48 protein-coding genes and 1 CRISPR repeat array are annotated in these 55876 nt (G+C 70.8%); of the genes, 23 read left to right on the forward strand and 25 right to left on the reverse strand.

Features of this window, described 5'->3' with window-relative positions; all coding sequences use genetic code 11:
* Positions 1-33 precede the first annotated feature (33 nt).
* Positions 34-2135: direct repeats of the CRISPR family, unit length 28 nt; unit sequence GTGCTCCCCGCGCTCGCGGGGATGAGCC.
* Positions 2136-2268: 133 nt separating this feature from the next.
* Entirely contained in the window at positions 2269-3528 is a 1260-nt protein-coding gene (locus KILIM_RS13180) for a GNAT family N-acetyltransferase (protein WP_006593202.1), read from the forward strand.
* A 277-nt stretch (positions 3529-3805) separates the two neighbouring features.
* Here KILIM_RS13180 and KILIM_RS13185 read toward each other — a convergent pair whose 3' ends face one another.
* The 4 genes from KILIM_RS13185 to KILIM_RS13200 form a co-directional block, all read right to left on the reverse strand.
* Positions 3806-4225, reverse strand: coding sequence for a hypothetical protein (locus tag KILIM_RS13185; protein WP_006593203.1), 420 nt, complete (start codon positions 4223-4225; stop codon positions 3806-3808).
* Positions 4226-4363: 138 nt separating this feature from the next.
* Complete coding sequence (locus tag KILIM_RS13190) at positions 4364-5146, reverse strand: 3-hydroxybutyrate dehydrogenase (RefSeq protein WP_006593204.1); 783 nt, start codon at positions 5144-5146, stop codon at positions 4364-4366.
* A gap of 188 nt (positions 5147-5334) precedes the next feature.
* Positions 5335-5934, reverse strand: a complete 600-nt coding sequence (locus KILIM_RS13195; protein ID WP_006593205.1) for an SAP domain-containing protein — start codon at positions 5932-5934, stop codon at positions 5335-5337.
* A gap of 394 nt (positions 5935-6328) precedes the next feature.
* Entirely contained in the window at positions 6329-6841 is a 513-nt protein-coding gene (locus KILIM_RS13200) for a helix-turn-helix domain-containing protein (RefSeq protein ID WP_006593206.1), read from the reverse strand.
* A 274-nt stretch (positions 6842-7115) separates the two neighbouring features.
* Here KILIM_RS13200 and KILIM_RS13205 point away from each other — a divergent pair, with 274 nt between their 5' ends.
* The 4 genes from KILIM_RS13205 (at position 7116) to KILIM_RS13220 (ending at position 10072) form a co-directional block, all read left to right on the forward strand.
* A complete protein-coding gene (locus tag KILIM_RS13205; RefSeq protein WP_040563327.1) occupies positions 7116-7646 on the forward strand; it encodes a hypothetical protein in 531 nt (176 codons plus the stop codon).
* Entirely contained in the window at positions 7643-8707 is a 1065-nt protein-coding gene (locus KILIM_RS13210; protein WP_006593208.1) for an alpha/beta fold hydrolase, read from the forward strand. Before KILIM_RS13205 ends, KILIM_RS13210 begins: the two co-directional genes overlap by 4 nt.
* Positions 8708-8853: 146 nt before the next feature.
* A complete protein-coding gene (locus KILIM_RS13215; RefSeq protein WP_006593209.1) occupies positions 8854-9651 on the forward strand; it encodes a 3-oxoacyl-ACP reductase in 798 nt (265 codons plus the stop codon).
* Positions 9652-9718: 67 nt separating this feature from the next.
* Positions 9719-10072 (forward strand): hypothetical protein, encoded by a 354-nt coding sequence (locus KILIM_RS13220; RefSeq protein ID WP_006593210.1) that lies wholly within the window; start codon positions 9719-9721, stop codon positions 10070-10072.
* A gap of 109 nt (positions 10073-10181) precedes the next feature.
* Here the strand turns inward: KILIM_RS13220 and paaK are convergent, their stop codons facing one another.
* The 3 genes from paaK to KILIM_RS13235 are packed head-to-tail and all read right to left on the reverse strand — an operon-like array spanning position 10182 to position 13332.
* Positions 10182-11498, reverse strand: coding sequence for a phenylacetate--CoA ligase PaaK (gene paaK, locus KILIM_RS13225; protein WP_157551707.1), 1317 nt, complete (start codon positions 11496-11498; stop codon positions 10182-10184).
* 21 nt (positions 11499-11519) lie between these two features.
* A complete protein-coding gene (gene paaI / locus KILIM_RS13230; RefSeq protein ID WP_006593212.1) occupies positions 11520-12026 on the reverse strand; it encodes a hydroxyphenylacetyl-CoA thioesterase PaaI in 507 nt (168 codons plus the stop codon).
* A gap of 4 nt (positions 12027-12030) precedes the next feature.
* Entirely contained in the window at positions 12031-13332 is a 1302-nt protein-coding gene (locus KILIM_RS13235; RefSeq protein ID WP_157551702.1) for a 3-hydroxyacyl-CoA dehydrogenase NAD-binding domain-containing protein, read from the reverse strand.
* A gap of 159 nt (positions 13333-13491) precedes the next feature.
* On the opposite strand from KILIM_RS13235, the gene paaN reads away from it, so the two are divergent.
* Positions 13492-15222, forward strand: coding sequence for a phenylacetic acid degradation protein PaaN (paaN, locus tag KILIM_RS13245; RefSeq protein WP_255247651.1), 1731 nt, complete (start codon positions 13492-13494; stop codon positions 15220-15222).
* Between the two features lie 349 nt (positions 15223-15571).
* Positions 15572-17098 (forward strand): lysozyme family protein, encoded by a 1527-nt coding sequence (locus KILIM_RS22465; RefSeq protein WP_157551703.1) that lies wholly within the window; start codon positions 15572-15574, stop codon positions 17096-17098.
* Positions 17099-17206: 108 nt separating this feature from the next.
* On the opposite strand, the gene KILIM_RS13255 is transcribed toward KILIM_RS22465, so the two are convergent.
* From KILIM_RS13255 to KILIM_RS13265, 3 genes are read right to left on the reverse strand one after another with little or no spacing between them, the layout of a single operon-like run.
* Complete coding sequence (locus tag KILIM_RS13255; protein ID WP_006593216.1) at positions 17207-17956, reverse strand: phosphatase PAP2 family protein; 750 nt, start codon at positions 17954-17956, stop codon at positions 17207-17209.
* The gene (locus KILIM_RS13260; protein ID WP_006593217.1) at positions 17953-18702 is read right to left on the reverse strand and encodes a phosphatase PAP2 family protein; all 750 of its coding nucleotides are present in this window, start codon (positions 18700-18702) and stop codon (positions 17953-17955) included. The genes KILIM_RS13255 and KILIM_RS13260 overlap by 4 nt, the downstream gene beginning before the upstream one ends.
* On the reverse strand, positions 18695-19594 hold the full coding sequence (locus KILIM_RS13265) for a diacylglycerol/lipid kinase family protein (protein WP_006593218.1): 900 nt from the start codon (positions 19592-19594) through the stop codon (positions 18695-18697). Before KILIM_RS13265 ends, KILIM_RS13260 begins: the two co-directional genes overlap by 8 nt.
* A gap of 248 nt (positions 19595-19842) precedes the next feature.
* On the opposite strand from KILIM_RS13265, the gene serS reads away from it, so the two are divergent.
* The 12 genes from serS to KILIM_RS13325 all read left to right on the forward strand — a co-directional run bounded on the left by serS (position 19843) and on the right by KILIM_RS13325 (position 32449).
* Positions 19843-21162, forward strand: coding sequence for a serine--tRNA ligase (serS, locus tag KILIM_RS13270; RefSeq protein ID WP_006593219.1), 1320 nt, complete (start codon positions 19843-19845; stop codon positions 21160-21162).
* 153 nt (positions 21163-21315) lie between these two features.
* On the forward strand, positions 21316-22677 hold the full coding sequence (locus KILIM_RS13275) for a sensor histidine kinase (RefSeq protein ID WP_255247652.1): 1362 nt from the start codon (positions 21316-21318) through the stop codon (positions 22675-22677).
* 37 nt (positions 22678-22714) lie between these two features.
* Positions 22715-23554, forward strand: coding sequence for a response regulator (locus KILIM_RS13280; RefSeq protein WP_051988788.1), 840 nt, complete (start codon positions 22715-22717; stop codon positions 23552-23554).
* A 7-nt stretch (positions 23555-23561) separates the two neighbouring features.
* Complete coding sequence (locus tag KILIM_RS13285; protein ID WP_006593222.1) at positions 23562-24137, forward strand: KwaA family protein; 576 nt, start codon at positions 23562-23564, stop codon at positions 24135-24137.
* A complete protein-coding gene (locus KILIM_RS13290) occupies positions 24134-25099 on the forward strand; it encodes a Kiwa anti-phage protein KwaB-like domain-containing protein (RefSeq protein WP_006593223.1) in 966 nt (321 codons plus the stop codon). Before KILIM_RS13285 ends, KILIM_RS13290 begins: the two co-directional genes overlap by 4 nt.
* Before the next feature lie 153 nt (positions 25100-25252).
* On the forward strand, positions 25253-26635 hold the full coding sequence (locus KILIM_RS22470; protein ID WP_255247653.1) for an HNH endonuclease signature motif containing protein: 1383 nt from the start codon (positions 25253-25255) through the stop codon (positions 26633-26635).
* A gap of 205 nt (positions 26636-26840) precedes the next feature.
* Positions 26841-27794 (forward strand): ABC transporter ATP-binding protein, encoded by a 954-nt coding sequence (locus KILIM_RS13300; RefSeq protein ID WP_006593225.1) that lies wholly within the window; start codon positions 26841-26843, stop codon positions 27792-27794.
* Positions 27791-29029, forward strand: a complete 1239-nt coding sequence (locus KILIM_RS13305; RefSeq protein ID WP_006593226.1) for an ABC transporter permease — start codon at positions 27791-27793, stop codon at positions 29027-29029. The genes KILIM_RS13300 and KILIM_RS13305 overlap by 4 nt, the downstream gene beginning before the upstream one ends.
* Positions 29030-29326: 297 nt before the next feature.
* On the forward strand, positions 29327-30208 hold the full coding sequence (locus KILIM_RS13310; RefSeq protein WP_306302357.1) for an HAD family hydrolase: 882 nt from the start codon (positions 29327-29329) through the stop codon (positions 30206-30208).
* A gap of 364 nt (positions 30209-30572) precedes the next feature.
* The gene (locus KILIM_RS13315) at positions 30573-30872 is read left to right on the forward strand and encodes a hypothetical protein (RefSeq protein ID WP_006593228.1); all 300 of its coding nucleotides are present in this window, start codon (positions 30573-30575) and stop codon (positions 30870-30872) included.
* A gap of 52 nt (positions 30873-30924) precedes the next feature.
* Positions 30925-31722: a TrmH family RNA methyltransferase gene (locus KILIM_RS13320; protein ID WP_006593229.1), complete on the forward strand. Its 798-nt coding sequence runs from the start codon at positions 30925-30927 to the stop codon at positions 31720-31722.
* Between the two features lie 85 nt (positions 31723-31807).
* Positions 31808-32449 (forward strand): VOC family protein, encoded by a 642-nt coding sequence (locus KILIM_RS13325; RefSeq protein ID WP_006593230.1) that lies wholly within the window; start codon positions 31808-31810, stop codon positions 32447-32449.
* A gap of 40 nt (positions 32450-32489) precedes the next feature.
* Here KILIM_RS13325 and KILIM_RS13330 read toward each other — a convergent pair whose 3' ends face one another.
* Together KILIM_RS13330 and KILIM_RS13335 are read right to left on the reverse strand one after the other, a co-directional pair.
* Positions 32490-34880 carry a heavy metal translocating P-type ATPase gene (locus KILIM_RS13330; protein ID WP_006593231.1) on the reverse strand — a complete coding sequence of 797 codons (2391 nt, stop codon included), beginning with the start codon at positions 34878-34880 and terminating at the stop codon, positions 32490-32492.
* A 39-nt stretch (positions 34881-34919) separates the two neighbouring features.
* Positions 34920-35138, reverse strand: coding sequence for a heavy-metal-associated domain-containing protein (locus KILIM_RS13335; protein WP_006593232.1), 219 nt, complete (start codon positions 35136-35138; stop codon positions 34920-34922).
* A 269-nt stretch (positions 35139-35407) separates the two neighbouring features.
* On the opposite strand from KILIM_RS13335, the gene KILIM_RS13340 reads away from it, so the two are divergent.
* Positions 35408-37057, forward strand: a complete 1650-nt coding sequence (locus tag KILIM_RS13340; RefSeq protein WP_006593233.1) for a methyl-accepting chemotaxis protein — start codon at positions 35408-35410, stop codon at positions 37055-37057.
* A 90-nt stretch (positions 37058-37147) separates the two neighbouring features.
* On the opposite strand, the gene purB is transcribed toward KILIM_RS13340, so the two are convergent.
* Positions 37148-38569, reverse strand: coding sequence for an adenylosuccinate lyase (gene purB, locus KILIM_RS13345; RefSeq protein ID WP_006593234.1), 1422 nt, complete (start codon positions 38567-38569; stop codon positions 37148-37150).
* A 50-nt stretch (positions 38570-38619) separates the two neighbouring features.
* On the opposite strand from purB, the gene KILIM_RS13350 reads away from it, so the two are divergent.
* Positions 38620-39135: a hypothetical protein gene (locus KILIM_RS13350; RefSeq protein ID WP_157551705.1), complete on the forward strand. Its 516-nt coding sequence runs from the start codon at positions 38620-38622 to the stop codon at positions 39133-39135.
* Between the two features lie 36 nt (positions 39136-39171).
* Here the strand turns inward: KILIM_RS13350 and KILIM_RS13355 are convergent, their stop codons facing one another.
* From KILIM_RS13355 to KILIM_RS13385, 7 genes are all read right to left on the reverse strand, one after another.
* Entirely contained in the window at positions 39172-39663 is a 492-nt protein-coding gene (locus tag KILIM_RS13355; RefSeq protein ID WP_006593236.1) for a low molecular weight protein-tyrosine-phosphatase, read from the reverse strand.
* A 64-nt stretch (positions 39664-39727) separates the two neighbouring features.
* Positions 39728-40516, reverse strand: coding sequence for a hypothetical protein (locus tag KILIM_RS23705; RefSeq protein ID WP_006593237.1), 789 nt, complete (start codon positions 40514-40516; stop codon positions 39728-39730).
* Between the two features lie 168 nt (positions 40517-40684).
* A complete protein-coding gene (locus KILIM_RS13365) occupies positions 40685-41452 on the reverse strand; it encodes a nucleotidyltransferase domain-containing protein (protein ID WP_006593238.1) in 768 nt (255 codons plus the stop codon).
* A gap of 96 nt (positions 41453-41548) precedes the next feature.
* Positions 41549-43345, reverse strand: coding sequence for a thiol reductant ABC exporter subunit CydC (gene cydC, locus KILIM_RS13370; RefSeq protein ID WP_006593239.1), 1797 nt, complete (start codon positions 43343-43345; stop codon positions 41549-41551).
* Positions 43342-45117, reverse strand: coding sequence for an ABC transporter ATP-binding protein/permease (locus KILIM_RS13375; protein ID WP_006593240.1), 1776 nt, complete (start codon positions 45115-45117; stop codon positions 43342-43344). The genes cydC and KILIM_RS13375 overlap by 4 nt, the downstream gene beginning before the upstream one ends.
* A 177-nt stretch (positions 45118-45294) precedes the next feature.
* Positions 45295-46362: a cytochrome d ubiquinol oxidase subunit II gene (gene cydB, locus KILIM_RS13380; protein WP_006593241.1), complete on the reverse strand. Its 1068-nt coding sequence runs from the start codon at positions 46360-46362 to the stop codon at positions 45295-45297.
* 18 nt (positions 46363-46380) lie between these two features.
* Positions 46381-47823 (reverse strand): cytochrome ubiquinol oxidase subunit I, encoded by a 1443-nt coding sequence (locus KILIM_RS13385; protein ID WP_006593242.1) that lies wholly within the window; start codon positions 47821-47823, stop codon positions 46381-46383.
* Positions 47824-48043: 220 nt separating this feature from the next.
* On the opposite strand from KILIM_RS13385, the gene KILIM_RS13390 reads away from it, so the two are divergent.
* Together KILIM_RS13390 and KILIM_RS13395 are read left to right on the forward strand one after the other, a co-directional pair.
* On the forward strand, positions 48044-48709 hold the full coding sequence (locus KILIM_RS13390; protein WP_006593243.1) for a class I SAM-dependent methyltransferase: 666 nt from the start codon (positions 48044-48046) through the stop codon (positions 48707-48709).
* 174 nt (positions 48710-48883) lie between these two features.
* Complete coding sequence (locus tag KILIM_RS13395) at positions 48884-50335, forward strand: sodium/glutamate symporter (RefSeq protein ID WP_006593244.1); 1452 nt, start codon at positions 48884-48886, stop codon at positions 50333-50335.
* Positions 50336-50461: 126 nt separating this feature from the next.
* On the opposite strand, the gene KILIM_RS13400 is transcribed toward KILIM_RS13395, so the two are convergent.
* From KILIM_RS13400 to KILIM_RS13420, 5 genes are all read right to left on the reverse strand, one after another.
* On the reverse strand, positions 50462-51664 hold the full coding sequence (locus tag KILIM_RS13400; protein ID WP_006593245.1) for a M20 metallopeptidase family protein: 1203 nt from the start codon (positions 51662-51664) through the stop codon (positions 50462-50464).
* A 28-nt stretch (positions 51665-51692) separates the two neighbouring features.
* Entirely contained in the window at positions 51693-52664 is a 972-nt protein-coding gene (locus KILIM_RS13405) for a double zinc ribbon and FHA domain-containing protein (protein WP_006593246.1), read from the reverse strand.
* 2 nt (positions 52665-52666) lie between these two features.
* Positions 52667-53944: a vWA domain-containing protein gene (locus KILIM_RS13410; protein ID WP_006593247.1), complete on the reverse strand. Its 1278-nt coding sequence runs from the start codon at positions 53942-53944 to the stop codon at positions 52667-52669.
* Positions 53944-55566 (reverse strand): PP2C family protein-serine/threonine phosphatase, encoded by a 1623-nt coding sequence (locus tag KILIM_RS13415; RefSeq protein WP_006593248.1) that lies wholly within the window; start codon positions 55564-55566, stop codon positions 53944-53946. Before KILIM_RS13415 ends, KILIM_RS13410 begins: the two co-directional genes overlap by 1 nt.
* Positions 55563-55876: tetratricopeptide repeat protein (locus KILIM_RS13420; RefSeq protein ID WP_006593249.1), on the reverse strand; the 314-nt coding region annotated here is incomplete at its 5' end. The genes KILIM_RS13415 and KILIM_RS13420, both read right to left, overlap by 4 nt.

Consider the following 55876-nt stretch of genomic DNA (forward strand, 5'->3'; position numbering starts at 1 on the left):
GGTCACGTCTACCCGCTCTGAGAATTGCCCCAGGTGCTCCCCGCGCTCGCGGGGATGAGCCCCCGCGCTATGGCGATTCCGGGTAAGCGCAAAGGTGCTCCCCGCGCTCGCGGGGATGAGCCCTGCTGACTGACGACCCGCCCTGCCAGGGATGCGTGCTCCCCGCGCTCGCGGGGATGAGCCCCGCCGTCGACGCCGATCGTGAATTGACTTTCAGTGCTCCCCGCGCTCGCGGGGATGAGCCATGGGGCGCGACTGGCGACATCGACGCGAGCGAGTGCTCCCCGCGCTCGCGGGGATGAGCCCGCCACCCGCGTCGTGTGCACCACACCCGTGAGGTGCTCCCCGCGCTCGCGGGGATGAGCCGTACCCGCTTTCGTCGCCGACGATATCGGCCCAGTGCTCCCCGCGCTCGCGGGGATGAGCCCGCACTCATGTCGCCGCCGAGGAGCCAGAACTCGTGCTCCCCGCGCTCGCGGGGATGAGCCCCTCGCCGGTGCCGGCTCGCAGGCCGCCGAGGAGTGCTCCCCGCGCTCGCGGGGATGAGCCCGGCCGTGCGCCAGTACGAGGCCTTGAGCTCGCGTGCTCCCCGCGCTCGCGGGGATGAGCCCTCGGGGAGCGCTGCGGCGATCACCTGGCCGATGTGCTCCCCGCGCTCGCGGGGATGAGCCCCAGGAGGTCCAGTGGGCCGACGAGGACTACCAGTGCTCCCCGCGCTCGCGGGGATGAGCCGTCCGGCACCCAGCCGATCCCGTCGCGTCCCTCGTGCTCCCCGCGCTCGCGGGGATGAGCCCCGTCCTTCACGATCAACCCACCGGGCAAGACGGTGCTCCCCGCGCTCGCGGGGATGAGCCCGTGTGCGTCGACGACGACCTGCTGCGGAGCTAGTGCTCCCCGCGCTCGCGGGGATGAGCCTTCAGCGGCACGCTGCCGCGTGGTCAATGGGATGTGCTCCCCGCGCTCGCGGGGATGAGCCCGACGACGTACACGTACGCCAGCGCCACCGGCGGTGCTCCCCGCGCTCGCGGGGATGAGCCGTACCCGCTTTCGTCGCCGACGATATCGGCCCAGTGCTCCCCGCGCTCGCGGGGATGAGCCCATCGACAGACCGTCCAAGGCGCGATTGGGTCGGTGCTCCCCGCGCTCGCGGGGATGAGCCTGGGTGCCGGAGGAGATTTACACGTATCCCGCGGTGCTCCCCGCGCTCGCGGGGATGAGCCCTCGGTGCCGTGGTCGAGCTCAAGACATGACGCGTGCTCCCCGCGCTCGCGGGGATGAGCCCCGCCATCGACTGAGAAAATGGCCGCCTGATTGGTGCTCCCCGCGCTCGCGGGGATGAGCCCAGGCGGCGGTACCGGCGACGGAGCGACCGGCCGTGCTCCCCGCGCTCGCGGGGATGAGCCGCGGTACTGGTTTCACTCGTCAGAGTTCAGTGAGTGCTCCCCGCGCTCGCGGGGATGAGCCCGACGCCGGGGTCTTGTGGTGGGTGTCGGAGTTGTGCTCCCCGCGCTCGCGGGGATGAGCCCCGCCCGGACGATGTCCCAGTAGCGTTCCCGGAGTGCTCCCCGCGCTCGCGGGGATGAGCCCGGGAAACTCTCGGCCACCGACAAGCGCGCCGCGTGCTCCCCGCGCTCGCGGGGATGAGCCCTTCGACGCGGAAGTTCTCGCCGCGCTGCTCCGGTGCTCCCCGCGCTCGCGGGGATGAGCCCCAGTCCGGGATCGTGGCCCGGCAGACCGGCCTGTGCTCCCCGCGCTCGCGGGGATGAGCCCTTCACCACGTAGCCAACAGCTACTTTCAACGAGTGCTCCCCGCGCTCGCGGGGATGAGCCCGCCGACAATGACCGGAACGGCATCTGGATGCCGTGCTCCCCGCGCTCGCGGGGATGAGCCGGGGCAGAAGCCCCAGCTGCACAACGTCTCCCCGTGCTCCCCGCGCTCGCGGGGATGAGCCCCTCCCACCCGTGCTGGCGGGCACGCAGACCGCGTGCTCCCCGCGCTCGCGGGGATGAGCCCGTCTTCCTCGCCGACATGCTCGGCGTCAGCGAGTGCTCCCCGCGCTCGCGGGGATGAGCCGGCTGGACGGGACTATGGGCTGCCGTGGCAGGCGTGCTCCCCGCGCTCGCGGGGATGAGCCCCGCTGCGGGTCGTGTCCTAGTCCTCCAGGCGGCCCTTGAAATAGCTCTCGACCGGCCATCGTCACGAAGACTCTGTAGTGATCACCCGACAATGAGTTTGCCACCTGCCACCGACGTGACAGAGGCTGAGGCGTGAGCATCGAGATCGAGACTCTGACGCCGGACGACGGGCCCTGGCTGGCCGACACGTTGGACTACGCGTTCGTGGCGGACCCGACGCGGCCGGCGCGGGCGCATCTGTTGGAGCAGGTGGACTGGCGGCGGGCGTTCGGGGCGACGCGGGACGGTCAGCGCGCCGGCTGCTTCTTGCTGCTCGACCTGCAGCTTGCGGTGCCCGGGCCGCTGGGGACCGTTCGCAGCCACCACCTCGACGGCGTCAGCTGGGTCGTCGTCAGTCCGGACCACCGACGTCAAGGTGTGCTGGGCGCGATGATGCGTCATCACCTCGAGCAGGCCCGGGAGCGCGGTGTCGCCTGGAGCGGATTGCACGCCAGCGAAACCGGCATCTACGGGCGGTTCGGCTACGCCGTCGCCGCCCTCGACGTGCGCTACCGCATCCCCACCGGCATCACCCTCGCCGCGCCGCCGGCCGTTCAGGCGCTCGCCGAGGATGTCGAGGTCTGCACCCTCTACGACCTCGACCGCGATGACGTCGCCGCCCGCCTGCGGTCGGTCTCGCGAGGCTGCGCCGACGCGGTCCTCGGCACCATCACCTGGCCCGAGGCCAAAGAGCGCAGCGTGCTGCGCGACAGTCCCGAGGGCCGGCGCGGGAAGGAGCCCCTCCGTGCGCTCATCGCCACGCGCGACGGCGTCGGCGTCGGCTTCGCCCGCTACACCCGCGCTCTGACCTGGGCGAACGAGCAGCCCGACGGCGAGCTCAGCGTCTGCCTGGTCGCCGCCGACCCCGGCGCGCTGCTCGCCCTGGCCCGCCGCCTGCTCGCCGAAGACCTCATGCGCACCGTCGACATCGGCGAGCGCGGTCTCGACGACCCGCTGCTGTGGTGGGCCGGCGGGCCCCGCGCCGTGCAGGCGCGCGTGCTCGACGGGTTGTGGCTGCGGCCCGTCGACATCGGCCCAGCGTTGGGCTCCCGCGGGTACTCCGCCCCCTGCGACCTCGTGCTCGACGTCGCCGACGACACCTGCCCGTGGAACACCGGCACGTGGCGCCTGCGCGTCGGCGCCGACGGTCACGGCCATTGTGAACGCGCAGCCGACGCCAGCCCCGACGCAAGAGTCGCCGTGCAGGCCCTCGGCGCCACCTACCTCGGCTTGCGCGGCTGGGGCGCGCTCGCCGCCAGCGGCGACGTCGAAGAACTGACCCCCGGCACCCTCAACGCGCTCACCGCGGCCTTCGCCGCAGGCTCCGCGCCCCTCGGCGGCCTCATGTTCTGACCGGACGGTCCGGATGTTGCCACCAGCCGGACTGATCGGGCCGTTCCGCGGGGCGGTCTGGCCGGACGTAGCGGATTCTTGACGTACTGGCGACGCCCGCGGCCGAGCCCGGATTCGTGAATGCGCAGGTCAGGGAAGTCTCGTGCGCGAGGGTGCCCGCGCGAGTACGTCAAGAATCCGCTACGTCCGGCGACACCCCACCGCGCCCACGACGAAAACGCCGCGGCGGGAGCTGCGCCGGCGGGAATGGGTGGAATTCGTAGGCGAAGGCGGCCGGTCAGGCGCTGCGCGGGGCGAAGAACGCCAGAACGCTGGTCGCCGCAGTCACCGCAGCGAACAAGGCCCGAGGTTGGCCGACCCCCTGCCGCTGAAGCCACTCGTGGGCCACCCGGTCGACCTTCAACTCCAGCGGCATCGACACAGCCTGCAGGGCCGCGCCCGCACCGGCGAACGCCAGCAACGTGGCGGCGGGGCGTTCTCGCACCGCCTGCACCACCGACGCCGGCAGCACCTCGACCAAGCCCTCTTCGGTCGGCTCCTCAATGAGGTCCTGGTGCACGGCGTCGGCGACGATCACCCCCGCGAGAGCGCACTTGGCCGCTGAATAGGCGGCCAGCTGCCCTCGTGACAGGTGGTGCGGCGTGACAAACGCCAACGCGGTCAATGTGGCGGTCGTGGCAAGTTCGACGGCTCTCATGGCCTCCACCGTATGACGACCTCGCCGAGACGGCAGAGCCGAGCCGTCGACATGCACAGTTCGCGGCGACGTGCAGAGGGAGAACTCTGCAGGTCACCCGAAGGTACGACTTTTCGGCGGGGAGGGGGTGGGGCGGGGTTAGTTGGAGAGCCAGCCGCCGTCGATGCGGTAGGACGAGCCGGTGATGCTCTGGGCGGCATCGGAGCACAGGAACATCGCCAGGTCGGCGACCTCGTCGGCCTCGACGAGGCGCTTGACGGAGGGGCGGGTCAGCATGATCTTCTCCACGACCTCGTCCTCGCCGATGCCGTGGGTCTTGGCCTGGTCGGCGATCTGCTTCGCCACCAGCGGGGTTCGCACGTAGCCGGGATTGATGCAGTTGCTCGTGACGCCCTGGCCACCGGCCTCCATGGCCACGGTCTTGCTCAGGCCCTCCAGCCCGTGCTTGGCCGAGATGTAGCCCGACTTGTACGGCGAGGCGATGAGCCCGTGCGCCGACGAGATGTTGACGATGCGGCCCCAGCCGCGCTCGTACATGCCCGGCAATGACGCGCGGATGAGCCGGAAGGGCGCGTGCAGCAGCACGTTGTGGATGGCCGTGAACACCTCGGTCGGGTACTCGTGTACCGGGGCGACCACCTGGAAGCCGGCGTTGTTGACCAGGATGTCGGTGCGGAAGCGGTCGTCGTCGAGGCTGTCCAGGCCCTCGGGAGTCGACAGGTCGACGCCGATACCGACGTCCCCCGATCCGGGCAACGCGTCGGCGGTCTGCTGCGCGGCCTCTTCGGAGAGGTCGACGATCGTCACGGCCGCGCCCGCCCCCGCGAGCTTGCGGGCGCACGCCAGGCCGATGCCGCTGACGCCGCCCGTGACGAGGGCCTTGCGACCGCTCAGGTCCACATTGACGATGGGCGCGTTCACGATTGAACTCCTTTTCGATCGAGATCCAACGCAAGCATAGGCGCGGGCCCTCCGGCGGCTGCGGTCCCTGTCGATCCAGCCCCGCCGAACCCCCGGGAAACGCGAAAGCCTCGCAGCGAGATTCGCTGCGGGGCTTTGCGTTACGTCGGTGTGCCCGTGCGGGCCGCGTGACGTGAGTGCGTTAGCGCTCAGGCCTTGTCGGCGTCCTTGAGGCGGTTGCGCATCTCCTCGAGGGTGCCGCTGACCGGCAGGTCGCGAGCGGCAAGCTCGGCCTTCAGCTGCGCGGAGTTCATGAGGTTGTAGTTGCGCTTGGCGGTCTCGACAACCGTCTCGGCCTGCTTCTCGGCAACGGCCTTGACCTGCTCGACCTGGTGCTCGGCGGCAACGCGGACCTGCTCGACCTGCTGCTCAACGGTCTCGCCGAAGGTCTGCGCCTGCTCGCGAGCGGAGTTGCTCAGCTGCTCCATCTGGTCGCGGGTCGCCTCGGTGACGGCCTTGGCCTGCTCGCGCCACACGCCCTGGAACTGCTCGGACTGCGCACGCAGCTGCTCGGCGAACTCGGCGTTGGCGGCGAGGACGCGGTGAGCGGCCTCACGCTGCACGGCGAGCGCCTTGTTGGCGAAGTCGAAGACCTCGTCAACGGCGGCGGTGACGTCGACACCCGGGAGGGTGCCGGCGACCGGACGCTCGAGCTGACGCATGTACTGCGAGGTCATCGCGTCGTAGGCCTGGAAGAAGTTGTCCTGCACCTTGCGGGTGGCATCGATGTACTGGGTGGTGATCGACATTCTGATCTCCTTTTCCGTTCTGGTGGTCTGGTCGACGCCGGCTCATCCGTGAGGCCGAGCCCCCGGCGCCTTGCTTGAAATACTACGCGGCCGAATTGGGATGTCAAACACACCGCACTCACGAGGCATTGCAAACAACTGTGTGTGGGCATATTTTGCACCCTAGGCATGCTGCTCGGTGCCCGCGAGCGGTCGGTAATCGCTGAGCTGACCTGGGGTGACGATGCGTCGACTGCCGCATGAACCTGCAGGCTGACACGGTTCAGGCGCCCGCAGATAACGTCTCACTATTCGAGACAGCAAGCGCTAGTGTCAGCAATTAGCTTGTCCGACAACGGGGCTCGCGAGACTGCACGAGTGGACGGGTTGGGGGTCCGTCAGCGAGGGCGTGCGGTCAGCGGCGGTTGAAAAAGGCCTTGTAGAGGGCGAGCATCGCCTGCTTCTCATCCTCGCCCAGCGCCTCGTCCGCCAGGATGGCCTCGACCGTGCCGCGGGTCGGTCCCGAGGTGCCTGAGCTCTCCGAATTCGTCGACGTGCGGGCCTGATTCGTGACGACGCCCGCCTGGGCCAGCATGTGTTCGGTCGAGATGTTCAGCGCGTCACCGATCGAGCGCAGCACCTTCAGCGACGGCTGGTGCAGCCCCCGCTCCACCTGGCTCAGGTAGGCGTTGGAGACGTTGCTCAGGGTCGCCAGCTGCCGCAACGACAGGTCGGCGAGCTGCCGCTGCGCCCGGATGTAGGCGCCCAGCACGCTGTGCCGATCCGCGTGTGCGGCCGCGTGCGCGCTCGCCCCCGGGTCGGGGACGTGCCCGTTCTTCGCCGGTCCCGTTTCGGGCGTGGGGTCCACCGACTCAGCTGACTTCTTGGGCGCTGCGCGTCGTCGGGGCCGCTTCGGCTGCTCCGCCATGGCGCCCTCTCCTTTCGTCGGTGCTCGCCGGTGAACGCTTGCGATCAAGGATACGAAGCTATGGGTGGGAAGGTGTGCAGTTCACCATCATGCTCGCATGCCCGTGACCAGGGAAGTTCACCATACGTTTCTGTGGGGTTAAGCGCCCGGCCGGGCAAGGGGGCTGCTGAGGTAGCCCAAGGATCGCGAAGTGGGATACCCCTGCCATGCCGCTCGATTCGTGCATAGAGTTCGACGCAGCGCCACTCCCGAAGACGTCGACGAGGGGAACTTCATGACCCAACAGCCGCGATCCCAGGATCCGCTTGCGCAGGCCCGAGCGGCCTACGAGCAGGGGGAGAAGCAGGCATCGAAGACTCTGGAGGAGCTCGTCGCCAGCCAGGGCTTCGCCGAGAGCCTCGCGATGATCACGAGCAATATCGCCGCCTTGAGTCGCATGGGCACGATCGGCCTGGACCAGCTCGTGCGCATGAGCCGCCTCGCCGGACGCAGCGACATCGCCCGCATCGGCCGCCAACTGGCCCGCACCGAAGACAAGCTCGAACACGTGCTGCAGGTGGTAGAGCAGCTCGAGTCCGAGTTGGCCGTCACCAAGGCCGAGCGCGACGCCGCCCGGGAGGCGCTCGAAGACGGCGGCGCCGCGGTCGAGAGCAGCGCCCGCGGTCGCGCCGCGGGTCGCGCCGGCACCCGCGGGGCGGCCCGCGCCAACGGGCGCGGCAAGGCTCGCAGCGCCCGGACGGCCACCGTCGGGCAGGTCGAGGAGAAGGCGGAGGGCAAGCAGCCGGGAGGGGAGGGCTCGGCATGAGCCTGTTCACCCAGCTGACGAGCATCCCCAAGGCCTTGCTCGAGACCAGCAACATCCTGCTCACCACCGAGGATGCGGTCATCGGGGCGACGCCCAAGGATGTCGTGTGGACCCACCGCAAGACGACCCTGTACCGCTATCGCAGCAGTCAGCGGCGCCACCCCGTTCCGGTGCTGCTCGTCTTCGCCCTCATCAACCGCCCGATGATCTACGACCTGCGGCCCGGCAACTCCTTCGTGGAGTTTCTGCTGGAGGAGGGCTACGACGTCTTCCTGCTCGACTGGGGCGCCCCGGACGACGAAGACACCGACATGGGGCTGGCCAACTACGTCTGCGACGAGTTGAACTGGGCCGTCCGCGAAACGTGCCGCGCCTCCGGCTCGCCGGACATCTCCATCATCGGCTGGTGCATCGGCGCCGCGCTGAGCGCGATGTACGGCTCGCTGTATCCCGATGGTCCGGCCCGCAACCTCGTGCTGCTGACGATGCCCATCGACCCCAGCGACTCGCTCTACACGACCTGGGTCGGCCGCGACAGCTTCGACGTCGACCAGCTCGTCGACGACATGGGCAACATCCCCGGGCGCATCATCGACACCGCCAACAAGCTGCTCAAGCCGGTGACCAACTTCGTCACCACGCGCCGCAGCCTCTTCGAGCAGGTGCAGGCCGGCAGCGTCAACCGGCCCGCCTACCAGTCGATGTCCAAGTGGGTGGGTGACAACCCGCCTTTCCCCGCGCAGGCCTTCCGCGAGTGGATCACCTGGATGTATAAGGAGAACCGGCTCGTGCGCGGGCGCATCGAACTGCGCGGTCGGCGCGTGGATCTGCGCAATATCGCCGCGAGCTGCCTGGTCGTCACCGCCGGCTCCGACCACATCGCGCCCCGGCACACAACCACCCCGTTCCTCGACCTCGTCGGCAGCGACGACGTCGAGCACATGGCCCGCCCGGGCGGGCATATCGGGCTCATGGCAGGGTCCAAGGCCAAGCGTGAGGTCTGGCCGGAGATTTCCGCCTGGCTCGAGCCGCGGTCGGGGACCGACCCCTACGAGCCGTGATCCGCGGATCGGTCGCGCCCCGGGCGTATCCGATGCTCGCACCCGAGCGCATCGGCTGCCCGGCTGCGGTAAGTTCGCGAGTCAAGATCACCTGTTGATCGCCACCCACCCCCTACCGTCCCCATCACATCGACGTGAGGAGTCCCATGTCTGACCCAACCCCCCTCAAGGGCAAAATCGCCATCGTTACCGGTGGTACGCGCGGCATCGGCGCCGCGATCAGCGACAAGCTCGTCGGCGAGGGCGCGCACGTCATCGCCTCGTTCGCGGGCAACGTCGAGCGCGCCAACGAGTTCGCCGAAGAGATCAACGGCAAGTACGGCGAGGGCTCGGTGCAGGTCCGCCAGGCCAAGGTCGAAGACCCCGAGGCCTGCAAGGCGCTCGTCGAAGAGGTCTACGCCGAGCACGGCAAGCTCGACATCCTCGTCAACAACGCCGGCATCACCCGCGACAAGCTCGCGGCCAAGCTGGACGCCGCCGACTGGCAGGCCGTGATCGACACCAACCTCGGTGGCGCCTTCTACATGTCCCAGGCAGCCCTCCCGCGCATGGTCGAGCACGGCACCGGCCGCATCATCATGATCAGCTCGCTCAACGGCGAGATCGGCAACATCGGCCAGGCCAACTACTCCGCCTCCAAGGCCGGCATGATCGGCCTGACCCGCACGCTCGCCCTCGAGGCCGCCTTCTCGATGGCCCGCGCCGAGAAGCTGACGGAAGACTCCATCGGCGTCACCGTCAACTGCATCACCCCCGGCTACGTGCTGACCGAGATGGTCGCCGCCATGCCCGACAAGGTGCTCGACAAGCTCAAGAGCGTCATCCCCGTGCGTCGTCTGGCCCGCCCCGAGGAGGTCGCCCGCGTCGCGTCCTTCCTCGCGCAGGACGGCTCGTCGTTCATCACCGGCCAGACGTGGGGCATCAACGGCGGCCAGCACATGTGAGCCCTGCGCTCACCTGTTCCGTCCGTCAGCACAGCCCGTCCCGCCAGCATCGAACCAAGGAGGACTCATGAGTCAGACCGACAAGGCCTTCCAGGCCGCCGAAGATGCCACCAACCAGGCCACCGCCGCCGCGGAGGAGACCGTCTCCCGCATCCGCGACATGAACGAGCGGATCATCGAGGGCAGCCGCAACGCCGGCATTGCCTCACTCGACGCCTACGAGAAGGCGCTGGAGAACCTCGTTCAGCTGCAGGAGCAGACCGCTGGCGCGAGCCAGCTCGACTGGGTCAACGCCCTGGCGCAGGCCCACGCGAAGTACGTCCAGGACGTGTCGAAGGCCTACACCGACGCGGCCCGCGACCTGCTGAACACCCCGCTCGGCGGGGCCGCTGCTCCCAAGGGCGGCGCCAAGAAGAAGTAGTGCTGCTGCTCGCCGGGCAACCGGTGAGCTGAGTCGGGTCGGGCCCGGGTGATGCGATATCGCCCGGGCCCGTTCGCGTGTTAGGCGAGTCGGCTCACTGGGAGCCGACTCACCGCGGACGCTGATCGACAATGCGGCGGGCCTTGCCGACCGAACGTTCGACCCCACCTTCGGGGAGCACCTCGACCCTCGCACTCGTGCCGACCTGCGCCTTGATCTGCTCGGACAACTGCGCGGCCAGCCCGGGCCACTGCTGCTGCGGGGTGCCCGGGTTCGCCTCGACGCGCACCGTCAGCTCGTCGAGTCGTTCGGGTCGGGTCAGCACACACTGGAAGTACGGCGACAGTTCGGGGATCGCCAGCACGAGTTCCTCGATCTGGGTGGGAAACACGTTGACGCCGCGGACGATCATGAGGTCGTCGCTGCGCCCGGTGATCTTCTCGATACGCCGAAACGCCGGCCGGGCCGTGCCGGGGAGCAGGCGGGTCAGGTCGCGGGTGCGATAGCGCAGCACCGGCATTGCCTGCTTGGTGAGCGACGTGAGGACGAGTTCGCCGGTCTGGCCCGGTGCCACCGGTTCGTCCGTCAGCGGGTTGACGACCTCGGGGTAGAAGTGGTCCTCCCAGATGTGCAGACCGTCCTTCGTTTCCACACATTCCTGTGCAACGCCAGGGCCGATGATCTCCGACAGGCCATAGATGTCGGTGGCGTGCATGCCCGCCCGCGCCTCGATCTCCGAGCGCATCGCCTGCGTCCACGGCTCGGCGCCGAAGATGCCGACCTCCAGCGAGGACTCTGCCGGATCGATCCCGGCGGCCTCCATCGCATCGAGCAGCGACAGAAAGTAGCTGGGCGTGACGAAGATGATCCGCGGACCGAAGTCGGTGATGAGCTGCACCTGCTTCTCGGTGTTGCCGCCCGACATCGGCACCACCGTGCAGCCGAGCGCCTCCGCGCCGTAGTGCGCCCCCAATCCTCCGGTGAACAGGCCGTATCCGTAGGCGACATGCGCGATATCGCCGGGTCGACCGCCGGCGGCGCGCGTCGAGCGGGCCACGACCTGAGCCCACGTCGCGATGTCGTCACGCGTGTACCCCACGACCGTCGGTTTGCCCGTCGTGCCGCTGCTCGCGTGCACCCGCACGACCTCCTGGCGCGGTACCGCGAACATCCCGAAGGGGTAGTTCGCCCGCAGGTCCGCCTTCGTCGTGAACGGCAGGAGGCGGACGTCGGCCAGGCTCTTGATGTCGTCGGGGTGCACTCCGGTCGCCTCGAACTGGGCCCGGTAGTGCGGCACGTGCTCGTAGGTGCGTTGGACCGTCTGCTGCAGGCGGCGCAGCTGGTGCTCGCGCAGCTCCTCCAGCGACCAGCGCTCGGCCTCGTCGTACAGGTCCGCGCGCGGCGGGATGGTTGGCAGGCTCACGATCGTCTCCTTCCGACGGGGCGTTCAGCTGCCCGGATTGGGCCTGGTGAGGGTGCGTGAACGGCCGCGGAACACCGCGATGAGGGCCTCGTCGGTGGCCCGGTGGACCGTGACTTCGGTGATGCCGTTACGCCCGTAGCCGGCACTCTCGGCGGCGCGCGCCACGAGTTCGTCGCCGAGGCGGGCCGGGGCGACGAAGTCGATGTCGCAGCTCGCAGCCACCGTCAGGTGGCCGTGGGCGTTGCAGGCGACCGCGAACGCGCTGTCGCACAGCGTGAAGATGAAGCCGCCGTGCGCGATGTCGTGGCCGTTGACCATCGACTCCGTGACGGTCATCGTCAGCGTCGCGCTCCCCAGCGGGCGCGAGCCGTTGGCGCCAGGGTGCAGGCTCACCTCGACGACCCGCATCCCCAGCCCGCGCGAGCACCCGTCGTCGGCCCACATGCGGGCGACGAACGCCAGCTCCGGGCCGGTGTCGGGTGGCCAGGCGGCGTCCGGCGCGGAGGTCGGGGGAGGCGGTGTCTGGGGCATCCGGTCAGGCCCCCTCGGGGGCGTCGATTGGGTCGGTCGAGTCGGTCGGGTTGGGGGGAGAGGTCAGGGCGGGGCTGGGTCGGTAGCGGCCGCCCGGATAGGCGGCGTCGAGCTCGGCGAGTTGTGCTGCCACCGTTGCCAATCCGATCTCGCGGCCCCACTCGATCGGCCCGCGCGGGTAGTTGGTGCCCAGCTGCATCGCGACGTCGACGTCCGCCGCGCTCGCCTCACCCCGGGCCACGAGGTCGACCGCCTCGTTGACGAGCATCGCGACAGTGCGGGCCACCGGATCTGTGCGCACCGGGCCGCCGACCAGCTCGCGGGCGCGGCGCTCGTCGGGCACGGCATCGGTGGCCTTGCCATCGACGTACGTGAAGACGCCCCGCCCGGTCTTGCGGCCCAGCTGCCCGGCCGCGACGAGGTCGCGCTGGGCCTGGGTCGGTTCGTAGCGGGGGTCGCGGTCGGTCTGCTCCCACACCGACGTGCCGACGGCGAGGTTGACGTCCTGGCCGATGAGGTCGGTCAGCTCCAGGGGGCCCATCGCGAACCCGGCGCCCCGCAACGCCAGGTCGATCGTCGCTGCGTCGGCGATGCCCTCGGCGACCATCCGCTGCGCCTCCCCGTAGAACGGCCGCGCCACCCGGTTGACGATGAACCCCGGGGTCGACGTGCACCGCACGGTCGTCTTGCCCCAGGCGCGCACGTACTCCTCGCCGCGGCGTAACGCGGCCTCGTCGCTGCGCGCGCCGCTGATCACTTCGACGAGCCGCATCCGCGCGGCGGGGTTGAAGAAGTGCAGGCCGATGACCCGGCCGGGGTGGGGTACGTCGCCCGCGATCGCGTCGATGTCGAGACTGGAGGTGTTGCTCGCCAACACCGTCTCCGGGCTTTGGGTGGCGGCGAGTTGCTCGAACAGGGCGCGCTTGGCGCCCAGGTTCTCGGCGATCGCCTCGATGACCACACCGCACGGCGGCAGCGCCTCGACATCCTGCTCCGTGTGCAGCCGGGCCGCGGCGTTGCCGGCCGCCTCTGGGCTGAGGTGGCCCTTCTCGGCCAACCGGTTCAGCGTCGCCACCAGTCGCTCGACCGCGGCGTCCGCGGCGCCGGCGACCATGTCGACGAGATACGTCTCGTGGCCGGCCAGAGCCGCCACCTGCGCGATACCCGAGCCCATCGCCCCGGCGCCCACGACCGCCACGACCTCGCCTGCGTCGACCCCGGCTGCGGCGGACTCGCTCGAGTCCTCCGGCGGGCGCTCTCCGGATCCGGAGTTGCGGCCTGGCTGGGCGGAAGCAACGTCGCTCATGTCGCACACTGTCGCAGATCTTGCGCCGAACCGTCACAAGGGCGACGGTTCACGCTTTGCTATGCAGGTTGCTCCGATCCCACCTGGGCAATGTGTCGCGTTGGGGCCGAAGCGGCGTTGGGGTGTAACGAATCGGCGGTCCCGGCTAGCCTGACGAGGGTGACGACCACTGCTGCTCCCACACCAACCGACGCTGCCGCCGGATTCGTGCGCGCCCACGAAGCGACGCTCGAGGAGGCCGCCGCCGCGCTGGCCGCCCGCACCTTCTACTCCCGCTACCCGGAGTCGCCCTCCCCGCGCGTGTACGGCGAGACCGCCGCCGCCGACGGGCTGGCCACCTACGAGTCCTACCTCGGCGACAAGTTCGTCGCGCTCGGCGACCAGCCCGCCGACGGCGACGTCGACGCCGAGGAGGTTTCGCCGTTCGGTCCGCGGCTCGACGTCAGCTACCCGCACCTCGATGTGGACGCGGCGATCACGGCAGCGCTCGGCGCGATGCCCGCCTGGCGCGACGCAGGCCCCCGGGTCCGCGCGGCGGTGTGCGTCGAGATCGTCAGCCGCATCAACGCGCGCAGCTTCGAGGTCGCCCAGGCCGTCATGCACACGAGCGGCCAACCGTTCGTCATGGCGTTCCAGGCGGGCGGGCCGCACGCCCAGGACCGCGCCCTGGAGGCGATCGTTGCCGCCCTCGTCGAGCAGGAGCGCGTGCCGACCACCGCGACCTGGGAGAAGCCCGCCAAGGGTGACCCGATCCGCATGGTCAAGGACTTCCGCATCGTGCCGCGCGGGATCGCTCTGGTGATCGGCTGCAACACCTTTCCGACCTGGAACGCCTACCCGGGCCTCTTCGCCTCCCTGGCCACCGGCAACCCGGTGCTGGTCAAGCCGCACCCGCGGGCCGTGCTGCCCCTGGCCATCACCGTGGCGATCTGCCGCGAGGTGCTCGCCGAGGCCGGCTTCGATCCCGCGCTCGTGCAGTTGGCCGCCGAGGCCGGGGGCGAGGGGCTGGCCAAGACCCTCGCGCTCAACCCGGCCGTCAAGATCATCGACTACACCGGCGGACCGACCTTCGGCGCCTGGTTGGAGAAGGAGGCGGGCGGGGCGGGCAAACTCGTCTACACCGAGAAGGCCGGGGTCAACTCGATCGTCATCGACTCCATCGCCGACCCGCCCGGACTGCGCGGCCTGACCGGCAACCTCGCCTTCAGCTTCTCGCTGTACTCGGGGCAGATGTGCACCGCGCCGCAGAACGTCTACATCCCCCGGAGTGGCATCCGCGTCGGCGACCAGCAGGCCTCGTTCGAGGACGTGGCCGACGCCATCGGGATGGCCATCTCGAAGTTCACCGGCGACGACGCCAAGGCCGTCGAGATTCTCGGGGCGACCGTCAACGACGACGTCCGCGGTCGGGCCACCGACATCCCCGGCCTGGCGGAGCGTCTCGGCGGCACGGTCCTGCTCGACTCCCGTGCGGTCGCCCACCCGACCTTCCCGGATGCCGTGGCCCGCACCCCGGCGCTCATCGGCCTTGACGTCGCCGACGAGTCCGCGTACACCCAGGAGTGCTTCGGGCCGGTCGCGTTCCTCATCGCGACCGACTCCACGCAGCAGTCGTTGCAGCGGCTCACCGAGACGATCCGCCAGCACGGCGCGATGACCGCCGCGGTCTACTCCTGCGACGAGGAGGTGCTGGACGCAGCGCGGGACGCCTGCGCGGAGGCGGGGGTCGCGCTCTCGGAGAACCTCACCGGGCCGGTCTTCGTCAACCAGACCGCCGCGTTCAGCGACTACCACGGCACGGGCGCCAACCCGGCGGCGAACTCTGCCTACACCGACGCCGCGTTCGTCGCCAACCGCTTCCGCGTCGTCACGAGCCGACGGCACGTCTGAGCGGGATCGATCACGCTCGGCTCAGGGCCGGGCCGGCACCTCGCCGGCCCGGCCCTGCTTGGTGGAAGGAGGTCTTCCGCCGCGTTTTCGACAACTCCAGTGCGGCTGGCGCACAGGCGTATTGCGCCGTTCTCCCGGCGATTCCCCGTAGCTGAGAACCCGCTGACCAGGTTCGCTGTGCTAAGGGGGGAAAAACCGCTAGATTTGGGCCGGCCGACCTGAACGGCCGTCCGCTACGGGGGAGTTCGTAGCGTCGCCGGAGCGTCGAGGGTGGTAACGACGACGGCACCGCAGTTGGTTGGGGGCACTTCGAGTCCGGCGCGCCATGGCGCGTCAGGGGGAGCAGGACATGACGCGTCATGACGGGGGCTACGACCCGTTCGAGGATCCGGACCGGATCACGGTCGTCGACCGCGACGAAGAGGACGAGCAGCCGCAGCGGCGGCGTTGGTTCGTCGTGGGCGGAGCCGGAGTGGCCGCGGCCGCGGTGCTCATCGGCGGCGTCTACACGCTGGCCTCCCGTGGTGACGACACCTCCGAGCGTGTCACCCAGCGGGTTGCGCTGTCCGTCGACGGGCTGCCGACTCAGGCCTCTGCGCACCTCGTCTCCCAGGTCGAGCCGTTCGCGACCGCCGCCCTGACCGGCTCCTTGCCGTTGCCCGACGGCATCACCGCCGCCGCACCCGACGTCGTGCCCGAGCGCGCCGCGCAGGCCTACCGGCGCGCCGAGGCGACGATGGCCCAGGACCAGTCCTCGTGCCGCGTGCCGTGGTGGCTCGTCGCGGCCGTCGGCAAGGTCGAGTCCAACCACGCCAACGGCCAGGCGGACAAGAACGGCAACGTGGTGCCCGCCCTGCGTGGGGCCCGCCTGGACGGTCAGGCGCCCGGCACGAAGCAGGTGCTCGACACCGACGGCGGTCGGCTCGACGGCGACGCGCTCTACGACCGACCCATGGGGCCGCTGCAACTGCTGCCCGGCACCTGGGAGTTGATGGCCCGCGACGGCAACGGCGACGGCATCGCCGACCCCGACAACATCGACGACGCCGCGCTGACCGCCGCCACCTTCCTCTGCTCCTCCGGGCAGGACCTGTCCTCCGCCAAGGGGCTGGCCACGGGCGTGCTCTACACCAACGACCGCGCCGACTACGCCGCCAACGTTCTCTCGTGGGCTTCGTACTACCGCGGCGGCACCACCCCGCCGGCCGTCGCGCCGGTGCCCTCGCCGACGACCGCCCCGGAGGTGCGCAGCCGTACCACCGGCACCCCGCCGATCACCGAGACCAACAGCCCCACGTCGCAGGCCTCCCGCGCCGCGACCGGCTCGGCCACGGCACCCGCGCCGACCGCCGCCCCGGTCACCCCGCGGCCGGCCGTCCCGACCGCCACCCCCACGCGCGTGCCGACGCCCACCACCGCGCCCACGCCCACCCGCACGCCCACGCAGACGCCGACCGTGACGCCGACTGTGCCGGCCACGACCCCGACCCAGCCGGCGACCACGCCGACCCAGCCCGCGACCACGCCGACCACGCCGAGCTCGCCGCCCAGCTCGTCCTCCAGTGCCCCGTCTCCGGCGCCTCCCAGCCCGCCGCCGAGCTCCTCGAGTTCCTCGTCGAGCTCGCCCAGCTCGCCCCGCCCGTCGCGGACGCGACCGAGCAACCCCGAACCCAGTGACCCGGGGCCGAGCAGCGCGCCCAGCTCGCCCGCCTCGACTCCGACCGGTCGAGCCACGTCGTCCAGCCCGATCGCCCCGCCCAGCAGCCCGAGCTCCAGCAGCTCGACTCCCGCGAGTCCGCCCACGTCCTCGGGCGGCGGTCAGACGAGCGCCCCGTCCAGTCCCGACCCGACGGGCACCCCCACCGACGGCAACTGAGCGGTCCGGCTACCCGGCGGGGCCGAAGATAGTGTTCCCTTTTGCAGGCCTGACCGGGCAAAAGCGAACACTGTAATTGGCCGACCACGATCCGCCGGGGCGGCCCGGTCAGCCGAAAGGCTCCTCATGCGGAGCCTGCCGGGTCTCGCGGACGGCCCGCACGGCCGTCACGGCGCAAAAGACGCCCAACAGCATGCCGACCACGATGTCGCTGATGTGGTGGGCGCCGCGGTAGTAGCGCGCAAACGCGACGAGCAGCGGCAGGGCCACTGCGAACGCCACGATCGGCACGCGGATCCACGCCCGCTCGATGCGGAGCGAGAGCAACGCGATCGACAGCCACAAGGCCATTGCCGCCGCCGCATGCCCACTGGGAAAACTGGAGGTCGGCGGTGCCGGGTCGGGCCGAGTGACCTCGGGGCGGGGTCGGCCGACGACATGCGTGGCGGTGACGAAGATCGTGGACTCCACCGTGATCGCCAGCAGCGGAACCATGCCCACCCACCAGCGTCGGGTCAGCCACAGCAGCACGAGCGAGAGCACGACGGCGGAGCCGATCGTGAACCACGTGTCGGTGCTCGTCGACCACGTGTCGGTCAGGGTGTCCCACAGCGGCGAGCGCCAGGCGGCGATCCGCTGGCTCCACACCTCCTCGGGCTGCAGTTCGCCCAGCGGCCCCATGATGAGAAGCCCGAGCGCGACGATCGCGGCCCACACCAGGAGTCCGGGCAGCACGGCGTAGCGCAGCAGCTGCCGAGCCACGTGGCCCGGCGTGGGCGAGACGGTGGGCTTCGGCCAGCGGCGGATCAGCCCGGTCGCGTCGGCGCGGTGGGCGGGGTCGGATGCGCGTGCACTCATGCGGACCCTCCTGCGGCGCGGCCTGGGCTTGTCGCCGGGGCCGAGTGTTGGGCAGCCCGCGCGGGGCGCTCGGGCAGGTCGAGGTCGCGGGGCGGGCGGCCGTGGCTGAAGCCGGTCCACGACGAGTAGGTGAGGGCCAGCCCGAGCAGCACGCCGACCACGGTGTCGGACGGGTAGTGCACGCCGAGGAAGACCCGATCGAGCATCGTGACGACGGTGACGACCGCTGCCGTGGCAACGACCGTGCGGGCCACGGCCCGATGCCGGCGCAGCAACGGCCAGGCCATGACGATGACCGTGGCCGACGCCATCGTCACGTTGAACACGTGGCCGGAGGGAAAGCTGTATCCGGGTGCGTGCTCGATCGCGTCCTCGACAACGGGGCGGGCGCGCTGCACCAGCAGCTTGACGTTGAGCCCCATGTTCCAGCCGACGAGAGCGGTGGCGACGCCCCACAGGGTGCGCGCCCGCAGCCCGCGCCGCCACGTCCAGACCGCGACCGGTGCGGCGGCCAGGTAGACGTGCCAGGGCAGAAAGACCTCCTGCCACGCCAGGAGCGCTGCGCGCAACGCCGGAGCGGAGCGGGTGTGGTCGGTGGCTGCGACGATGGCCGCCTCGTCGAGGCGGTGCAGCGGGCTGAATCCGGCCTGGACCAGCCCGGCAAGGACCGCGACCGGCACGCACGTGACGACCGCCGCGAGCAGCCCCCGACCGATCCGGGGCAGTGCCGCGCGTGCCTCAGGCAATGCGCACCCGCAGGCACGCGGGTTTCACGGCGAACCGCAACGCCGTGCCCGGGCCGATCGGATCACCGTCGAGCTGCACCTCCTGCGGCTCGAAGAGCTGCAGCGAGAGGCGGCGGACACGGTGATGCTCGATGCGCGGATTGCCGCGACGGCGATGGGTCAGGATGTGCGCAAAGACCGAGGTCCAGCCGATGATGCCCTTGGGGGAGAGCAGCACGACATCGAGTTGCCCGTCGTCGACCTCGGCGTCGGGCAGCAACTCGACCCCGCCCTGCAGGCGACCGACGTTGCCGACGACGACGGTGCGCACCCGACGCTCCTGCGGGCGCTCGTCGTCGATGCTCACCCGCACCTTGAAGCGGTCGGAGCCGAGATGCTTCATGCCCGCCACGACGTATGCGGGCCAGCCGAATTGAGCCTTGAGCGTCTCAGGGGCGTCGGCCATGACCGTCGCGTCGAAGCCCATGCCGGCCATGACGAGAAAGTAGTAGTCCTTCTCGACATCCTGGGTGTCGCCGGGGGCGACGACGTGGATGAGGCCGACGTCGATGAGGTCGTCGCGCCCCGTGAGGGCCAGCGCCAACGCGTCCTCGATGGAGTCGACCGGCAGCTCGAGGTTGCGCGCCAGCAGGTTGCCGGTGCCGCCGGGCAGCAGGCCGAGGGGGATATCGGTGTCGATGAGTGCGGCCGCGACCGCCCGCACGGTGCCGTCGCCACCGAGCGGACAGACAAGGTCTACCCCGGCTGCCACGGCCTCCCGGGCCTGCCCGGTGCCGGGGTCATCGGCCGTGGTCTCCAGCCACAAGGGGTCGGACCAGCCGTGCTCATGGCAGACGCGGGTGATGCGTGCGCGCTCGGCGGCGACATCCTCGAACTTCGTCGGGTTGACCACGATCGCGGCTCGGCCGCGGGCCTGCGGGGTCTCCGGTCGCGGTGCATCCTCGTCGTTGATGATCCCACCACCCTTTCGGCTCGGTCTGTCGACCGTACGCCCTCATCGCAACGAACGCTGTGTGATGTGGGGCAAGTCGGGCGAAACGCCTGCCTTGTACCGCTGTCCAAACTGGGGGACGAGGCCCCGACCCCCCGCTGGGCGAAACAGATTCGGCCGTGCGGGCGCGCGCTACTAGGCTGGCAAGAGTGATCGACATCAAGGTGCTACGGGAAGATCCGCAGGCCGTGCGCGCATCGCAGCGCGCCCGCGGAGAGGACGAGTCGCTGGTAGACGCCGTGTTGGCGGCCGATGAGCGGCGCCGCTCCTCCCTGGCGGAGTACGAGTCGACCCGCGCGGAGCAGAATCGCGCCAGCAAGGCCCTCGGCCCGCTCATGGGTGCCCTGAAGAAGGCGCAGCAAGCCGGCGAAGACACCGCCGCCCTACAGGCGCAGGCCGACGAGGCGCGGACCGCGGGGGCCTCGCTGTCGACCCGGGTCAAGGAGCTCGACGCCGCCCGCGTCGCGGCCGAGACCGAACTCAACACCCTGGTTCGGCGCATCGGCAACGTCATCATCGACGGGGTGCCCTCGGGCGGCGAGGACGACTTCGTCGTGCTCGACACGTACGGCACGCCAAGGGACTTCGCGGCCGAGGGGTTCGAGCCGCGCGACCACGTCGAGCTGCTCGAAGGCTTGGGCGGCCTCGACCTGGCGCGGGGTGCGCGGATCGCCGAATCGCGCTTCTACTACCTCATCGGCGCCGGCGCCCGGCTCGAGCAGGCGATGCTCAACCTCGCCCTCGACCGCGCCTACGACGCCGGCTTCACCCAGATCGGGGTGCCGACGTTGGTCAACCACCGGACGATGGAGGGCGCCGGCTTCCTCGACGCGCACGCCGACGAGGTGTACAAGTTGGGCACCGACGAGTTGTACCTGACCGGCACGTCGGAGGTGGCGCTCGCCGGCTTCCACACCGACGAGATCCTCGACCTGTCCGACGGGCCGCGCCGCTACACGGCGAACTCGACGTGCTACCGCCGGGAGGCGGGCAGCTACGGCAAGGACACCCGCGGCATCATCCGCGTGCACCAGTTTCAGAAGGTCGAGATGTTCGTGTACTGCCGCCCGGAGGACGCGGTGGCCGAGCACGAAAACCTGCTTGCCCAGGAGCGCGCGATGCTCGACCTCATGGAGATTCCGTACCAGGTGATCGACGTTGCGGCCGGCGACCTCGGTGGGCCCGCGGCGCGCAAATTCGACTGTGAGGGCTGGGTGCCGACCCAGGGTAAATACCGCGAGCTGACGTCCACATCGAACTGCACGACGTATCAGGCCCGGCGCCTCGGCATCCGGGAGCGGGGTGAGGGCGGCACCCGCACCGTGGCGACCCTCAACGGCACGCTGGCGACCACCCGTTGGCTGGTGGCCATTCTGGAGAACCACCAGCAGGCCGACGGGTCGGTCAACGTGCCCGCGGCGCTGCGGCCCTACCTGCGCGCGGATCGGCTGGTGCCGACCGGTCGCTGACAGGGCCTGCCTGCGGCTCAGTCCCGTTGATGAGAGTCCTTTTCCGGCGTTTCCGTCGCTCGGGGGAGGACTCTTGTCGGTGCTGCCACCTACGGTGACAACGACAGCCCGATTCGGGGCTGGGCAGGACAGCGGCAGGTAGGAGGCGTGCGGGTGAGTCGTGTGTCGCTCATCGAACGGTTCGCCGCGTGGATCGGTGTCGACGAGCCCTGGGAGCGCGACCCCGGACCGGGGCGTGCGGTGCAGGACGCGCGCGTGGCCTGCGGATTCATCGTTGGCATCGTCGTCAGCCTGGAGGTGATGCGCAGCCTGGGGTTGACCGAGCAGATCGATTTTCCGGTCTGGCAGCAGTACGCGATCCTCGTGGCCGGGGTGCTGCCGTTGTTCGTGCGACGGCGCTTTCCGTTGGCGGTCGCGGCGGCCACCCAGTTGCACTTCTTCGTCGTCGCCATGACCATGGGGCTGCTGGCCTACCAGTTCGTGTTTCAGGTCATGGCGTTCTTCGGCCTGTACAGCGGGGTCGCTTGGGCGCGAGACCGGCGGGCGCTGCTCGTGTTGCTCGGTGCGGTCATGGTGTGGATGGCGGGGTGGCTGGCCTGGGACTTCGCCCTCGGCAACTCGATCGCTCAGATCACCGAAGATGCCGCCGGCCGGCAGGCGGCGGGGCTGCTGAGCGCCCCCGTGGCGTATGTGCTGTACACGATCGCCATGAACTTCGTGTTCTACGGCGGCGCGCTGCTCTTCGGCCAGAACTCGTGGCGCTCGGCGCGCCGGTTGGCGATTCTCACCGAGCAGGCCGACACGATCGCCGAGCAGGCGCAGGAGCTGCGTGACCAGGCTGTGGTGGAGGAGCGGCTGCGGATCGCGCGGGAGCTGCACGATGTCGTCGCGCACCACGTGTCGGTCATGGGCGTGCAGGCCGCGGCGGCGCGGCGGGTGCTGGACCGACGCCCGGAGGCTGCTGTCGGGGCGCTGAGCCACATCGAGGAGTCGTCGCGGCAGGCGGTCGCCGAGATGCGCCGGCTGTTGGGCACGTTGCGTTCGGGCTCGTCGACGCCGGAGGCCTCGCGGGAGCCTGGGCCGGGGCTGGCGGGTATCCCCGATCTGGTGCGGCAGTCCCGCTCACCGGGGTTCGACCTCGAGTACATGCTGGTTGAGGAGCCCGACGGGTCGGCGGCCAGTGTGCCCGGGCCCATGGCGTTGTCGGTGTACCGCATCGTGCAGGAGGCGCTGGCCAACGTGCGCAAGCACTCCAGCGCCAACCGGGTGACCGTCGCCGTCCGCGTTCGCGGTGCCGGGGCCGACCCCGGGTACGTCGAGGCCGAGGTGGTCGACAACGGCCGGCCGTTGGGCGCGACGTCCGGCACCGGCCTCGGGCTGCTGGGGATGCGGGAGCGGATCGCCTCCCACGGCGGCGCCGTCGAGGCCGGGCCGCGGCTGTCGGGTGGCTATCGGGTGCGGGTGCGTTTTCCCCTGACGGCAGCGAAGACCATCACGCCGGAGCACGAGTCATGACGGCGGCTGGGGAGCCGCGCAGGAGGGAGGCGCTGTGATGGCGCAGTCAGGAGCGATCGATGACTCGCGCTCGGGCGAGGGCGGCGGTGGAGCAGCCGGCCCGCTGCGGGTGTTGCTCGTCGACGACCAGAAGCTGGTGCGCTCGGGGTTCGAGCTGATGCTCTCGGTGGAGGACGACATCGAGGTCGTCGGCGAGGCCTCCGACGGGCTGGAGGCGGTGGAGCGCGTTGCGGCGCTGCGACCGGATGTCGTGCTCATGGACGTGCAGATGCCGCGGATGGACGGCATCGAGGCGACCGAACGGATTCTGGCCGGGTCGCGGGGCGACGGAATTGAGGGTGCCTCCGAGGGGGGCGCTCCCCGGGTCGTCATCCTGACGACCTTCGACCGCGACGACTACGTGTTCGCGGGTCTGCGTGCCGGGGCCAGCGGGTTTCTGTTGAAGAACTGCGAGCCCGATCAGCTCGTCGAGGCGATCCGCGCCGTCGGGCACGGTCACTCCCTGCTCGCCCCGGAGGTCACCAAGCGGGTCATCGAGCGGATGGTCGGCACGCCCGACGCCGAGGCGGTTCTGGCGGCCGGCGCCACCGGTGGGCCCGGCGACACAGGTGCGCCTCCGGCCGACGAGGGGCACACCGACCAAGCGCGCGACCCGGAGACGGAGAAGGCCATGGCCCGCCTCACCGACCGCGAACGCGAAGTGCTCGCCCTGCTGGCCCGCGGCCGCTCGAACGCCGAGATCGCCAAGGAGCTCTTCTTGGGCGAGGCGACGATCAAGACCCACGTCTCCAACTGCCTCAGCAAACTCCACCTGCGCGACCGAGTCCAGGCCGTCGTCTTCGCCTACGAAGCGCGCCTCATCCAGCCCGGGGAGTAGGCGCGTCATGCGGGCGCTTGTGGCGGTGGGACTGCTGGCGTCGGCGTTCGCGCCGCTGGTGGCGGTGCTGGCCGTGCTGCAGCTACCGGCGCTGGGTTGGTGGGCGTGGGCGTTGCTGGCGGGGTGCCTGGCGTCGGTCGTGTTGCTGCTGGCGGTGCTGCGGTCGCTGGGCGGCATCCAGGCCAGGCCGCTGCACGCCAGGCAGGTGCGCCGGGCCGACGAGCGGGTCGTCGCGTTCACCTCCTCGTATGTGCTGCCGCTCGTCGTGGCCGCCTTCGGGCCCGAGACACCAGCCAAGGTGGTCGCCACCGTCGCCTTGGTCGCCCTCATGGCCCTCATCTACGTGCGGGCCGGGCTGTTCCACCTCAACCCGACCCTCGCGCTCCTGGGCTACCGGCTGTATGAGGTCACCGCCACCAACGGCACCGTGACGATGCTGCTCACCACGAGCCGGCATCTGCGCCAAGACGCCACCCTGCACTGCCGCTACCTCGGCGACGACGTGGCGATCGAGGGTCGCGTCGATGGTCGGCGGTCCGGCCGCGCGCCGGCCGCCGAGTCGACCGACGGGGAGGCGACATGACCCTGGAACCGGCCCGGCAAGCCCTAGAGGCCGCCGCGGCGGCCCAGAGTGCCTCGCTGGAGAACTTTGTGCTGCGCGGGCGGACGCTCGCCGACGCCACGGCCTGGCGGATCGACCTCGAGCAGGATCTCGCCCAGCAGGTCGGTGATGACGTGCGCGGTGGCGCCGGCGCGCTGGCCGACAAGCAGTTGCTGCCGTACGACCCGGCGTACCAGACGAACTCCTCGCAGGTGCTCGTCGAGGAGCTGGCGGGGGTGCCCGAACTGGCGGCGGTCGATGCGCGCCTGCGCGGGGGTGATCTGCCGCCCGATCCGGTCGGCGATGGCCCCGAGAGCGATCCCGTGCTGGCGATGGTCCACGTCGTCGGCGACGGCGCAACTCGGCTCGCCGCGTATCGCTTCAAGGGGCCCGGGATCGCCGTGCGGCAGCGCGGCATCGCGCTGCTACCGAGGGCAGGGGTGTATCGGCGAGTCCGTGACGACCTGCTGTTCTACGACGACCGCTTCGACGCGTACACGCTCGGGGAGTCCGTCTACTTCACGACCGTCTCGCTCATCCAGACCAAACTTGCCGCCGACGACAAGGCCCGCCGGCTCGCCCGGCAGACCCTGCGGGAAGTGACCCGCGACGTGCGCATCGACGGCTACGAGCTGCTCGCCCAGGCCGTCGCCGACGACCCCACCCTGCGCGCCAAGATGGCCTCCGTCGCCCGCATGGTGCGCGACGATCCGGAGTACGCCGCGAAGCTCACGACCCAGGCGCTCGTCGACTTCGTGCAGGCCCACCCGCAGTACGACATTCCCGTCGCCACGGTCGACGGTCGCGAGGTGCTGCGCTTCGATCCGGCTCCGCGGCACCGGCACCAGATCCCGCGGCTGCTGGCCGACGACTACTTGCACAGCCTCCTCACCGACCGCAGCTACGAGGCCGGCTCCAAGAGCCGCGTCCGGTTCAAGGGATGAGATTGTTCAGTACATCTGTACCCACAAGAGTCTTTCTACTATAGTCTGTATATATGCACTTGATTCGTACTTCTGTCTAGCCGAGACTTGTGGGAGGGGGTCGTCATGTCGGGTTGGTGGAATGTCGCGCGTGTCCTCGATGACGGCGCATCTTTGGATGAGTTCGATGAGGTGCTGCGTGGGTTGGAGTCGGCGATACCCGACGAGGTCGCTGATGACTTCACGCTGGCGGACGCGTCGGGTGAGTTGCGGGGCTGGGAGTCGCTGGCCGCTCGGATCGACGTGCGGCGCGCGCGACTGATGGGGTGGATGGTCGAGCTGCAGACGCAGATCGATGTGGAGCGGTGGAAGGTCGAGAACGGCACGCGGATCGAGCCGAGTGCGTCGGCGGTGGCGGGGCTCCGGGCGGGAGCGCGAGCCTCGTTGGTGGACACGATGACCGCGGTGTGTGGCGGGTTCCGGGGGGCGTGGCTGGACCGGGCTCGTTTGGGGACAGCGCCCGAGTCGTTGGCGAAGACGCTGCAGCCCGCGGTGGCCGGGGGCGCGTTGAACGTGTTCCAGGCGGCGACGCTGCTCAAGGAGTCCGAGGAGCTCGACATCACCGCGGAGCAGCAGTCGGCGATGGTCGAGTCGGTGGTCGAGCATGCGCGCGGGCATCGAGAGCGTCGTGGGGTGCCGGTGTCGCAGCCGTTGTTCCGTTCTCGGGTGCGTAAGGCGGCGTTGGAGCATGCAGGGCCGGTCAAGCAGAAGAAGGCTGCGCACGAGCGGCGGCGGGTCAAGATGCTCGGGTTGGACGATGGGCAGGCCGGACTCGAGGTGCGGGGAGCGCAGCCTCGGGTCGAGGCGGCGATGGCTCGCCTGGATGCGGTGGCGCGCAGCGCGAAGGCGGCGGGGGATGCGCGGACGTTGGCGCAACTGCGGGCGGATGCAGCGCTGGACCTGTTGATCTTCGGGGCGCCCGCCCCTGATGCCGCGACAAGTATCGATCACCCCGGTGAGGGTGGCTGGCCGCCGGCGGTCGTCAACGTGGTGGTGTCGGCGGCGTCGCTACTGGGCGCGAACGAGGTTCCGGGATTGGTCGAAGGCGCCTGGGTGGACGCGCAGACAGTGCGGGAGCTGGCCCACGCTCGCGGGAGTGTGTGGCAGCGCATCGTGGCCGACCCCGTCACCGGGTACGCGATGGACGCGGCGGTCGACTCCTACCGGCCGACCGCGGAAATGGCGCGGGTAGTGCGGGCCCGCGACGGTCATTGCCGGGCGCCAGGGTGCCTTCGCCCGGCCGCGCATGCGCAGTTGGATCATGTGCGGGAACGGCGCGATGGTGGCCCGACGAAGGGCACCAACCTGCAGGACCTGTGCACCGGGCACCACCCACCGAAGAGCCGCCGGCACTGGTCCGCGCGGATGGACGATACCGGGGTCGTCACCTGGCGCCTGGCCGACGGAACGATCACCCGCACCTACCCGATGGACTACCGCGACTTCGGCATCCACCAGGTCGATCACGCCGTCCCCGACTGCCCGGTGGCCGGCTGATACGGCTGATACGGCTGATACGGCTGACCCATGGGGCGACCGCGTCATCCGCTCGGGGGAGCAGGGGCGGCCCTGAACGGCCTGGCGAATCCGCCTTCGGGGGGATCCGCCTCGGAGTGAGGTTTCGTAGCTTGGAGGAGTGCGGTCACCGCCGGTGACCGACGGGCTACCAGCTCCCAACGCCCATCGACGAAGGGGAAGCACCGTGCTCCAAGTAGAGCAGCTGACCAGGCGGTTCGGGGACCACACCGCCGTAGACAACGTGAGTTTCGACGTCCCCGACGGACAGCTCATCGGCTTCGTCGGCGGCAACGGCGCCGGCAAGACCACGACGATGCGCATGATCATGGGGGTGCTGGCCATCCACGGCGGGCAGGTTCTCGTCAACGGGCGCCCCATCACCCTCGCCGACCGCAAGACCTTCGGTTACATGCCCGAAGAGCGCGGCCTGTATCCCAAGCAGCGGATCATCGACCAGCTCGTCTACCTCGGCCGCCTGCACGGCATGAGCCAGAAGGCAGCCCGCGCGTCCGCCACCGACCACCTCGAACGCTTCGGCCTCGGCGAGCGCGCCCAGGATCACGTCGAGAAGCTGTCCCTCGGCAACCAGCAGCGCGTGCAGATCATCGCCGCGGTCATGGCACAGCCCACCGCCCTCGTGCTCGACGAACCGTTCTCCGGGCTCGACCCCACCGCCGTCGACCAAATGGCGGCCGTGCTGCGCGAGCACTCCCGCCGCGGCGTCCCGATCCTGTTCAGCTCCCACCAGCTCGACCTCGTCGAACGTCTCTGCGACGGCCTCGTCATCCTGGCCCGCGGCAAAGTTGTCGGCAAGGGCACCGCCGACCAGCTTCGCGGCGACGCCCCCGTTCGGCACCGGCTCGTGCTCGACGGCGATGCGGGCTGGACCCGCGACCTGCCCGGTCTGTACGTCGCCGACGTCGAAGGCAACACCGCCGTGCTCGAGGTGATGACCCCCGGTGCCGAACGCGAACTGCTTGAGCATGCGCTGCGCCGCGGCTCCATTCGGGAGTTCGCGCGCATCGTGCCGCCGCTGTCCGAGATCTACCGCGAGGTCACAGCCGACGCCCACAACGTGCACGACGGCGACCACGCGCTCGACTTTGCTGGTGACAAGGCCAAGGAGTTCTCCGCATGAGCATCGACACCCGCGAGCAGGTCCCCGCGCAGGCGGCCGACCAGCAGCCCAGCAACGGTTCGGCCGCGTGGCCGATCGTCACGACCCGCGAGATCGTGGCCCGCATCACCGACCGCAACTTCCTGATCTCCACGGGCTTCACCATCGTGTTGATCATCGGCATGTTCGCCTTCCAGGCGTTCATGGCCCAGCGGATGGCCGACTCCACGAGCCAGGTGGCGGTCACGAACCCGACAGCCGCGCAGATCGTCTCCGCCAGTGGCCAGGCCGGCATCCCCGGCCTGGGCAGCTCCAACATCGAGCCCGCGACCTACCCGAGCGACGACGCCGCCCGCGCGGCCGTACAGGACGGCAGCGTCGACGCCTGGCTGCATCAGGACGGCCAGGCGTGGGTGCTCACCGGGCACGACACTCCCGGCAACCAACTGCAGGCCTCGGTCGGCGCCAGCGTGCGCGAACACGTCATGGCGGCCAACGCCGCCGCGGCCGGCACCTCGATGCAGCAGCTCGCGGCCGACTCGGTGATGCAAGTCGATTCGCTGGCCGGCGAGCTCGACAACGAAGGCGAGATGGTGCGCACGCTCGCCGGGTTCGTCTTCGCGTTCCTCTTCTACATGGCCTCGATCATGTTCGGCATGGCCATCGCCAACAGCGTCGTGGAGGAGAAGCAGTCCCGCATCGTGGAGATCCTCGCGACCGCCATGCCGCTGCGCCAGTTGCTCATCGGCAAGGTGCTCGGCAACACTGTGCTGGCGCTGGGGCAGATGGTGCTCTTCGTCGGCGTCGGTCTCGTCGGCCTCAGCTTCACCGACTATTCGACGTTCCTGCCCTCGCTCATGGGGCCCTCGGCGTGGTTCCTCGTGTTCTTCCTCGTCGGTTTCCTTGCCCTCGCCTGCGTGTGGGCCGTCTGCGGCTCGCTCGCCAGCCGCAGCGAAGACCTGCAGGCCACGACCATGCCGATGACGCTGCTGCTCGTCGCGCTGCTCTTCCTGGGGATGATGGGCACCGGCACCGTGCAGGTCATCGCCTCCTATGTGCCGATCGCCTCCGTCATCACGATGCCCGCCCGCCTTCTGGCCGGCACCGCGCAGTGGTGGGAGCCGGTGATCTCCCTCGGCATCACGCTCGCCTTCGCGGCACTCATGATCTGGCTCGGCGAACGCATCTACCGCCGCAGCCTGCTGCAGACCGGTGGCCGCCTCTCCCTGCGCCAGGCGTTGAAGGTGCAGGAGTAACAAGACCCGGGGAAACGGGAGGACAACGGATCGGCCCGGGCGACCAACGGTTGCCCGGGCCGACTCGCGCCCAGCCGACCAGGTCGCCGGGGGTTACCAGGCTCGTCGCCGATTCGTCATCCGCACGTGACGTGGGGAACAACTTGCGCCCGCAGAGTGTTGCGCATTGCTACCTCAACGACCCATCAGATCCGCTGCGGCGCCCGGGACGGGCCCGTATTCGCCACCGCAGCCGGCGCCGTCATCATGCGACGGCAGCGCGGTGGCCTGCAGGGGCGGATCATCGAAAGGAAACACGTGAGCCTGACGCTCAACTCCGGACCCCTCGGGGCCCCCACCACCGGCCAGACCGGCCGGACCCTCGACCTGGGCACCCCCGCGGGTCGGCACCTGGTCGCCCTCGACATCGACGGCACGACACTGCACCACGACGGCACCCTCTCCGAAGAGGTCTACGGCGCCGTGCGCCAGACCGTGGCCGCCGGGCACGACGTCGTTATCGCCACCGGACGCTCCCTGCTTGAGGCGCGGCCCGTCATCGACGCCCTCGGCCTGCGCAGCGGCTACGCCGTGTGCTCCAACGGCGCCGTCACCCTGCGGCTGGACCAGCACGAACGGCGCGGCTACCGCATCGTCGACCAGGTCACCTTCGACCCCCGACCCGCCCTGGACCTGCTGCGCGACGCGTGGCCGGGGGCCGTCTTCGCCGTCGAACGCGTCGGCGTCGGATTCGACATCAGCGGGCCGTTCCCCGACGGCGACCTGTCCGGGCGGCTGCGCATCTCCAGCTGGGACGAGTTGACCGGCTCCCCGACTACCCGTTTGACGTTCTACAGCCCCGACGCTCACGTCGAAGAGTTCGCACACGCCGTCGAACGGCTCGGGCTGCACGGCGTGAACTACGCCGTCGGGTTCACCGCCTGGCTCGACGTCGCTCCCGCCGGGGTTTCCAAGGCCAGCGCCTTGGAGGGGGTGCGCGCTCGCCTGGGCATCGACCGCGCCCGCACCGTCGCCGTCGGCGACCAGCGCAACGACCTGGAGATGCTCGCCTGGGCCGCCTGCGGCGTCGCCATGGGTAACGCTCCGGCCGAAGTGGTCGACGTCGCCGATCTGCAGACCCTCGACGTCACCGACGACGGACTCGTGCCGGTGCTGGCCGCCGTTCCCGCCGCCCACTGAGCGCCACTGACCCGCCACTGACCCGCCACTGAGGCTGGGCGCTGGCGGGTGCCAGCGCCCCGTACTGAACGTCTGATAGAGACGCGTCCAAGACGCCCGCAGGCCTTTCAGGACGTCCGATATAAAGCCGTCCAAGACGCTTTGCTGTGTTTTTGGACGTCCGATAAAGTCGCGTCTTGAACGGGTCGCTCGCGAGCGAAAGCCACTGATAGAGAGTGGATTCCACGCAATTATCCGGTGTTTTCGAGGGGGAATGCAAGTGTAAGAAAATGCGTAGGTGACGTGTCGCAGAAACATTATGCGAATGCGTGCTCCGGACGATGAGGGATGCACATGGAGCATTACTCACGGAGGAGAAGAAGACATGCGTACCCCTGAGCAGGTGGGTCTGGTGTCACTGGGACTGGGCGACGAGTTCACCGCCCGGTACCCCGAGCTGTACCCCAACCACGTGGCCATCGCCGGTTGCATCCGAGCCTGGGCCGAACGAATGGTTCCGCAGTTGTCCGCCGTCACCGTCGGCGCCGAGCCCGGCACGGTGCCGGGCAGCGAGGAGGACTACGTGCTCGGCTACGCGCGTGCCCTGCGCGACATGGCCGACATGCTCGTCGACGGCGAGGGGCTGCCCGACGCTCCGCTGTACCCCATCGTCCGCACCGCCTGACCCGACCGGACCCGCGCAGGCCGGGTCGACGACGTGTGATGATGGCTGAGTCATGGCCGACCTGCACATCACGAGCGCCGCTAACCCGCGCGTCAAGACGCTCGTCGGCCTGCGCCGGCGGCGGGCGCGTAGCGATGCCGGGCTCACGCTCGTCGAGGGGCTCGAAGAGACCCTGCTCGCCACCACCGCCGGGGCCCGGCTGCGCGAGCTGTACTACTGCCCCGAGTTGTTCGGCGCAGGCGCACACGAGCTCGTGCCGCAACTGCGGGAGGGGGTCGGCCACGTCGTGCGCCTGAGCCGGCCCGTCTTCGAGAAGGTCGCCTACCGCGAGGGTCCCGACGGCATTCTGGCCGTCGCCGACTCCGTCGCAGCGGACCTGGCGGCGCTGCGCCTGCCGCAGTCGCCACTGCTGCTGCTGGCCGAGGCCGTGGAGAAGCCCGGCAACCTCGGCGCCATGCTGCGCACCGCCGACGGGGCAGGGGTCGACGCGGTGCTGGCCGCCGACCCGGTGACCGACTGGAGCAACCCCAACCTTGTGCGCGCGAGCAAGGGCACCGTGTTCAGCGTGCCCGTTGCTGCCGACAGCACCCAGGCGGTTCTCGCGTGGCTGGCCGAGCACGGCATAGCGCTCGTGGCGACCACACCCGACACCGACCTTCACTACGCCGACGTCGACTACACCGGGCCCGTCGCCATCGCCGTCGGCGCCGAGAAGACCGGGCTGACCGACGCCGCGCTGGCGGCGGCCACCTACCGCGTCCGGATTCCGATGGCGGGGCGCGCCGACTCCCTCAACGTGGCGACCTCCGCGGCGATCGTCGCGTATGAGGCTGTCCGCCAGCGTCGTTGAGCGCACATTTCAGTGTGTGGTCGAGGGGCGTGGGTGAGGTCACCCACGGTTCGGAAGGGCCATCGGCCTGTGTAACGATGACCGCATGCGACTCGATCACGTCTCCTATGCCGCCGAGCACGACGGGGTCCGCGCAACGGCGGAGCGGCTCGGTGCAGCCTTGGGTATCCGGCCGATCAACGGGGGAGTACATCCCACTTTCGGCACCCGCAATGTCATTCTCCCGCTGGCCGGCTGCCGGTACGTCGAGGTCGTCGAGGTGCTCGACCATCCGGTGTGCGACAAGGCCCCGTTCGGTCAGGCCGTCCGCGCTCGCTCCGAACAAGGTGGCGGGTGGATGGGCTGGGTCGTGCGGGTCGACGACCTCGCCCCGTACGAGGCGCGCCTGGGCCGCACCTCCGTCGACGGGCACCGGGTGTTTCCCGACGGCCGCACCCTGAACTGGCGTCAGCTGGGCGTCAAGGGGCTGATGAGCGACCCCCAGCTGCCGTTCTTCGTCCAGTACGCCAACATCGAGTTGCACCCCTCCCGCGCCGCGGAGGTGGAGCCGCAGGTCGCGCTGAGCGCGATGTGCGTCGCCGGCGACCCCGACCGGGTCAGAGAATGGCTGGGCGTGGCGCTCGATTACAAGGCGCCCGACATCACCTTCGACTTCATCGCTCCCCACGGTCAGGCCGGTCTGCTCAGCGTCACCTTCCAGACCACGAACGGCCCCGTCACCCTCTGACGAACTGGGCGGCAGGTCAGCGGCCCCGGTCCTACCGCCGTCAGCCCACCGGCACGGCCGCACGGTCGTCCGCCCCGTCGTGTGGCCGCTCGGCCTCGTCCTGCGGGGCGTGCCCGACGCGGCGCAGACGCAGCGAGTTGAGCACCACGATGACGCTGGAGCTGGCCATCGCGATGCCGGCGACCATCGGGCTGATGATGCCGAACGCGGCCAACGGCAGCGCGACGACGTTGTAGCCGAACGCCCAGGCGAGATTCTCCAGGCAGATGCGTAGGGTCCGCCGGGAGAGATGGATCGCGTCGGCGACGGCGGCGACCTGCGGGCGCATCAGCACGATGTCGGCCGACTCCATCGCGATGTCGGTGCCGGAGCCCATGGCGATGCCCAGGTCGGCCTCGGCCAGCGCGGCCGCGTCGTTGACCCCGTCGCCCACCATCGCCACGACATGCCCCTGGCGTCGCAGCCGCTGCACTACCTCGTGCTTCTCGTCGGGGCGCACCCCGGCGAAGACGTCGCCCGCCTCGATCCCGATGTCGCGGGCCACCCCCGCCGCGGTGGCGGCGTTGTCGCCGGTCAGCAGGTAGGTGCGCAGGCCCAGCTCATGCAGCCGTTCGATGCCGTGCGCGGAGTCGGGGCGCACCCCGTCGGCCACCGTCAACGCCGCGCGGGCCACCCCGCCCCAGCCGACGTAGACCGTCGTGCCGGCGGGGTCGGGGCCGGCGATCTGCTCCGGCACCTTGTCGAAGAGCTCGGGCCGGCCCACCGTCACCTGCGTGCCCTTGATCGAGCCGCGCACCCCAGAGCCGGGCTGGGCGGTGATGTTGGCAGCCGGCGGCAACGCCAGATTCCGCTCGCGGGCGCTCGTGACGATCGCCTGCGCCACCGGATGTTCGCTGCCGACCTCCACCGCGGCTGCGGCTTGAAGCGCCGCCGTGGGGGTCAGGCGTCCGGCCGGGGTGATGCCGACGAGCCGCATCCGGCCGGTCGTCACCGTTCCCGTCTTGTCGAGCAGCACGACGTCGACCCGGCGGGTGGATTCGAGGATCTCCGGGCCCTTGATGAGCACCCCGAGTTGGGCCCCCCGGCCGGTGCCGGCAAGGAGCGCGGTGGGGGTGGCCAGGCCGAGCGCGCACGGGCACGCGACGACGAGCACCGCGACGGCGCTGCTCAACGCCGTGGTGAAGGGACTGCCGGTGAGCATCCAGCCGATGAACGTCAGCGCCGACAACGCCAACACGACGGGCACGAAGACCGAGCTGACGCGGTCGGCGAGGCGCTGCACCGGCGCCTTACCGGTCTGCGCCTGTTCGACGAGGCGGGTGATGCCGGCCAGCACGGTGTCGGCGCCGACGGCCTGCGCCTGCACGACGAGCAGCCCGACCGTGTTGATCGTGCCGCCGACGACCTGATCGCCCACCCCGACCTCGACCGGCATCGACTCGCCGGTCACCAGCGACGCATCGATCGCGCTGGCGCCCTCGAGAACCACCCCATCGGCCGCCACCTTCTCGCCGGGGCGCACGAGAAAGCGGTCGCCCACGCCGAGCCGCTCGACCGGCACCCGCTCGTGCGTCGTGCCGCCGTCGTGGCCCGGCACGAGCACCGTCACGTCGCCGCGGCGCAGGTCCAGCAGGCTCTGCAGCGCCGAGCGGCCTTCTCGGCGGGCCCGCGCCTCCGCGACCCGGCCGGCCAGCAGGAACGTCGTGATGACCGCAGCTGTCTCGTACCACAAGTGCCCGGTCTGCCCGGTGAGTGTCGCCACGAGTGACCAGCCGAATGCGGCGCTCACCCCGAGGCTCACCAGCGTGTCCATCGTCGATGCCCCGTGCCGGGCGTTGATCGCCGCAGCCCGGTGGAACGGCCACGCACCCCAGGTCGCCACCGGCAACGCCAGCGCCAGCTCCACCCACGGGCGGGTGTCGCCCAGTCCGTGCCCCAGCGGGGTCATCGCGATGAGCACCAGCGGCAGGGTCAGCGCCGCGCAGACCCACAACCGGCGTCGCAGGTCGGCCGCCTCGAACAGCCGGCGCAGCCGCGCCCACCGCGAGGGGCGCTTCGGCACGGCATGCGGTGAGTCCGGGGCCGGGGCGTTGTCGTTCGCCGCAGCCTGGTCGGTCGACGTCGCCGCGATTCCCACCGACGACTTCCGCCCATCCGACCGCCCATCGGCCGCCTCCGGCGCGTCGAGCACGCTGGCGCTGTATCCGGTGCGCTCGACGGCGGCCACCAGATCGGCCGGCGCGATCGGGTCGCGGAAGCGCACGTGCGCCTGCTCGGTGACGAGGTTGACCTGGGCCCGCACGCCGTCGAGCTTGTTGAGCTTGCGCTCGACCCGCGAGGAGCACGAAGCGCACGTCATGCCGCCGATGGCCAGGTCGATCTCGTGCTCGGACGGGGCATCGGCGGTGGCGCTGCCGGTGACCGTAGTCATGGGTGAGTCATTGGGGTGTGCTCCTGCGACGACGCGGGCTCAGAAGGCGACGGTGTAGTCCCCGGCCTCGGCGACGGCCTCGGCGATCGCTCCCTGCTCGGGCAGCGGCTCACCTTCCAGCCGCACGGTGGAGGTGCCCCCGGGGACCAGCTCGATGCTCACTTCGCGCACGCCTTCCAGTTCGCCGAGCTCGGCGCTGACCGCCTTGCTGCAGTGCTCGCACGTCATGCCGCTGACGCTGAATGTGGTGTCGGCCATGTCGGTCTCCTAACCCTTGAGTTGTCGCCTCACTCCATCATCCAACCGACCCTTCTCGCAGCATGTTCCGGGGCCCACGCCGGGGTGGCGGCGCTGCCTCCCGCGGCAAGTGCTATGGCGCCCTGGGCAGATCGCCTCGTCGCGGAAATTCGGTGCCCCCCAACCACGTCTAGTCCCTTGAGTCGCGGCCGAATCGGCCGACTTGTCAGGGTGAGCCCGAGTAACGGGCCAGTGGGACAGAAACCGGGCCTGCCCGGTAGAGGAGTGACATGTCAACTGCCGCGCACCAGGGCGCCGACACCGACGAGCGCACCCGGCCGGGCGCGGGGCTCGTCGGGCGACTCGTGTTGATCGGCGCCATCGGTGCCATCGCCGCGATCGTCGTCGGGGTCATCTCGTTCGGCTCGCAGGCCCGCTACAACGGCTACCTCGACCAGGTGAACACCATCCGTCAGGCCGCGATCTCCTCGTCCGTGCTCGGCCGCGCCGGCGCGGAGGTGCGCGGCAACCAGTTCTCCTACGCCTGGGATGTCGTGCGCTCCGGCCAGGAGGCGGCGTTCGCGCCCAACCAAGCCAACTACGCCAACTACCAGGCGGCGGCGACCCGCGTGCAAGACGGTCTGCAGGCCATGCCCGTCGACCAGTTGACCGCCGACGAGAAGGCCCAGTTCGACGCCGCCAGCGCCGCCTGGGCCCAGTTCTTCGAGGTCAACGGCCGCGCCGAAGCCGCCTACCGCCAGGGGAACGAGACCGCGACCCGGCAGGCCAACAGCATGATCGCCGGGCCGGGCGCACAGGCGTTCACGCAGGCGCAGCAGGCGATGACGGCCGTCAACTCCTCGGTCAACGCCCGGGTCGCCGCCATCCAGGCGGATGCGAGCGCCTCGGCCGGTCTGGCTCGCGTGCTGCAGATCCTCACGATCCTCGTGGCGTTGGTGCTCATCACCGTGCTCACCGTGCGTGCCGCCCGCCGCCTGAGCGCGCAGGTCGAGGGCATGGAGGAGGCGCTCGGCGCGCTCGCCGACGGCGACCTCACCCACGACCCGCAGGTGCGCGGCGGCGACGAGATCGCCCGCATGGCCGAGTCGCTGCGCGCCGCGCAGGACCGACTGCGCCAGCTCATGGCTCAGGTGTCGACCACCGCCGGGGTAGTGGCCCAAGCCGGCGAGCAGCTCAAGGACGTGTCCCAGCAGGTGGGCTCCGGTTCGGAGCAGGCCGCCTCGCGCCTGGGCGTCGCCTCTGGCTCGGCGGACTCGGTGACCCAGCGCATCCAGACCGTTGCCGCCGGCACCGAGGAGATGACGACCTCGATCCGGGAGATCAGCCGCTCGGCCAACGATGCCGCGGGCATCGCCGCGCAGGCCGTGCACGTGGCCGACTCCACGAACGCGACCGTCGCCAAGCTCGGTGAGTCCAGCATCGAGATCGGGAACGTCGTGAAAACCATCACGAGCATCGCCGAGCAGACCAACCTGTTGGCGCTGAACGCGACGATCGAGGCCGCGCGCGCCGGCGAGGCCGGCAAGGGTTTCGCCGTTGTTGCCAACGAGGTCAAGGACCTGGCCCAGGAGACGAGCAAGGCCACCGAAGACATCGGCCGCCGCGTCGAGGCCATCCAGCTCGACACCGAGGCCGCGGTCGCCGCGATCAGCGAGATCAGCGCGATCATCAGCCAGATCAACGACTCCCAGGCCACGATCGCCTCCGCCGTGGAGGAGCAGACGGCGACGACCAACGAGATGGGCCGCAACGTCGGCGAGGCCACGAAGGTCGCCCGGCTGATCACCGGGGAGCTGAGTTCGGCCTCCTCGGCGGCCGGCAACTCCACCGGGGCCGCGGCGACCACCGAGCAGGCCGCCACCGAGCTGGCCGCCCGCGCCGCCGACCTGCGGAGTCTCGTGGGGCGCTTCCGCTACTGACGGTTCATCGAGGAAGTGCAGCGGGCGGGCCGGTGATCGATCACCGGCCCGCCCGCCGACGTTGTCCGCGGCTCGACGTCGTGCGGCCGGTCAGGCCAGGTAGTCGCGCACGAGGCGGGGCGCCAGGCCGACGTAGCCGGCGGGGGTCAGCTCGACCAGGCGAGCCTCGACGTCGGCCGGCAGGCCTAGGCTGCGGACGAACTCGCGCAGGTCGTCACCGGTGATGCGGCGCCCGCGGGTCAGCTCCTTGAGCCGCTCGTAGGGGTTCTCCATGCCCGGCACCCCCTGGGCGCCCAGCGCCCGCATCGCCGACTGCACGGGCTCACCGAGCACCTCCCAGTTGGCGTCGAGGTCTGCCGCCATCGCCTCCGGCACCGCGTCGAGACCGGCCAGGCCGCGGCGCACGTTGTCGATGGCCAGCATGCCGTGGCCCAGCGCCGTGCCGATGTTGCGCTGCATCGAGGAGTCGGTGAGGTCGCGTTGCAGCCGCGAGTTGACGAGGGTGGTGGCCAGCACGTCGAGGAGGGCGTTGCTCACCTCGAGGTTGGCCTCGGCGTTCTCGAATCGGATCGGGTTGACCTTGTGCGGCATCGTGCTGGACCCGACGGTGCCCTGCCCGCGGACCTGCGCGAAGTAGCCCATCGAGATGTAGGTCCACACGTCGGTGCACAGGTTGTGCAGCACCCGATTGAAGCGGGCGATGTCGGCGTACAGCTCGGCCTGCCAGTCGTGGCTCTCGATCTGGGTCGTCAACGGATTCCACGTCAGGCCGAGGCCCTCGACGAACGTGCGGCTGACCTGCGGCCAGTCGGCCTGCGGCACGGCGACGACGTGCGCGCCGAACGTGCCGGTCGCGCCGTTGAGTTTGCCCAGGTAGTGGGCGGACTCGACGCGGCGCAGTTGGCGGCGCAGGCGGTAGGCGAGGACCGCGAGCTCCTTGCCCATCGTCGTCGGGGTCGCAGGCTGCCCGTGCGTGTGCGCCAGCAGCGGGGTGTCCGCCAGCTGGTGGGCCAGGTCGGCGAGCTGGTCGACGAGGCCCGTCGCGGCCGGCAGCCACACCCGCGTCACCGCATCGCGGACCATCAGCGCGTACGAGAGGTTGTTGACGTCCTCGCTCGTGCAGCAGAAGTGGATGAGCTCGGCCAGCTGCGCGGCCTCCTGCGCGTCGTCGCCCTCCAGCACGCTGGGTAGCCGACGCTTGAGGTAGTACTCGACGGCCTTGACGTCGTGCACCGTCTCCTTCTCGATCGCGGCGAGTTCGGCGATGTCGTCCGCGCCGAAATCGTCGACGATCGCTCGCAACCGGGCCAGCTCCGCGTCGGTCAGCGCTCGCACTCCCGGCACGACCTGGGTGCTCGTCAGATGCGCCAGCCACTCGACCTCCACCCGAACCCGCTCGCGGTTGAGCGCCGCCTCGCTGAGGTGATCGACCAGGGGCGCGACCGCGCCGCGGTACCGCCCGTCGAGCGCACCGAGGGGGATCGGCGGAGTGATCTGGGAAAGCGCAACCATGTCGGCATCTTCCCAGATGCGCCCACAGCCTCCGCACCTACACTTCGAGAGTGACTGCCTCGCCTTCCGGGCCGCCGTCACCGCGCGACGCGGTGCATCGCTCGGTGGTCCGACACGTGCTCGCGTCGCTGGATTTCCGGCGCTCGCGGGACGCGTCGCGGGCGATTGTCGACGACCCGGCGTCGCTGCGTGATCTGGCCGACAGCGTGCGGGAACGCGGCTACGAGCAGGGCGCCCTGGAGCCGGTGGCCGACCGGATCGACGCCGCGCTGCACCTCATCGACGACCGCGCCGAGCAACTCGCCGACGCTGCCACCCAACCGATGGCCGTGCAGAAGGAGGCCGAGTTGCCGCCGGCCAGCGCGGCCCGCCAGCGGCTCATCGTGGCCGCCATGCACTACCTCACGCGCCGTCCGCAGCGCCGCGACGACGATCCGGAGGGCACCGCCGACACCGACGCGGTCGTCGTTGTCACCGAGGTGCTCGGCAGCGCGCAGGCCGATCTGCGGCCTTATATGCCCGCCGCCGACGAAGACGGCGCCGCCAAGAGCGGGCCGCAGGGGTAGTTTGGCGCGCGTCGTCCGGAGTGCGGCTCCGGGCGGCTATCCGAGGTCGGCGCGCACCTGCTCGACGATGCCGGGCGCGGCGCGGCGGATCTGCTCCAGACACTCCTCGAAGTCGTCCGGGGTGCCGTAGTAGGGGTCGGCGAGGTCGAGGTCGCCGCTGGCCTGCGGATCGAACTCCCGCAGCAGGCGCACGTCGGCGTCGGAGTCGCGGCCCATGCGCTGCATCGCGGCCAAGTGGCCGGAGTCGGCGCACAGGATGAGGTCGCGGTCGTCGAACCAGTCCGGCTCGATCTGGCGGGCGCGGTGGGCCGTGCCGTCGAATCCGGCCGCGGCCAGGGCGTTGAGCGCCCGCCGGTCGGCGCCGCCGCCGAGGTGCCAGCCGCCGGTGCCCGCGGAGTCGACGACGACGCGGTCGCCCAGCCCGGCGTCGGTGAACGCCTCCCGCAGCACGACCTCCGCCATCGGCGAGCGGCAGATATTGCCCGAACAGACGACGCAGACGCGGTACTTATCGTTCGTGGTCACCATGGCGCTATTCAAGCCGATTCGGGCCGCGCGCCCAGCGGCGGCTGGCGAGCCGGGGTAGCTGCGGTCAGGCGGGGGGCGACCCGCGGCGCGCTGCCAGCTCGGCCAGATGCACGCAGGCCTCGAGGAACAGCCGGGCCAGGCAGGCCAACGCCACCACCTTCAGCAGCCCCGCGATCACGGTCACGACGACGGCCCCCAGGTCGGCCGGCGCGCCGAGCGCCGCGGCGCTCGAAGCGAGGTAGATCGTGCGCATGTAGTCGACGAGCAGGTACCCGATGACGATCCACATCGCGATCGGCGCCAGCGCCTTGGTCACGCGCCGCCGGAACCCGATCGGCCGCCCGGTGAACCCGCCGACACCCTCTCCGGCCCACGTCGGGCCACCCCCGGCGTCCTCCGCCTCCGGCCGGCCGTCCCCACCCTCCGCCGAAAGCCCCGCTACTGGTCGAGAGGCAGAGTGTGAACTGTGGCTTTCGACCGGTAGCGGGACTTTCGGCGAGGAGGTGGAGTCGGCCGGCGAGGGGGCGGAGCGCAGCTCGGGGGCGGGGTCGGGCTCGGAGGGGTCGGGCTCGACGGGGTCGAGCTCGGGGCTGGGGTCGGGCTCCCGGTGGCGGAATCGGGGTATGGGGCCGGTGGCGGCGGCGTGGCCCGGGCCGCCCCAGCCGCCGGAGTGGCCCTGCTCGTAGGCCGTCTGCGACTGCGCTCCCCAGCCGCGGGCGTAGTCCCGCGAGGCGGCGTCTGCCGGCTGGGCCGAGGCAGGGACTACGGGTTGGGAGGCAGCGGAGGGGGGTTCGCGGTCCGCTGCGGCGTCCGCTCGCGCCCGGCCTTCCGACCCGTGCTCCTGCTCGGACATGCTGCTCCTCCGCCCTGTCGACCTTCGTTGACGCGCGCCTCGTCGGGTGGTCCGGCCCGTCGGCGGCGGCACCTGTCACTGTCCCACAGCGGCTCGGGCGCCAGGCCCCGAGCAGGGGATCCGCCCAGGATTGTCGAGGCCGTGGGCCACCGCGGGAGGCCGCCGGGGTCAGCCGCGGAGGGTCTGGACGCCGGCGAAGCTGTCGATGACGCCGCCGAAGCCCAGCTGGCGGGTCTTGCGCTCGATGAGCCCGAACAAGGTGCGCTGGGCGTCGGCGTCACCGGTGTCGAGGATCGCCTCGATCAAACCCATGACTTCGCCGGCGGACCAGCCAGGCTCCTCGATGGGGTGATGCTCCAACTCCCACGCGACGTACTTGTTGATGGGGCGCACCCGGCCGTGCGCGCCGAACGCCAGGGCCAACGCCCAGGGCAGGCTCTCGCAGGCGTCGAGGCGGGCCAAGCGGGCGCGGCTTTCCCGGTGGCTCTTCAGCGAGCGGTACAGGTAGTGCAGGTAGCCCTCGAGGTGAAAGTCGATGCACGCAAAGACCTCCGGAGGCGACAGGCACGCCCACGCCGTGACCAGCGATGGCACGTGCCCGTCGGTGTGGTCCAGCACGGGGCGGGCCCGGCAGTAGAAGTAGCGGTCCCACCAGCGGCCGGGCTCGGGCGGGATGTGCCGCAGGCGCTCCAGCGTCACGGTGTGCACGTCGACGACGCCGTGCGAAAAGCGCCGACTGGAGAGCTCGTCGCGCGACAGCACGACGATGAGGTCGACGTCGGAGTGCTCGGTCGCCATGCCGTGCGCCCACGACCCGGTCAACAGGACTGTCAATACACGCAGGTCGGCGTCGATGCGATCGACGATCTCGTCCAGCCATGGCGAGGCCGGCAACTCACCGTGCCACCGACCCGGAGATTCTTGTCGGATAGCCACCTCGCCATCCTGTCAGGCGCCCGGGCTGCTGTCCTGGTGAGATGCGCTCGTTCGAGCGCTGGTCAGCGCTTCGCGAGGGCGCCGGGGGGCGTCCGATTATCGGAGACGGAGTTCGCGGGCCCCGGGTAGCGTCTCCTCGCGGTGGCTCACCAAGGCCAGACTGCGACCGGAGGCGGCGCGGGCCAGGTCGGCGAGCACCGCTTGGGCGGTCGGGTGGTCCAGGTGCGCGACCGGCTCGTCCAGCAGCACCAACGGCCGACCGGAGAGGACCGCGCGGGCGATGCCCAGCCGAGCCCGTTCGCCGCCGGAGACGCCTTGACGGGTTGCACCCAGGGGCGTATCGAGGCCGTCGGGCAGGCCTCCCAGCCACTGGGCCAGGCCTGCCGTGCCGATGGCCGCGACGATCTGTTCGTCGGTTGCGGCGGGGGCGGCGAGCCGCAGGTTCTCGCGCAGGGTGGAGGCGAAGATGTGCACCTCGTCGTCGACCACCGCGATCTGCGCTCGGGTGTGCTCCAGCGGCTGGGCCAGCGCGTCGCTGCCCGCCAGGTCGTAGCGGCCGGAGTCTGGGTCCAGCTGGCGGGCGAGCACCGCCAGGAGCGTCGATTTACCGGAGCCGTTCGCTCCGGTGATCGTCACGGCCTCACCCGGTCTCAGGGTCAGATCGACCGCGGCGAGCGCGGGGCGCTGCGCCGCCCAACGTGCCGTGACGTCGTGCAGGTCGACCGCCACGCCCGAGCCTGGAGCGTCGGTCCCGATGTCGCCCGCGCTCTCGCTCTCGCTCTCGCTCTCGCCCGCGTTGTCGTTCTCGCTCTGGGTGTCGGCCATCGTGATGGCGCGGGGGGCCGGGTCGACCTCGGCCGCATCCACCGGCGCCTGCGCCGCTTGGGCGACGGCGGGCTCCTGCTCGAGCAGGGTGTGCAGGCGCCGGCTGGCAGCCTGAGCCCGGGCCAAGGCCCCGACCGCGTCGGGCACGACGCCCACGACATCGGCCAGCGCGACGGGCACCAGCACGATCATCGCGGCGATCGGCGTGGGCATCCCGTCCGCCACCCAGGGCGCCACGACGAAGCACACCGCCGCCGTCGCCGCGATCGTCAGCAGCGGCGTCAGCGCGACACCGACCGCCCGGCCCCGACCCTGGGCCGCCAGCGCCCGCGTCAACTGCTGCTGCGCCTGCGCCAGACGGGCCAGCACGAACGACGCGCCGCCGACCGCGGCGATATCCCGGGGCCGCGTCGCCACAAGCGTCGACCAGCGCGTCACCTGCGCCCGGGCCGCCACGATCCGTGCCTGGGCGCGCGCCTCCAACCACCAGCCGAGCACCCCGACGAGCAGGCAGGCCAGCACGAGCGCGAGCACGATGAGCGCCGCCGGCACCAGAACCAGCGACACGAGCAAGGCCGCCAACAGACCCGCCCCGACCATCGAGACCAGCGGCACGATGACCCGCACCTGCGCGAACGCCAGATCGTCGAGGTCGTCGACGACGCCCGCGAGCACGTCCGCGCGGCCGCGTCGCCCCAACCGTGCCGGGGTGAGCGGGATGAGCGCGCGATACACGGCCTCCCGCTGCCGCGCCAGATAGCCCAGCGCCGCGTCGTGCGAGCGCAGCCGCTCGGCGTAGCGCAACGCAGGCCGCGCCATCCCGAACGCCCGGACCAGCACGATGGCCGCCAGCAGCGTGAGGATCTGCGGCTGAAAGCTCGCCGCCACGATGAGCCAACCCGACGTCGCCGTCAACGCGACCCCGCTGAGCAGAGCGAACGTGCCGAGCAGCGACGCCCCACGCACCCCGGGAACAAGCGCATTCCACCGCGCGATCTCGGCGGGGCTCGGGAGCGCCTGGTCGGCGGGCCCGCCCGGCGTGGTGTTGGGCGCGGCAGCGGCGGTCATCGCCGGCCTCCCGTCGGTAGGCCGGCGTCGCGGCGATCGTCGGCGGTTCCGTCGTCGGGTCCGGTGCCTTCGGTGCCTTCGGTGGTGGGGCCGGCTACCGGAATCTCGACGATCTGGTCCGCCAGCGCGACGAGGCCGTGGCGGTGGCTGATCGCGACCACGAGGCGGGTGCGGGCCAGCTCGGTCAGGAGGCCGTGCACGCGGGCCTCCGCGTCGGGGTCCAGGTGCGCGGTGGGCTCGTCGAGCAACAGCACCGGGGCGTCCTCCAGCAGGGCGCCGGCGAGAGCGAGTCGCGACCGCTGGCCCGCCGAGAGGCCGAAGCCGTCGTCGCCGAGCAGCGTGTCCAGACCGTCAGGAAGGGCCTCGCCGTCCCGCTCGGAGTCAGCCGCATGGGCGCCCCCAGCCGCACCCAGGAGGTAACCGAGCCCGACCCGATCCAGGGCGGCGGCCAGGTGCTCGTCGCCCGGCGGCCCCTCTGGTCGCGCGCCGGCTCGCGCCAGCAGGTTGTCGCGCAGGGTGCAGGCGATGAGAAATGGCGTTTGGGCGACCAGGTGCGCGCGTCCGGGCACGTGCACCCGACCGGCGGTGGGGCTGCGCAGTCCGGCGAGCACCTCGAGCAGCGTGGTCTTTCCGGCCCCGCTGGGCCCGGTGAGCACCACCAGTCCGCTGCCTTCCAACGAGCCGAGTTGGGTACTCAGGCCGTCGAGCACCAGCGGCAACGCCGGGTCGTAGCTGTAGCTCACGCCCTGCACCCACGCCTGCCGATCGGTCGGGTCAGCCGGTTGACCGGCCGCCCGATCGCTCTCCGGCACGCGGTGCGCAGCGCCCGTCGGCCGCTCCAGCTCGTCGGCGATCTGGGCCAGAGCGACCGCGCCGTCGGCCGCGGAGTGAAACTCGGCGCCGACCCGGCGGATCGGCCAATACGCCTCCGGCGCCAGCAGGATCAGCGGCAACGCGACCGACAGCGCCATCGAGCCGGCGGCCAGGTGAATCCCGACCCACACCGCGACGATCGCCACCGAGATCGTGGCGAACAACTCCAGCGCCGCCGAACTGAGGAACGCGAGCCGCAGCGTGCGCACGGTCGCCGCGCGGTGCTGCTCGCTGACCTCGCGCACGACCCCGGCGTGCCGCCGCGCCCGACCGTAGGAGACGAGCACCGGCAGCCCGCGCATGACGTCGAGAAAGTGCCCAGAGAGGGCCGCGAGGGTGCGCCACCTCCGGTTGGTCGCGCTCGCCGTCGAGGAGCCGATGAGCGCCGCGAACAGCGGCAGCAGCGGCACCGTCAGCACCGGGATCAGCGCGGTCCAGATGTCGAGGGTGGCCATGGCCACGATGGCCGCCACGGGCAGGAAGGCCGCCGCGACCAGCGTCGGCAGGTACCGGGCGACATACGGCTCCACGCTCGTCGCGCCCGCCGTGAGCAGCGTCGTCGCCTCCTGGGCCGACGGCGCCTCCTCGGCTCGCCGGGTCAGCAGCGCCGCGCTCAGCCGGGCCCGCAACCCTCCGGAGACGACCGCTCCCGCGTGCGTCGCCACCGCCTCCGTCGCAGCCAGCGCCGCGCCCCGCACCCCGAAGGCCACCGCGGCCCACAACAGCGCCGCCAGCAGGTCCCGGCCGTCCGGCTGCGCGATCGCCAGCACGACCCCGGCGATCGCGAACGCCTGGCCGATGGCTGCCAGCCCGGCGACCACCCCCAATACGAGCAGCGCCACCAGCGGCCCTCGCGCCGCCGGCACCAGCCGCAGCACGCGCGGGTCGAACGGTCGCATGACACCTCCTGCTCGTGTTGGGCGCCGATCGCAGCGCGATAGCGCGTCCGGCGAGATCAGCGAATCACGACCGCGAATCCCGCTGACATGCCGCCGCCCTCGGCTCCACCTCACTGCCGATTCGGCAGCCTCCCGGTGGATCCGAGGGCGACGGTCCCGCAATCTAGGCGGCCGGCACTACTTGTGGCTGGCCTCGAGCTGCGCACTCGGCAGGTGCCGGGTGCCGATACGCTTGCGGAACACCCAGTACGTCCAGCCCTGGTAGGCCAGCACGATCGGGGTGAACAGCAGGGCCGCGCCCGTCATGATCTGCAGCGTCAGCGTGCTGCTGGCCGCGTTCACCGCGGTCAGGTTGTACGCCGGGTCGATGCTGCTGGGCATCACGTCGGGGAAGAGCGCAGCGAACAGCGCGGCGACGGCCACCGCGATCGTGACGAAGGTGCCCGTGAAGGCCCAACCCTCCCGGCCGACGCGCACCGCGAGCAGGCCGCCGACCAGCGCCACCGCCGCGAGCACCGAGAGCACCCACGAGAGCACGCTGCCGGTGTTGATATTCGTCCACACGAGGAAGGCGACGGCTAGCACCGCGGTGACCAGCCCGGACTTCCACGCGAACGCCCGAGCGTCCTGCCGCAGCTCACCCTCGGTCTTCAGCGCGATGTACATCGCCCCGTGCGTGAGGAACAGGCCCAGCGTCGTCAGGCCACCGAGCAGCCCGATCGGGCCCAGCAGCGTGAACAGGGTGCCGGTGTACTCGACATAAGGCGCCTCGTTGCCGGCGACGATCGGCTCCAGCGGAACGCCGTTGACGATATTGGCGAAGGCCACGCCCCACAGCAACGCCGGCACGAACGAACCGATGATGATCGCCAGATCCCAGCGCGCCTTCCACTGCGGCTCGTCGCGCTTGTGCCGATACTCAAAGCCCAGGTTGCGCACGATGAGCGCCAGGAGAATGAGGAGCAGCGGCAGGTAGAAGCCGGAGAACAGCGTCGCGTACCAGTGCGGGAAGGCCGCGAAGGTCGCGCCGCCGGCGGTCAACACCCACACCTCGTTGCCGTCCCACACCGGGCCGATGGTGTTGAGCATGACCCGCCGCCGTTTGTCGGCTTCTTCCGGCGATTTGCCGCCGGTCTTGTCGAGAATCGGCAACAGCATGCCGACGCCGAAGTCGAAGCCCTCGAGGACGAAATAGCCGATCCACAGGACGGCGATGAGGACGAACCAGATGGTGGTCAGTTCCATGACGATTCCCCTTTCGCCTCAGTAGGAGTAGACGAGGGTGGCGTCCTCGTCCCGGTCGGTGTGGTCGGGGTCGGGCTCGGCCTCGGCGCCCCGGCGGATGTACCGCAGGAACAGCTTGACCTCGATGACGGCCGCCACCGCGTACACCAGGGTGAAGAGCACGAGCGACGTCGCGACCGTCCACATCGGCACCGCCGGCGAGACACCGTTCGCGGTGGTCATGAGGCCGAAGACGACCCACGGCTGGCGGCCGACCTCGGTGAAGATCCAGCCGAAGCTGTTGGCGGCGATCGGCAGCAGCGGCGCCGCCACGATCATCCAGTGCCACCACCGGGCCTTCATCGCCCCGGAGCCATCGCCGGCCTTGCGGCGGGTCGCCCACAGCGCGAGCAAAGCGGTCGCCATCGACGCGAAGCCCGCGCCGATCATGAGCCGGAAGGTCCAGTACGTCGTCGGGATGTTCGGCGTGTAGTTCGTGACCGCGTCACTCGTTCGCGGGTCGCCCGAGTACTGCGCCTGGTACTCCTTGCGCAGGTCGTCGATGCCCTTGATCTCGGCGTCGAAGCTGCCCTTACCCAAGTAGGAGAGCAAGCCAGGGATCTGGATGAGGTGCACGGCCTCCGTGCCGTCGAGGTTGCCGACGCTCAAGACCGAGAACGGCGCGTGCGTCGAGGTCTCGTAGTGCGCCTCGGCGGCCGCCATCTTCATCGGCTGCACATCGGTCATGATCTTGCCCTGAATGTCGCCGGAGACGATGACCCCAAGAGACGCGACCAACGTCATGATCGCGCCGACGCGCACCGCCTTGCGGTACGTCGGCGTCAGGTCGGTCAGGCGGGTCCGAACGTGCCACAGCGAGACCGCCATGACCATCGCGCCACCGGTCATGTAGGCGGCGAAAATGACGTGCGGGAAGGTCACGAGCTGCACCGGGTTGGTCAGCACGGCGACGAAGTCGGTCAACTCAGCGCGCCCGGTCTCCGGATTGAACCGGTAGCCGACCGGATGCTGCATGAACGAGTTGGCGGCCAGGATGAAGTAGGCCGAGAGCACCGTGCCGATGTGCACGAGCCACATCGTGCTGGCGTGCAGCTTCTCCGGCAGTTTGCCCCAGCCGAAGAGCCACAACCCCAAGAATGTGGACTCCAGGAAGAACGCGAGCAGCGCCTCGAACGCCAGTGGCGCGCCGAAGATGTCGCCGACGAAGCGGGAGTAGTCCGACCAGTTCATGCCGAACTGGAACTCCTGCACGATGCCGGTGGCCAGGCCGAGCGCGAAGTTGATGACGAAGAGCTTCCCAAAGAACTTCGTCATCTTGTACAGATGCGGATTGTGCGTGCGCACGTATGCGGTGTGGTAGCCGGCGACGACCGCCGACAGTCCGATCGTCACGGGCACGAACCAGAAGTGATAGACGGTCGTGATGGCGAACTGCCACCGCGCCAGATCCAGGGCGTCCATGCAACCCCCTCCTCGGTGGACGACAACGATGCCGTCGGCGACCAGGCGTCGGCGGACCGGCGGGCGAAGCTCGCCCACCTCGCTCCCAAGGATCGGCATCAATAGGGCCTTGACCTGGGACATTGGTCCCACGCCACGATCGGGGACCCACCAGCTGGATTGCTGGCCGCAGGTGCGCCAGACTCGCAGGAACGGCCAAAACGCCGACAGGAGAAACGAAATGGATGTGACCACCTGGGATGAGCGCTACTCCGGGGAAGACCTGGTGTGGCCCAAATCACCCAACAAGTGGGTGGTGCACGAGCTGGAGGGGCGTGTCCCCGGCCGAGCGCTGGACCTGGGCACGGGGGAGGGACGCAACGCCATCTGGCTTGCAGAGCAAGGGTGGTCGGTGACTGCGGTGGACTTCTCCGCCAAGGCCCTGCAGCGGGCCCGGCGGCGCGCGACCCAGGTCGGGAAGGAACACGGCGCCCCGCTCGACATCACGTGGGTGCAGGCCGACCTGTTCGCCTACGAGGCCCCGGCCGGGACCTACGACCTCGTCGTCGCGACCTACGTGCACCTGGTCGACTACGAGCGACGCGAGTTGCTGCGCAATTGCGTGCGGGCCCTGGCGGCCGGCGGGATCGTGCTCATCGTCGGGCACGATTCGACTAATCTCGCCGAGGGTGTCGGCGGCCCGCAGGACGCCTCCGTGCTGTTCACCGGCGCCGACATCGAGGCCGACCTGCAGGACTACCTGGGCTCCGGGGCGCTCATCCTCGACCGCTCCGGACGGGTGGCCCGCGAGGTCGACGCCGATGAGGGCGTGGAGATCGCCTGGGACGTGCTCTTCCGGGCCCACCGCCGGGATGCCTCGACGAGCGGGTTCAGTTTCGGCGGGTGACCCTGCCGCCCGGCGGGCGCCCCCGCGATCTCGGTGGGTGCCGACCGGTCGATGGTCGAGTTCAAATGGTGCCGTGGTGGCGGCGCAATGGGTGCATCGACCGAATCGGGGCGAGCCGATTGCCTGGGAGTCTTCGGGGATCGTCGGCTCCCCCGGCTCGAAAGGAGCCCCCTCATGAGTCCCCAGCAAGTCGGCTTCGCGCTGCTGATCCTGGGTTGTTTCTTGCTTCTCGGCAAGTTCATCCGCGTCAAGAGCGGCGTCGTGCAGCGCCTGTTCCTGCCGAGCTCCATCATCGCCGGCACGCTCATGTTGCTCCTCGGGCCAGATGTCCTGGGTCGTATCGCCGGAGCGATGGGCATGGAGGGCTGGGAAGAGACCGGCCTGTTCACCGAGTCGATGCTGACCACCTGGTCGGCCTTGCCGGGCCTGCTCATCAGCGTCGTCTTCGCGACCCTCTTCCTCGGCCAGGAGATCCCCACCCCGAAGCGGGCCGTCACGCTCGTCGGTCCGCAGCTATCGCTCGGTGTCGTCTTCGGCGCCGGGCAGTACGTCGTGGGCCTGCTGTTGGCGATCTTCATCCTCGTGCCGCTGTTCGCGATGACCCCGATGGCCGGAGCGCTCATCGAGATCGGCTTCGAGGGCGGGCACGGCACCGCGGCCGGCATGCGCGGCTCGCTGGAGTCGCTCGGCTTCGAGTCCGGCGCCGACCTGGCGCTCGGTCTGGCGACCGTCGGCATCGTCAGCGGAGTCATCCTCGGCATCATCTTCATCAACTGGGGTGTGCGCCGCGGCCACACCGAGTTCCTCAGCGGCGACGCCAAGATGTCCGTGGACGAGCAGAAGGGGCTGTTCGCTCGCGAGGAGGACTACCCGGCCGGTCAGATGACCAGCCGCCCCTCCTCGGTCGACACCTTCTCGCTGCACGTCGGCTTCGTGGCCCTGTCGATCCTCATCGGTTGGCTCATGCTCTCGTTCTTCCAGTGGATCGAGCAGATGACCTACGCCGAGACCTTCGAGCTGTTCGAGCACGTGCCGCTGTTCCCGCTCGCGCTGTTGGGCGGCGTCATCGTGCAGGTCGCCATGGTCAAGATGGGCATCGACCACCTCATCGACCACGAGATCATGCTGCGCATCCAGGGTCTGGCGCTGGACTTCCTCATCGTGGCGGCGCTGGCGACGCTCTCGCTGACGGCGATCGGCGACAACCTCGGCCCGTTCGTCATCCTGGCCGTGGCCGGCATCGTCTTCAACTGCGGTGTCTTCCTCCTGCTGGCGCCGCGCATCATCCCGCGGTACTGGTTCGAGCGCGGCATCGGTGACTTCGGTCAGTCGATGGGCGTTACCGCGACCGGGCTCATCCTCATGCGCATCGCCGACCCCGACGCCAAGTCCCCGGCGTTCGAGGCGTTCGGGTACAAGCAGCTGGTGTTCGAGCCGTTCTTCGGTGGTGGCTTGGTGACCGCGGCGGCCGTGCCGTTGATCTACACGTTCGGGCCCTGGCCGCTGCTCATCGCGATGACCGTCGTCTTCCTCATCGCCCTGCTCTCCGGGCTGTTCTACTTCGGTCGACGCCTGGACCAGGCCGCCGAAGACGAACGCGAGGTGGAGAATCAAACGACAGCCTGACCTCGCGCCGATGGTCGCGCCCCGCCCCAGGCTGGGCCACCTCGCGCCGATGGTCGCGCTCCCTGCCGACGGTCGCGGTTGCAACCGCGCCACTGGGCAGGGAGCGCGACGGTCGGCGGCGGGCCGTCAGCGGGTGAGACGGCTTAGGGCGAGTCCGGCGTAGAGGGCGGCGCCATCGGCCAGCACGGAGTCGTCGAACGTGGCCCGCGGCGAGTGGTTGGTGTCTGCGGTTGCGGGATCGACACCGGGCGGCACCGCGGACAGGCCGACGAACGAGCCGGGCACCTGCTCCAGCACGTACGAGAAGTCCTCGGCTCCGCTGAGCGGGTCGACCCAGCGCACGTGGCGATCGTCGCCGAACAGCTCGCGGGCGACACTGGCGGCGAACTCGGTCTCGCCGTCCTCGTTGACCGTCACGGGGTAGCCGACGTCGATCAGCACTTCGGCGGTGGCGCCGTGGGCCTGGGCGACGCCCGTGGCGACCCGTTCGATGACCTCGCGCAGCCTGGCGCGGTGCTCGTCGGAGAAGCTGCGCATCGTCGCCTCGAGGCGGGCGTCGTCGGGGATGATGTTCGACTTCGTGCCGGCGCGCATCACCCCGAAGGTCACGACCACCGGGTCGAAGACGCTGAACTGTCTGGTCAGGGCGACGTTGGTGGCCAGGATGATCTCCGCGGCGATCGGCACCGGGTCGAGGGCGTGGACGGGTGCCGAGCCGTGCCCACCGCGGCCGTGGACCGTGATGACCGCCTCGTCGACTGCGGCGAGCATCGGGCCGGGCTTGGTGATGAACACCCCGCCGGGGTCGTTGGCGGCGAACACGTGCATGCCGTAAGCGGCCTCGACCCGCGGGCCGGCAGCGTCGAGCACGCCTTCTTCGACCATGATCTCGCCGCCATGGAAGCCCTCTTCGCCGGGCTGGAACATGAAGACGACATCGCCGGGCAGTTCGTCGCGCCGGGCGTGCAGCAGTTTCGCGGCGCCGACGAGCATCGCGGTGTGCAAGTCGTGCCCACAGGCGTGCATGACGCCGTCGATCTGGGAGCTGTAGTCGACTCCCGTGAGCTCCTGCACCGGCAGCGCGTCCATGTCGGCGCGCAGCAGGACGGCCCGAGGGGTGGCCGCGTCGCGCCGCCCGCCGCGCAGCACCGCCGTGACCGAGGTCAGACGTTCGCCCGTGCTGACCTCGAGACCGAGTGGCTCCAGCGCCGCCAGCACCCGCTCCTGCGTCCGGGGCAGGTCGAGCCCGATCTCGGGATGCCGGTGCAGATCCCGCCGAAAGTCGACCAGTTCGTCGTGAATGTCGTGCGCGTCGTCAACAAGTCCCATCCCCGCACACTAGGCGCGGTCGGCGGATTTAGGTGCGGTCCGAGGATGAAGCGCGGTCGGACGGGGTGGCGGGCCGTACCACCAGGCGGGTCCACGCGCCTACGTAGATGCGGTCGTCCGCATCGACCTCGACCTTGGAGGTGATCGGGTCCTCGGGCAGGGAGCCGGAGGCCGGGCCGACGTAGGTGCCGTTTGCGGAGTCCAGGTCTTCGACCCACCAGCGGCGGCCGTCCGTGGTCAGCAGGGCCTGACGGCGGCTGACGCCGGTGTCGCTGCCGGCGTCTATCTCGGGGCGGATGTTTCGGCTCGCCGACGGGCGGCCCACCAGGGCGCCGTCGCGAAGCGGCACGATCTCCGGGACGCCCGGCGACGGGCACGGCTCGGGGCTCGATTGCCCCGCGTACCAGTCGGGGTCGATCCAGATCTCGACGACCCACTCCTTCGCGCTCGTGCGCGACGGGGGTCGGTAGGCCATCCGCTTGGAGGCGGTGGACAGGCTTGGCGCGTCGATGCCGGAGTGCTCGGCTGCGCTCGGCTCGGCGACACCTCGCGGGGCGGCGGCGCTCGACCCGGCGTCGTCGGCGGCCTCGCCGGACTCAGCCTCGCCGGACTCGGCCTCGCCGGACTCGGCCTCGCCGGACTCGGGCTCAGCGGCCTCGGCCTCGGCCTCGGCCTCAGCGGGCGTCGGGGCGGCGGGTGGCCCGCCGATGAAGGTGCCGTCGGTCAGGGCCACCGGGCGCGGCATGACGCCGGTTGTGAAGTCGTAGCCGCAGGCCTCGCAGAACAGGGCGTCGGCGGGACTCGAACCGCCGCAGTTCGGGCAGGTCTGCGGTGGGGCGGCGTCAGCCTTCGACGCCGCCGATTTGGGCGCGCCCGCCAGGGGTTCGGGGGCTGGCGGCGGTGCCGGGGTCGACTCCGGGGAACTCACCGCGACCATCGGACTGCCGCAGACATCGCAGTAGTCGGTCGCTGCCGACTGGTGACCCTGCGGGCAGCGCATGCTCACTTGCGCACCCGGATCGTCTTCGTCGAGGCCGTGTCGAGCGCCATCTCGTCCAGCTTGTCGACGTCCCGGCGCAGGCGGATGCTGCCGGTCGCCGCGTCGTCGATGTCGACGACCCGCCGCAGCCGGTTGGTCGCGCCGTCGTCGCCGGTCTGCGCCGCCAACTGCACGGCCCGCCCCAGCCTGTCGGTGGCCGTGGTGTCGTCGCCGACGGCCTTGGCGGCCAGCCCCTGCTGGATCGCGGAGGCCAACTCGGTCTGCCCCGTGTAGTGCGCGACCTCCGGGTTGATCCGCGCGGTCAACGAGTCGTCGCCGGACCACTTGGCCTTGACCAGCCCCTGCGCCACGACCTCCTCGCCGACGGCCAGCTGCACCCGCGCCGCCAACTGCTCGGCGCCGACTGCCTTGGCGGGTAGCCGCACCGCGATGTGGAAGTCGCGGGACTCATCGCCCCACGAGCCCGTCGGATACGCCCCGGTCAGCGGGTTGACCTGCTGCCGCCGGTTCGTCATGTCCTCCAGCGTCGGCGCGACCTGCCGCACGAACAACACCTCCGCGCCCTGCGGCGCCCAGACCCGCAGCGACGCTTGGGCGACCCCGCGACCCATCGCGGTGCGCATCAGGCTCTCGAACTCCATCGCCATGTCTTCGCGCCGCGGGATGAGGTCGACCGTGCCCATGAGGGCTTGCGCGATGCGGCGCACCTCGTCGACCTGCCACGCCGCGCCCAGTCCGCGGCAGTCGGCCTGGAAGCGGCCGCGGACCGTCGCGATCGCCTGCGACAACTGCTCCGGAGTCTCGTGCTGGTTCTCCCCGTCGGTCAGCAGGATGACGTGTCGCTGGGTCAGGGAGGGCACCGTGTCGAACAGCTGCGCGGCCGCCAGCAACCACGTGCCCATCGCGGTGCCGCCGTCGGCGTACAGCCGGTTCAGCGATGCCTTGGCCGCGGCCCGCGTCGAGGCGTCCATGCGCACCATCGCGGCGGAGTAGCCATCGGGGAAACACAGCCGCGCCTGGTGGTTGCCGGCGATGACGGCGAACCACACGCCGTCGAGGATCTGGTCCAGCGCCGCCGACGCCGCGTACCGGGCAGCCGCCACCCCGGCGTCCTCCATGGAGCCGGAGGTGTCGACGACGATGATCTCGCCCGCGTCACCGGTACCGCTCTGCCCCGCCCCGCCGGCGCCGCTGCACGTGATCGTCACGATCGCGTGCACGTCGGTGCCGCCCTCGGGCAGAAACTCGTTCTGGTACACCGCCGCAGAGAACTCGGCCATCAGTGCGCCTCCCTCGGGTCGCTCGGTCGGGTGCCGTCGGTGCCCCCGTCGTCGAGCCCATCGCGGGCGGCACTCTGGCTGCCATCTTCACCCGCGGCGGCACCCACGGCCTCCCCGGCTCCCGACTCGGCTTCGGCCGCGCCGGCTCCATCAGCTGGGTCGGCACCCGTGGGCGGGTCGATGCGGGCGAGGGCGACCGTGATGTTGTCGCGTCCGCCTTGGGCGTTGGCCCACTCCACCAGCAGCCGGGCGAGCGCGAGCGGCGGCGTCGGCTGCGCCAGCCGCCGCGCCAGCTGGCGGGTCACCGAGGCGAGAGCCCGCGGGGTAGGCGCGTAGTTCCACAGCCCGTCGGTGCACAACATCAGCCAGCCGGGCTCGCGCAACTGCAGGGTCGTCTTGCGGGGAGTGGGGTCGGGCGCCTCCGGGCCGATCCAGCGGGTGATCGTGTGGGCGCCCGGGCCGCGTTCGGCGACCTCTCTGGGCACGCCCTGGTCGACCTGCTCCTCGACCCAGGAGTCGTCGCGGGTCAGCAGCAGCGGCTCGCGGCCGTCATCGGGTAGCCAGTACGCGCGGGAGTCGCCGACCGAGCCGACGACCGCGAGGTCGTCCTCGATGACGGCTGCCACGAGCGTGCACGCCGGATCGGACATGTGCGGGATGCCGGTCTCCGTGAAGTCCTCCTCCTGCGCCGGCCCGTCCGCCACGTCGATGACGGCGTCCATCGCGGCGTCCACGGCGGCGTCCAGGCGTCCCGCCATCGCCCCCGCCTGCGAGGAGGCGACTCCCGCCAGGCCGCGGGAGCGGGAGGTGGTCAGCACCGACAGGGCGGCCTGCGCGGCGGCCAGGCTGGCGCGGGCCGAGCGGGTGGCCGTGCTCACCCCGTCGCAAGCGACGATCGCGGCCCGCCGCGGGGCCCGATTCTCGCCCGGAGCCGGCGGGTCGGCGTACAGCGCCAGCGCGTCTTCGTTCGTCACGTGTCGGATGCCGCGGTCGCAGACACCGGCGACCCAGGTCAGCGGGTTCGGCTTGGCGGTGGAGCGCAGCGGGTCGTCCAGCACCGGAGGTGCGTTGCCGGCGGGCGGGGCGAACTGCACCGTCGTGTCCGTCGACTCGGCCGAGTCGGTACCGACCGCACGGCTCTGCGGCGGCACTTCGTCCGGCGCGATCGTCTGCCCCACCTGAGGGGACGTCGGGGTCTCCGGCAGGCTCGGCGCACACAGCTCGAAATGGTGCCGCGGGTCGGGGCGACGCCCCCCGCAGCGGTCGCAGTAGCCGTCCGGGCCGTAGTGCCCGCCGCACTCCAAGCAGCGCGCCGCCGGGGCCGCCGGAGGGGGGGACTGCTTTGGCTGCGCGGCTGGGGCGGGCCGACCGAGCACGAGCATCCCGTCCGCAGACTCCGGCATCGTCGGCGGCGGAGGAGTGAGCGGACGGGGCTCGGGCACCGGCAACTCCTGCGTCGGCGCCGCGCCCGCCCCCTGGTCCGCCGCCGCGTCCGTGCTGCCAGCGCCGGCCGCCGCGGGCGTGCCTGCCGCCACGGGGGCGCCGCCCGCAGCGTCGTCCTGCCCGCTGGAGTCCGCGTCGGACTCCCGAATCGTCGGCAAGGGTTGGGTGGGGTCACTCATAGCAGGCTCCAAGGGCGCACAGCGTTGGCCTTGTCGACGAGTCGCGCCCGCTCGTCGGGGTCCGGGGTCAGGGCGGCGAGGCCGCGGTAGGCGTCTTCGAGGGCGACGCGCAGGTCGCGGGGAGTCGCGCGGATGCCGGCGATCGTGGCGTCGCGCGGCGCCGGATTGGCGCCGAAGTGGCTCAGCGCCTGTTCGAGCACTCGCACCCGGAAGGCCGCCCGCTGGCTGGGGCCGGCGTCCAGGCGGTCGCCGTCGCGCAGGGCCCGGTCGAAGTCGGCGTGTCCGGCGCCGGCGTGCACCGACAGCTCGG

The sequence above is a fragment of the Kineosphaera limosa NBRC 100340 genome (genome assembly GCF_000298215.1).
GTDB lineage: Bacteria > Actinomycetota > Actinomycetes > Actinomycetales > Dermatophilaceae > Kineosphaera > Kineosphaera limosa.

Coding starts and splice junctions, on each gene's coding strand:
- KILIM_RS13415 (WP_006593248.1), bottom strand. CDS start 55,566: ATGAGTGACCCCACCCAACCCTTGCCGACGATTCGGGAGTCCGACGCG.
- KILIM_RS13400 (WP_006593245.1), bottom strand. CDS start 51,664: ATGGGACTTGTTGACGACGCGCACGACATTCACGACGAACTGGTCGAC.
- KILIM_RS13215 (WP_006593209.1), top strand. CDS start 8,854: ATGTCTGACCCAACCCCCCTCAAGGGCAAAATCGCCATCGTTACCGGT.
- cydC (WP_006593239.1), bottom strand. CDS start 43,345: ATGACCGCCGCTGCCGCGCCCAACACCACGCCGGGCGGGCCCGCCGAC.
- KILIM_RS13285 (WP_006593222.1), top strand. CDS start 23,562: ATGCGGGCGCTTGTGGCGGTGGGACTGCTGGCGTCGGCGTTCGCGCCG.
- KILIM_RS13220 (WP_006593210.1), top strand. CDS start 9,719: ATGAGTCAGACCGACAAGGCCTTCCAGGCCGCCGAAGATGCCACCAAC.
- purB (WP_006593234.1), bottom strand. CDS start 38,569: ATGGTTGCGCTTTCCCAGATCACTCCGCCGATCCCCCTCGGTGCGCTC.
- KILIM_RS22465 (WP_157551703.1), top strand. CDS start 15,572: ATGACGCGTCATGACGGGGGCTACGACCCGTTCGAGGATCCGGACCGG.
- KILIM_RS13280 (WP_051988788.1), top strand. CDS start 22,715: ATGGCGCAGTCAGGAGCGATCGATGACTCGCGCTCGGGCGAGGGCGGC.
- KILIM_RS13195 (WP_006593205.1), bottom strand. CDS start 5,934: ATGTCGATCACCACCCAGTACATCGATGCCACCCGCAAGGTGCAGGAC.
- KILIM_RS13205 (WP_040563327.1), top strand. CDS start 7,116: ATGACCCAACAGCCGCGATCCCAGGATCCGCTTGCGCAGGCCCGAGCG.
- cydB (WP_006593241.1), bottom strand. CDS start 46,362: ATGGAACTGACCACCATCTGGTTCGTCCTCATCGCCGTCCTGTGGATC.
- KILIM_RS23705 (WP_006593237.1), bottom strand. CDS start 40,516: ATGTCCGAGCAGGAGCACGGGTCGGAAGGCCGGGCGCGAGCGGACGCC.
- KILIM_RS13330 (WP_006593231.1), bottom strand. CDS start 34,880: ATGACTACGGTCACCGGCAGCGCCACCGCCGATGCCCCGTCCGAGCAC.
- KILIM_RS13390 (WP_006593243.1), top strand. CDS start 48,044: ATGGATGTGACCACCTGGGATGAGCGCTACTCCGGGGAAGACCTGGTG.
- KILIM_RS13410 (WP_006593247.1), bottom strand. CDS start 53,944: ATGGCCGAGTTCTCTGCGGCGGTGTACCAGAACGAGTTTCTGCCCGAG.
- KILIM_RS13320 (WP_006593229.1), top strand. CDS start 30,925: ATGGCCGACCTGCACATCACGAGCGCCGCTAACCCGCGCGTCAAGACG.
- paaI (WP_006593212.1), bottom strand. CDS start 12,026: ATGCCCCAGACACCGCCTCCCCCGACCTCCGCGCCGGACGCCGCCTGG.
- KILIM_RS13355 (WP_006593236.1), bottom strand. CDS start 39,663: ATGGTGACCACGAACGATAAGTACCGCGTCTGCGTCGTCTGTTCGGGC.
- KILIM_RS13315 (WP_006593228.1), top strand. CDS start 30,573: ATGCGTACCCCTGAGCAGGTGGGTCTGGTGTCACTGGGACTGGGCGAC.
- KILIM_RS13255 (WP_006593216.1), bottom strand. CDS start 17,956: ATGAGTGCACGCGCATCCGACCCCGCCCACCGCGCCGACGCGACCGGG.
- KILIM_RS13385 (WP_006593242.1), bottom strand. CDS start 47,823: ATGGACGCCCTGGATCTGGCGCGGTGGCAGTTCGCCATCACGACCGTC.
- KILIM_RS13405 (WP_006593246.1), bottom strand. CDS start 52,664: ATGCGCTGCCCGCAGGGTCACCAGTCGGCAGCGACCGACTACTGCGAT.
- KILIM_RS13290 (WP_006593223.1), top strand. CDS start 24,134: ATGACCCTGGAACCGGCCCGGCAAGCCCTAGAGGCCGCCGCGGCGGCC.
- KILIM_RS13325 (WP_006593230.1), top strand. CDS start 31,808: ATGCGACTCGATCACGTCTCCTATGCCGCCGAGCACGACGGGGTCCGC.
- KILIM_RS13375 (WP_006593240.1), bottom strand. CDS start 45,117: ATGCGACCGTTCGACCCGCGCGTGCTGCGGCTGGTGCCGGCGGCGCGA.
- KILIM_RS13335 (WP_006593232.1), bottom strand. CDS start 35,138: ATGGCCGACACCACATTCAGCGTCAGCGGCATGACGTGCGAGCACTGC.
- KILIM_RS13210 (WP_006593208.1), top strand. CDS start 7,643: ATGAGCCTGTTCACCCAGCTGACGAGCATCCCCAAGGCCTTGCTCGAG.
- KILIM_RS13200 (WP_006593206.1), bottom strand. CDS start 6,841: ATGGCGGAGCAGCCGAAGCGGCCCCGACGACGCGCAGCGCCCAAGAAG.
- KILIM_RS13305 (WP_006593226.1), top strand. CDS start 27,791: ATGAGCATCGACACCCGCGAGCAGGTCCCCGCGCAGGCGGCCGACCAG.
- KILIM_RS13340 (WP_006593233.1), top strand. CDS start 35,408: ATGTCAACTGCCGCGCACCAGGGCGCCGACACCGACGAGCGCACCCGG.
- KILIM_RS13395 (WP_006593244.1), top strand. CDS start 48,884: ATGAGTCCCCAGCAAGTCGGCTTCGCGCTGCTGATCCTGGGTTGTTTC.
- KILIM_RS13235 (WP_157551702.1), bottom strand. CDS start 13,332: ATGAGCGACGTTGCTTCCGCCCAGCCAGGCCGCAACTCCGGATCCGGA.
- KILIM_RS13185 (WP_006593203.1), bottom strand. CDS start 4,225: ATGAGAGCCGTCGAACTTGCCACGACCGCCACATTGACCGCGTTGGCG.